This is a genomic window from Rhodococcoides fascians NBRC 12155 = LMG 3623 (assembly GCF_001894785.1).
Classification (GTDB): Bacteria; Actinomycetota; Actinomycetes; order Mycobacteriales; family Mycobacteriaceae; genus Rhodococcoides; species Rhodococcoides fascians.
Window position 1 is genome coordinate 1 of sequence record NZ_BCWW01000023.1, and the last position, 44,859, is coordinate 44,859.

At 63.7% G+C, this 44,859-nt stretch carries 39 protein-coding genes and 1 pseudogene; 16 read left to right on the forward strand and 24 right to left on the reverse strand.

The genetic code is table 11. The features are described from left to right. Positions 1–36: 36 nt before the first annotated feature. The gene (locus RFA01S_RS26705) at positions 37–522 is read right to left on the reverse strand and encodes an SRPBCC family protein (protein ID WP_032406467.1); all 486 of its coding nucleotides are present in this window, start codon (positions 520–522) and stop codon (positions 37–39) included. A 4-nt stretch (positions 523–526) separates the two neighbouring features. Continuing rightward, positions 527–853 carry an ArsR/SmtB family transcription factor gene (locus RFA01S_RS26710; RefSeq protein ID WP_238325050.1) on the reverse strand — a complete coding sequence of 109 codons (327 nt, stop codon included), beginning with the start codon at positions 851–853 and terminating at the stop codon, positions 527–529. Between the two features lie 123 nt (positions 854–976). Here RFA01S_RS26710 and RFA01S_RS26715 point away from each other — a divergent pair, with 123 nt between their 5' ends. The 3 genes from RFA01S_RS26715 (at position 977) to RFA01S_RS26725 (ending at position 2,705) form a co-directional block, all read left to right on the forward strand. Next, positions 977–1,666, forward strand: a complete 690-nt coding sequence (locus RFA01S_RS26715) for a DUF998 domain-containing protein (RefSeq protein WP_237606246.1) — start codon at positions 977–979, stop codon at positions 1,664–1,666. Between the two features lie 73 nt (positions 1,667–1,739). After that, positions 1,740–2,297 carry a DUF3558 domain-containing protein gene (locus RFA01S_RS26720; RefSeq protein WP_237606539.1) on the forward strand — a complete coding sequence of 186 codons (558 nt, stop codon included), beginning with the start codon at positions 1,740–1,742 and terminating at the stop codon, positions 2,295–2,297. A gap of 12 nt (positions 2,298–2,309) precedes the next feature. After that, positions 2,310–2,705: a hypothetical protein gene (locus RFA01S_RS26725; protein ID WP_027497712.1), complete on the forward strand. Its 396-nt coding sequence runs from the start codon at positions 2,310–2,312 to the stop codon at positions 2,703–2,705. Positions 2,706–2,765: 60 nt separating this feature from the next. Here the strand turns inward: RFA01S_RS26725 and RFA01S_RS26730 are convergent, their stop codons facing one another. Continuing rightward, a complete protein-coding gene (locus RFA01S_RS26730; RefSeq protein WP_027497711.1) occupies positions 2,766–4,139 on the reverse strand; it encodes a dicarboxylate/amino acid:cation symporter in 1,374 nt (457 codons plus the stop codon). Between the two features lie 314 nt (positions 4,140–4,453). Here RFA01S_RS26730 and RFA01S_RS26735 point away from each other — a divergent pair, with 314 nt between their 5' ends. After that, a complete protein-coding gene (locus RFA01S_RS26735; protein ID WP_052060508.1) occupies positions 4,454–5,131 on the forward strand; it encodes a SanA/YdcF family protein in 678 nt (225 codons plus the stop codon). Positions 5,132–5,321: 190 nt separating this feature from the next. Further along, entirely contained in the window at positions 5,322–6,917 is a 1,596-nt protein-coding gene (locus RFA01S_RS26740; protein WP_032406464.1) for an ABC-F family ATP-binding cassette domain-containing protein, read from the forward strand. A 9-nt stretch (positions 6,918–6,926) separates the two neighbouring features. Here the strand turns inward: RFA01S_RS26740 and RFA01S_RS26745 are convergent, their stop codons facing one another. From RFA01S_RS26745 to RFA01S_RS26780, 8 genes are all read right to left on the reverse strand, one after another. Further along, the gene (locus RFA01S_RS26745; RefSeq protein WP_032406474.1) at positions 6,927–8,543 is read right to left on the reverse strand and encodes an AMP-binding protein; all 1,617 of its coding nucleotides are present in this window, start codon (positions 8,541–8,543) and stop codon (positions 6,927–6,929) included. Between the two features lie 20 nt (positions 8,544–8,563). Beyond that, positions 8,564–9,880: a DUF2786 domain-containing protein gene (locus tag RFA01S_RS26750; RefSeq protein WP_139278567.1), complete on the reverse strand. Its 1,317-nt coding sequence runs from the start codon at positions 9,878–9,880 to the stop codon at positions 8,564–8,566. Between the two features lie 90 nt (positions 9,881–9,970). Continuing rightward, positions 9,971–10,780, reverse strand: coding sequence for a serine hydrolase (locus RFA01S_RS26755; RefSeq protein ID WP_032364395.1), 810 nt, complete (start codon positions 10,778–10,780; stop codon positions 9,971–9,973). A gap of 171 nt (positions 10,781–10,951) precedes the next feature. Then, the gene (locus RFA01S_RS26760) at positions 10,952–12,550 is read right to left on the reverse strand and encodes an FAD-dependent oxidoreductase (RefSeq protein ID WP_052060506.1); all 1,599 of its coding nucleotides are present in this window, start codon (positions 12,548–12,550) and stop codon (positions 10,952–10,954) included. A gap of 61 nt (positions 12,551–12,611) precedes the next feature. Beyond that, a complete protein-coding gene (locus tag RFA01S_RS26765; protein ID WP_032364396.1) occupies positions 12,612–13,631 on the reverse strand; it encodes an AurF N-oxygenase family protein in 1,020 nt (339 codons plus the stop codon). Between the two features lie 91 nt (positions 13,632–13,722). Continuing rightward, positions 13,723–15,021 carry a T3SS (YopN, CesT) and YbjN peptide-binding chaperone 1 gene (locus tag RFA01S_RS26770; protein WP_051365202.1) on the reverse strand — a complete coding sequence of 433 codons (1,299 nt, stop codon included), beginning with the start codon at positions 15,019–15,021 and terminating at the stop codon, positions 13,723–13,725. Positions 15,022–15,112: 91 nt separating this feature from the next. Beyond that, the gene (locus RFA01S_RS26775; protein WP_052060505.1) at positions 15,113–16,273 is read right to left on the reverse strand and encodes a hypothetical protein; all 1,161 of its coding nucleotides are present in this window, start codon (positions 16,271–16,273) and stop codon (positions 15,113–15,115) included. A gap of 48 nt (positions 16,274–16,321) precedes the next feature. Further along, positions 16,322–16,996 (reverse strand): NUDIX hydrolase, encoded by a 675-nt coding sequence (locus RFA01S_RS26780; RefSeq protein WP_027497703.1) that lies wholly within the window; start codon positions 16,994–16,996, stop codon positions 16,322–16,324. Positions 16,997–17,058: 62 nt separating this feature from the next. Between RFA01S_RS26780 and RFA01S_RS26785 the strand changes: the two genes are divergently transcribed. Together RFA01S_RS26785 and RFA01S_RS26790 are read left to right on the forward strand one after the other, a co-directional pair. Continuing rightward, positions 17,059–17,985, forward strand: a complete 927-nt coding sequence (locus RFA01S_RS26785) for an ADP-ribosylglycohydrolase family protein (RefSeq protein ID WP_032406463.1) — start codon at positions 17,059–17,061, stop codon at positions 17,983–17,985. Then, positions 17,982–18,491, forward strand: coding sequence for an O-acetyl-ADP-ribose deacetylase (locus RFA01S_RS26790; RefSeq protein ID WP_032399150.1), 510 nt, complete (start codon positions 17,982–17,984; stop codon positions 18,489–18,491). The genes RFA01S_RS26785 and RFA01S_RS26790 overlap by 4 nt, the downstream gene beginning before the upstream one ends. Here RFA01S_RS26790 and RFA01S_RS26795 read toward each other — a convergent pair. After that, positions 18,488–19,186: an excalibur calcium-binding domain-containing protein gene (locus RFA01S_RS26795; RefSeq protein WP_032406462.1), complete on the reverse strand. Its 699-nt coding sequence runs from the start codon at positions 19,184–19,186 to the stop codon at positions 18,488–18,490. The genes RFA01S_RS26790 and RFA01S_RS26795 overlap by 4 nt on opposite strands. 164 nt (positions 19,187–19,350) lie before the next feature. Then, a complete protein-coding gene (locus RFA01S_RS26800) occupies positions 19,351–19,701 on the reverse strand; it encodes a VOC family protein (protein WP_032364467.1) in 351 nt (116 codons plus the stop codon). Positions 19,702–19,850: 149 nt separating this feature from the next. Here RFA01S_RS26800 and recC point away from each other — a divergent pair, with 149 nt between their 5' ends. Genes recC through recD form a run of 3 tightly spaced genes read left to right on the forward strand, consistent with a single transcriptional unit; the run spans position 19,851 to position 28,326 of the window. After that, a complete protein-coding gene (gene recC, locus RFA01S_RS26805) occupies positions 19,851–23,129 on the forward strand; it encodes an exodeoxyribonuclease V subunit gamma (RefSeq protein WP_032406461.1) in 3,279 nt (1,092 codons plus the stop codon). Then, entirely contained in the window at positions 23,126–26,467 is a 3,342-nt protein-coding gene (locus RFA01S_RS26810) for a UvrD-helicase domain-containing protein (protein WP_032406460.1), read from the forward strand. Before recC ends, RFA01S_RS26810 begins: the two co-directional genes overlap by 4 nt. Next, positions 26,464–28,326, forward strand: coding sequence for an exodeoxyribonuclease V subunit alpha (recD, locus tag RFA01S_RS26815; RefSeq protein ID WP_032406459.1), 1,863 nt, complete (start codon positions 26,464–26,466; stop codon positions 28,324–28,326). Before RFA01S_RS26810 ends, recD begins: the two co-directional genes overlap by 4 nt. A gap of 4 nt (positions 28,327–28,330) precedes the next feature. On the opposite strand, the gene RFA01S_RS26820 is transcribed toward recD, so the two are convergent. The 5 genes and pseudogenes from RFA01S_RS26820 to RFA01S_RS26840 all read right to left on the reverse strand — a co-directional run bounded on the left by RFA01S_RS26820 (position 28,331) and on the right by RFA01S_RS26840 (position 32,667). Then, complete coding sequence (locus RFA01S_RS26820) at positions 28,331–29,173, reverse strand: TY-Chap domain-containing protein (RefSeq protein WP_052060504.1); 843 nt, start codon at positions 29,171–29,173, stop codon at positions 28,331–28,333. A gap of 79 nt (positions 29,174–29,252) precedes the next feature. Next, positions 29,253–30,395: pseudogene (locus RFA01S_RS26825) on the reverse strand (sulfite reductase subunit alpha); the annotation flags it as partial. Between the two features lie 138 nt (positions 30,396–30,533). Beyond that, positions 30,534–31,100 carry a DUF2079 domain-containing protein gene (locus RFA01S_RS28370; protein WP_255283985.1) on the reverse strand — a complete coding sequence of 189 codons (567 nt, stop codon included), beginning with the start codon at positions 31,098–31,100 and terminating at the stop codon, positions 30,534–30,536. Then, the gene (locus RFA01S_RS28375; protein WP_052060501.1) at positions 30,995–31,636 is read right to left on the reverse strand and encodes a DUF2079 domain-containing protein; all 642 of its coding nucleotides are present in this window, start codon (positions 31,634–31,636) and stop codon (positions 30,995–30,997) included. The genes RFA01S_RS28370 and RFA01S_RS28375 overlap by 106 nt, the downstream gene beginning before the upstream one ends. A gap of 50 nt (positions 31,637–31,686) precedes the next feature. Further along, positions 31,687–32,667, reverse strand: a complete 981-nt coding sequence (locus tag RFA01S_RS26840; protein ID WP_027497694.1) for a GTP pyrophosphokinase — start codon at positions 32,665–32,667, stop codon at positions 31,687–31,689. Positions 32,668–32,757: 90 nt separating this feature from the next. On the opposite strand from RFA01S_RS26840, the gene RFA01S_RS26845 reads away from it, so the two are divergent. Further along, positions 32,758–33,732: a sigma-70 family RNA polymerase sigma factor gene (locus RFA01S_RS26845; protein ID WP_027497693.1), complete on the forward strand. Its 975-nt coding sequence runs from the start codon at positions 32,758–32,760 to the stop codon at positions 33,730–33,732. A gap of 6 nt (positions 33,733–33,738) precedes the next feature. Here the strand turns inward: RFA01S_RS26845 and RFA01S_RS26850 are convergent, their stop codons facing one another. Both RFA01S_RS26850 and RFA01S_RS26855 read right to left on the reverse strand, forming a co-directional pair. Beyond that, on the reverse strand, positions 33,739–34,146 hold the full coding sequence (locus RFA01S_RS26850; RefSeq protein WP_032372903.1) for a VOC family protein: 408 nt from the start codon (positions 34,144–34,146) through the stop codon (positions 33,739–33,741). A 165-nt stretch (positions 34,147–34,311) separates the two neighbouring features. Further along, positions 34,312–34,581 (reverse strand): hypothetical protein, encoded by a 270-nt coding sequence (locus RFA01S_RS26855; RefSeq protein WP_032406457.1) that lies wholly within the window; start codon positions 34,579–34,581, stop codon positions 34,312–34,314. A gap of 267 nt (positions 34,582–34,848) precedes the next feature. Here RFA01S_RS26855 and RFA01S_RS26860 point away from each other — a divergent pair, with 267 nt between their 5' ends. Together RFA01S_RS26860 and RFA01S_RS26865 are read left to right on the forward strand one after the other, a co-directional pair. Next, the gene (locus tag RFA01S_RS26860) at positions 34,849–36,030 is read left to right on the forward strand and encodes an NAD(P)/FAD-dependent oxidoreductase (protein ID WP_032406456.1); all 1,182 of its coding nucleotides are present in this window, start codon (positions 34,849–34,851) and stop codon (positions 36,028–36,030) included. Between the two features lie 58 nt (positions 36,031–36,088). Then, positions 36,089–37,315, forward strand: a complete 1,227-nt coding sequence (locus RFA01S_RS26865) for a hypothetical protein (RefSeq protein ID WP_052060500.1) — start codon at positions 36,089–36,091, stop codon at positions 37,313–37,315. Here the strand turns inward: RFA01S_RS26865 and RFA01S_RS26870 are convergent. The 4 genes from RFA01S_RS26870 to RFA01S_RS26885 are packed head-to-tail and all read right to left on the reverse strand — an operon-like array spanning position 37,232 to position 42,216. After that, complete coding sequence (locus tag RFA01S_RS26870; protein ID WP_032406455.1) at positions 37,232–38,674, reverse strand: GntP family permease; 1,443 nt, start codon at positions 38,672–38,674, stop codon at positions 37,232–37,234. The two genes, RFA01S_RS26865 and RFA01S_RS26870, sit on opposite strands and share 84 nt — an antisense overlap. Further along, the gene (locus RFA01S_RS26875; protein WP_027497688.1) at positions 38,671–39,309 is read right to left on the reverse strand and encodes a bifunctional 4-hydroxy-2-oxoglutarate aldolase/2-dehydro-3-deoxy-phosphogluconate aldolase; all 639 of its coding nucleotides are present in this window, start codon (positions 39,307–39,309) and stop codon (positions 38,671–38,673) included. Before RFA01S_RS26875 ends, RFA01S_RS26870 begins: the two co-directional genes overlap by 4 nt. Next, positions 39,306–40,919 (reverse strand): N-acyl-D-amino-acid deacylase family protein, encoded by a 1,614-nt coding sequence (locus tag RFA01S_RS26880; protein WP_032406454.1) that lies wholly within the window; start codon positions 40,917–40,919, stop codon positions 39,306–39,308. The genes RFA01S_RS26875 and RFA01S_RS26880 overlap by 4 nt, the downstream gene beginning before the upstream one ends. A 13-nt stretch (positions 40,920–40,932) precedes the next feature. After that, complete coding sequence (locus tag RFA01S_RS26885; protein WP_032406453.1) at positions 40,933–42,216, reverse strand: type III PLP-dependent enzyme domain-containing protein; 1,284 nt, start codon at positions 42,214–42,216, stop codon at positions 40,933–40,935. 114 nt (positions 42,217–42,330) lie between these two features. Here RFA01S_RS26885 and RFA01S_RS26890 point away from each other — a divergent pair, with 114 nt between their 5' ends. Genes RFA01S_RS26890 through RFA01S_RS26900 form a run of 3 tightly spaced genes read left to right on the forward strand, consistent with a single transcriptional unit; the run spans position 42,331 to position 44,545 of the window. Next, positions 42,331–43,353 carry a sugar kinase gene (locus RFA01S_RS26890; RefSeq protein ID WP_052060499.1) on the forward strand — a complete coding sequence of 341 codons (1,023 nt, stop codon included), beginning with the start codon at positions 42,331–42,333 and terminating at the stop codon, positions 43,351–43,353. After that, complete coding sequence (locus tag RFA01S_RS26895) at positions 43,350–44,147, forward strand: IclR family transcriptional regulator (RefSeq protein ID WP_052060498.1); 798 nt, start codon at positions 43,350–43,352, stop codon at positions 44,145–44,147. Before RFA01S_RS26890 ends, RFA01S_RS26895 begins: the two co-directional genes overlap by 4 nt. After that, complete coding sequence (locus tag RFA01S_RS26900) at positions 44,144–44,545, forward strand: RidA family protein (RefSeq protein WP_032384918.1); 402 nt, start codon at positions 44,144–44,146, stop codon at positions 44,543–44,545. Before RFA01S_RS26895 ends, RFA01S_RS26900 begins: the two co-directional genes overlap by 4 nt. Positions 44,546–44,859 lie beyond the last annotated feature (314 nt).

Here is a 44,859-nt window from a genome sequence, read left to right on the forward strand (position 1 = left end):
AACACGTAGCAGAGACCGAGTTTCCGCGCACAACGATCAATCGGCAACGATGGCGTCGATCTGGCCCAGTGCCAAGGCCATACCTTCGTCCATGCCCATCTCAACGAGTTGTTCGAGCTGGTCGAGGGAGTCGAAGCGCGACCGAATGGTCATACGCGTTCTGCCGTCGAGATCATCGAGAATCGCGGTGGCGTGAGTGACTGGCATCGTCGGCGACGGGTTGCCCGAGTCGTCGGCGAACCCGTCGTCGAACGAGAGCGTCGTCGGCTCGGTGATGTCGGTGAAAATCCACCAGCCAGCGGCCTTTTCGCCCTCGGGGCCGGTCATGTAGTACGACGCTTTACCGCCCGGCACGAAGTCGTGGCTCTCGAAGGTCGCGGGCCACGTCGGTGGTCCCCACCATCGTTCGAGCTGTCGAGGGTCCGACCAGATCCGCCATACGCGGTCGACCTTCGCGTCGAACTCGGCGACCAGCGTTACGGTCAAGTTCTCCGCGTCCTTGTATGAGCTGATGAACGGCATGGTGCTATCCCTTCGGGTCTTCGCCGAGTATCTCGTCGATCCGGTCGATGCGATGTCGCCAGATCTCTTCGTAGGCATCGAGTACGGTCCGTGCTCGAGCGATGGTGTCCAACCGAACCTGCACGATCTGCTCCCGGCCGCGCTTGTGCTTGGTGACAACCGCAGCGCGTTCGAGAACCGCCACGTGCTTCTGTACAGCGGCAAAACTCATGGCGTAGTGAGAGGCCAGTTCGGATACCGAGTGCTCGCGGTCCGTCACTCTCGTCACGATGTCGCGCCGCGTCGTGTCGGCGAACGCCTGGAAGAGGCGGTCGATTTCTGCTTCCTTCATCTCATCTACAACCATTTGGTTGTACGTTATGCCTCCCTGGATTCTCCGTCAAGGGGGTTCGAGCAACGGTTCGGGCACCATGGAGGTCGGACGCGACCGACGTCGTCCGGGAGAGGGGTCTTCGTGTCGATACGTCCGGCCGAGGTCGGCACCGTGTCGATCGCGTTGGGAGCGCTGGTCGTTCTGGTTCTCGATGCTCACACTGCATGGCAGACGCCTTCGCACCTTCGGCGCACGATCAGTGAATACGGACTCGGCGCACAGCAGTGGGTGTTCTCGATCGGGGTCGTCCTGCTCGCGTTGGGTTCTGCTTTCACTCTGCTGGCCGCGGTGCGACAACGGCTCACCCGACCCACCTCGGTAGCGTCCTTGTGTCTGATGCTGTGGACGATCGGCCTTGTTGCCGTTGTCGCCGTGCCGAAGCAGGATTGGTCGAACGACGCGTCGCTGAGCCTCGGCGGGACGATCCACCGACTCGGTGCCGCAGTGGCGTTCGTCAGCATCCCCGTCGCGGTCTTCGCGTTCTCGCGGCCCTGGATTCGGCAGGGGCCATGGACTGTCCGGGCACGAACGACACTGTGGCTGAGCCTGCTGTCCGTCTGCACGCTGCTCCCGATCGCATACGCACTCGTTGTCGGTGCCGTCGGCACGCGACCCTGGTATCGGGTGGTCACCCTCGGCTACGTGGAGCGCGTGCTCGTCGTTGCCGAAGTGATCGCATTGATCTCGCTGGCCTTGTGGGTGTGGGCAGCCGAACGTAGGAGTCCTGCTTCCGTGAAGTCACAGGAGATCGAGGCCTCGCAGCCCGTCTAGGGAACCGATCGCGCGTTGCGTGCGTCCAACCTGTCAGTGCCGTCGGCGTCGAGAGGTTGGATGAATGCGTGTGATGTCCGGACGTCGAATTGCTGTGGCGTGCAGCGCGGTGCTGTTGCTGACGGGATGCGTCGGCTCGACAGATGGAAGCCCGGTCGCGAGCGAGGACACATCCACGTCGGCGGTGACACCGGGTCCACGAGAGCCATTCGATCCATGCACTATCCCGAAATCTGCGGTGACAGCAAGCGGCTTGGACGTGAGTACGGAACGGCCGGACTTCGCAGGAATCACCACATACCCGGGTTGGAAGAACTGCACGTGGGATGCACGAGGGCCGGAGGCCTGGCACTACCTGTCCGTCATGTCGTCGATCAACTCGATCGACGAGTATCTGCGTAGTCCACAGAACGAGCGGCAACTCTCAGTCCAGGTCGGCTCGCGTGACGCAGTTCAATACAACTCCGACTACCAAGGAAACCCGCCAACTGGATGTGACATCGCACTTGACGTGAACGGAAATCTGATCATTTTCGTGGTGGACACGATTGGTTCAGAAGACACCTTGGGTGATCCGTGCGAAGAGGTTATGGAGCACGCAATCGAGCTCGAGCTGCACCTACCGAAGTGAGGAAGTAGACGCATGACCGACAGATCGTTCGGACTCACCGACAACCTCATTCATTGGCAGATGCTGCGGGACCGAGCCTCCGCAGGCGAGCTCTCGGTCGAATCGGACGTTGCCCAGCGGTGTGACAGGGCATGCGAGATTTATTTGCTCGACCTGTCCAGGATGCTCGAGATGACCAATGGTCTGTCGAGGCCTGAAGCTTTTGGCAATCTGCCGTCAGCCCAACAACTCGGAGCCAAATTCCATCGCCTTGCTGTCGGCGAAGAAGGCTCCGCTCGCTTTGTGATCAAGCAGCAGATCGAGATCATCAAGACCATGCGCGAGTTCTTTCGACACTATTTCGCGAGTGTCGAGGCCGTGGACAGTGCTACCGCGGCATCGGTCGAAGCGCTGTCGCCACCGCGATAGACGAAAAATCCCGACGACCCAGTTGCTCGGTCGTCGGGATCGGTCGCTCGAAACGTCCTGCTAGCGAGCCAGTTCCACTTCGGCTTCCTCGTCGACGAAGGGATCGCCGTTTCGCGGAGCGTTGTAGCGCTCGAGATTCAAGATGCCTTCCCGCTTGGCGACGATGGTCGGCACCAGAGCCTGGCCGGTGACATTGACCGCGGTACGGCCCATGTCGACGATCGGTTCCACTGCGAGCAGCAGGCCGACGCCGGCGAGAGGCAGTCCCAAGGTCGACAGCGTAAGAGTCAGCATCACCGTCGCGCCTGTCGTTCCTGCTGTTGCCGCTGAACCGATCACAGACACGACGATGATCAGCAGGTAGTCGGTGATGGTCAGGTCGATACCGTAGAACTGCGCGACGAACAGTGCTGCGATGGCGGGATAGATTGCCGCGCAACCGTCCATCTTCGTCGTCGCCCCGAGCGGTACCGCAAACGAGGCGTACTCACGCGGCACGCCCAGGTTGCGTTCGGTGACGCGCTCGGTGAGAGGCAGAGTGCCGATCGACGATCGCGAGACGAAACCGAGCTGGGTCGCGGGCCACACGCCCGAGTAGAAGGCGCGCACCGAAAGACCATGAGCGCGAACGATCAACGGGTACACCACGAAGAACACAACAGCCAGGCCGACGTAGATCGAGACGGTGAACACTCCGAGCGAACCGATGGCGTCCCAGCCGTAGGTGGCCACAGCATTGCCGATCAGAGCAGCAGTGCCGATCGGCGCGAGGCGAATGATCCACCACAGCACCTTCTGGACAATGGCCAGCAACGAGGCGTTGAACGCGAGGAAGGGCTCGGCCTTCTTGCCGACCTTGAGTGCAGCGATACCGATGGCAGCGGCGATCACCAGCAACTGCAGGATGTTGAAGCTCAACGACGTGGTCGCGGTACCGCTCTCGGCAACCGTGGTCTTCGCACCGAGCGCGAGGAAGTTGTTCGGCACCAAACCGGTGAGGAACGACCACCAGGATCCGACGCTGGACGGATCTCCTGCCGAGTCCGCCCCAGCGCTGGTCCGCGATCCGGGCTGGGCGACCAGACCGATGACGATGCCGATGATCACCGCGATGAACGCCGTGATGGCGAACCACCACAGCGTCTGGATTGCCAGACGTGCAGCGTTCGTGACTTCACGAAGATTGGCGATGGAACTGACGATGGCCGTGAAGACCAGCGGAATGACCGCGACGGTGAGCAGCTTGACGTAGCTCGAACCGATGGTCGAGAGGGTACCGACCAACCAGTTTTCGTTGCCGTCGGCCGCGTCGGGCATCGATCGAGCGATCAGCCCGAACACGACACCGAGTACGAGACCGGCAACGATTTGTGGACCGAACGCGGTTGCCCAGGTGGGGACACGGCGCGTACGGGTAGCGCTGGGCGCAGACATGGTTATGCCTTTCGAAAAGAAGAGACGCCGACAGAGGTGGGCGAGAAAGTGCTCACCGGGACGATGTGCCCGACGGAGAGGTTGCGGTCTAGAGGACCGTCAACAGGTAGCGCTGGCTTGCAGACGCAAGTCGACGTAGCGTCGAGAGGTCAGCAGCGGATTCACTGGTAAGACGGTACTCGTCCGACAATTGCCGCGACAGGCAGGGTTCTTCTGAGGGTTCACTGTGGAATCGATGAGGGTGCGCTGCGCGATCGACGGTTCGCCGATTTCGTGAGCTACGTTGAGTTTTCCGCAGCCGACGAAACGAGATCATGAGTACGACAGCAAAGCCTCGAGGACTGGTTCGGCGACTGGTACAAGCGATGTGCGCTGTTGTCGCCGCGCTGGTCGCGGTCGTTCTGGCGTCGGCCGGATGGGTTGCGTACGCGACGGCGGGCAAGGTCTACGACGTCGACGACGCACCGGACGCGCCGGTAGGGATCGTTCTCGGCGCCCAGGTGCGAGACGGCAAACCGATGCGCTTTCTCGCCGGTCGGCTCGACACCGCCATTCAGTTGATGGAGGCAGGAAAGATCAAGGCAATCCTTGTCTCCGGTGATGCAGACGGCAAGTCCGGCAACGAGATTCAGGCTATGACCGAGTACCTGATCGAGCATGGAATCGACCCTGACGTCATCGTCGGTGACGACCACGGCATCGATACCTACGACACGTGCGCCCGCGCGAAAGAGACGTTCGGCGTCGAACGTGGACTCATCATCAGTCAACCCCTTCATGTCTCCCGTGCCGTCGCACTGTGCGAGGACATGGATTTGGAGATCGACGGTGTGACTGCCGGCTGCATCGACTGCAACACGCTCGCTGTTGTGCGGAACTACGCACGAGAGTTGTTGGCACGCCCCAAAGCAGTTCTCGATCTGTGGTCAGGGCGCGACCCAGTCGTCGTGTCCCCGCCGAACGATTCACTTGCGACAATCACAGGGCGATAAGTGTGCCCGTGGGAGATCGGCTCCTCAGATTGGGAAGTATGACGCCGATCGGCGCCTGCATGTCGAGTCCGGGGAGCTGATCCGCGGCTGGTCAACTGATCGGCGACGCGGAGTGTTCGCGCAGACGCGACTACAGTGAGCGAGTCGGTTCGACGACTCAGCGAACCCCGTGCTTTACAGGAGTGGACGCTTGAGCTGGATTCGCTTGAACGACGTTGCCAAGGGATACGACCAGAAGGTGATGTTGCGTGAGGTGTTCTTCCGCCTCGCCGACGGCGATCGCATCGGTCTGATCGGCCGCAACGGAACGGGCAAGACCACCCTGCTACAGCTTCTCCTCGGCCGAGAGACCCCGGATTCGGGGACCGTCGACGTCACCGAGGGTGCTCGCATCGGCTACTTCTCGCAGTTCTCCGAACTGGACGGCGATCGCAGCATCCAAGCGGAGCTCGAATCTCTCTTCGGTGCTGTCCATGCAATCGAGACCGAGTTGGCCGAGGTCGAGGCCGCATTGGGCGGTGACCTGGACGAGAAGCAGATGTACAAGCTCGTCGACCGCCAAGCCGAACTGCTCGACGCCATGGAGAACAGTGGCGGTTGGACCTACCACCAACAGATCGACACCGTGTTGTCGATGCTCGGATTCAACGCCGAACGACGGGAGCTCCCCGTCGATCGACTGTCCGGTGGTTGGCGCAACCGCGCGGCGTTGGCCAAGATCCTCATCGAGGCCCCGGACGTCCTGCTCCTCGACGAGCCGACGAACTTCCTCGATGTTGCCGGAATCGCGTGGCTCGAACGCTGGCTACGAGACTTCCGCGGTGCGCTACTCGTTGTCTCGCACGACCGCGCATTCCTCGAGCAGGTCGTCACCAGCATCGTCGAAATCGAGAACCATCACCTGCAGACCTACGACGGTAGCTACTCGGAATACGTGCAGCAGAAGCAGTTTCGACTCAAGAACCTCGAACGTGAGTTCAGCAACGAACAGCAGCTGCTGGCCTACGAGCAAGAAGCGATCAGTGATCGTAAGGAAGCAGTGAAGAACCCCAGCGGAGTGCTCAAACGTCGACTGGCGAACATCAAGAAGAGCAAGAGCCCCCGCCCGGTCGACACGGTGGTCACCGCAATCTACGGCGGTTTGCATGTGCACGACAACCTCGCGGAGATCACGGGAATCGCGAAAAGCTATGGCGAGCAACGACTCTTCGAGAACATCTCGTTCACCGTGCACCGCGGTGACCGTATCGCCATCACTGGGCCCAATGGATGCGGAAAGACCACGCTGGTCGACATCCTCGTCGGTGCCGAGCAACCCGACAGTGGCAAGATCAAATGGAAGACCAAGGCACCGTCCTTCATCTATTACAACCAGGTGCTCGCCGATCTCGATCTCGACGACACTGTCTCGCACTCGGTCAACGCGATGCCGGGCAGTCTCGCTCTGACGGCGACGAAGAAGGAAGTCCACCGCTTTCTCACGTTGCTGCAGTTCTCCGAGATGGATCTGAAATCGAAGATCGGCGTGCTGTCCGGAGGGCAGAAGGCACGAGTTGCATTGGCGCAGTGCCTGTTGTTCGGCGCAGGCGTCATCGTGCTCGACGAGCCCACCAACCACCTCGACCTACAGAGCACCCAGGTGCTCGAACGTGCGCTGACGGCCTTTCCCGGCGCGGTGATTCTGGTGAGCCACGACAGGTTCTTCGTCGAGAAGGTGGCATTTCGGCAGCTGTCGTTCGACGGCAAGGGCGGCGTCACCGAAATCGCCGGTGTGCAGATGGCGTGACCAGAGTTGCTATCCGTTGATCTTGAACGCGGACGTGCCCCACTCGGCGTCGCGCAACTCCTTCTTCCTGATCTTGCCCGTCGATGTCTTCGGCAGCTCGACGATGAACTCGACGTTGCGCGGAGCCTTGTACGACGCGATGGCCGATTTCACGTGCGCCACGAGCTCGGCTTCCGAGACGTCCACGCCGGCCACCAGCACCACGAACGCCTTCGGCCGCTCTCCCCACTTGTCGTCGGGCACCCCGATGACCGCAACGTCCGCGACGGCAGGATGGCTCGCCAGTGCCTGTTCCACCTCGATGGTGGAGATGTTCTCGCCGCCGGAAATGACGACGTCCTTGGCGCGATCGAGTAGCTGAACGTAGCCGTCGGGATGCATCACCCCGAGGTCACCGGAATGGAACCAGCCGCCCGCGAAAGCCTGTGTCGTTCCGGCTGTGTCGTTGTAATACCCCTTCATGACGTTGTTGCCGCGCATGACGATCTCACCCATTTCGGTGCCGTCGGGCTCGACATCGATCAAAACCCCACTGGGGCCAGGCTTGTCGCGGACCACGCGCAGACGGTCTGCGGTGAGCATGCCGACTCCTTGTCGAGCCAAGCGACGGGCCTGTTCGTCAGCGTCCAGTTCGAGCCATTCCTGCTTCGCCTCGCACACCGAATACGGACCGTAGGTTTCGGTGAGGCCGTAGACGTGTACGAGCGTTGCTCCCAATGCTCGAATCTTGGCGATGATCGTCGGGCTCGGAGGAGCTCCCGCAGTGACGATGGTCAACGGTCGATCGAGTGAATGTGCCTCTGCAGCAGTGGCGAGAGTGGTCAACACGGTCGGCGCACCGGCCAGGTGATCGACGCCGTTGTCGATGGCCGACCAGATGGCGTCGCCGCGCACTCCGCGAAGGCACACGTGTGTGCCGGACGCGGCTGTGACCGCCCACGTGGTGCACCACCCGTTGCAGTGGAACATCGGCAGAGTCCACAGATATCGGGTGTCGACCCCGAATCCCTGGTGGTGAAGTTCTCCCAGGGAGTTGAGGTAAGCACCGCGGTGGGTGTACATCACGCCCTTGGGTCGACCGGTGGTGCCCGAGGTGTAGTTGATCGTGATGGTCGACGTCTCGTCGTCGACCTCCCAATCCATCGGTTCGTCCGTGCCCCGTTCGAGGAACGCGTCGTATCGCGTGGTGTGCGGCAGCCTGTCGTACGTGCCGTCCACCGAGGGGGTCTCGACGATCTCGGTGACCGAATCTGCGATGGGATCTGTTCCGAGACCGGCCAGCAGTGCCGAATCACCCACCAACAGAACCGAACCGGAGTGATCGCAGATGTACCGAACTTCGTCCGGCGAGAGCCTGGTGTTGATCGCGACCAGAACGGCACCGGCCAGTGGCACCGCGTAATGCGCGAACAGCAGCTCTGCCGAGTTCGACGCAATGTAGGCCACCCGATCGCCGTGGCCGACCCCCGACGCGCGCAGTGCATGCGCGAGCCGGGTGACGGCGGCGGCGAACTGTTCGTAGGTGAAGGTGCGCGGACCATCCTCTACGGCGATCTTGTGGGGACGAACCTCTGCAGCGCGTTCGAGAAAGCGAAGTGGTGTCAGCGGAGTATCCAGACCGGTCATGTCAGCCAATGTAGCGCGCACTACGAGGCCAGATCTGATTTGTCGATACGTTCGCGCCCACCGGTAAGGTCGGCGCGTTCGGCGGCGGCACGGCCTGCACGTCGACCCGCATGATCGCGTGCCTCGATACGCACCTCCGTTGTCGAGGGATACATGGCCGTGAATGCCTTGTTCACGGCATCGCTGCGCTCGGCCAAGATCGGCAGCAAGGCGCTACCGTGATGCTCCGACGCCGCCTTTGTAGCTCGCTCCCGAGCTTCCAGCAAGCGCTGGCCGATACGGTGGGCGTACGCGATCAGAAAAGATTTCCTGAAGCTGCGACCTCGGGCTTCCGGTGATTCGGCGAGTTCGTCGAGTGCGCGAGAAGACTGCACGAGTAGCGATGTGAACAGCAGTTCGCACAAATCCAGATCGACTTCGAGCCCGACGATGTTGACCAGAGCGAATCGCTTGTACCACAGGGTTCGGGCACCATTTGCTTCGCAAACACTATGCAGGAGAAGAGACTTGGCCTCCGAGTACGGACTGTCGACCAAGATGCGGCGGGTGGTCACGTCGCCGATCGAACCGCGCGGGTTGTCGGACTCGAGCCGCGCATGGTCGATGGCATAGCGGGTCATGAGATCTTGAGCCTTCGCCGAAAACGCCTCGGCCTCGGCCGGAAACTGGGTGGACTCCGCCTTTGCCAGTAACCCCCGGATCTTGCCCAGCATCTTGGGATCCGAGACGCCACTCTTGTGGGCCGATGACGGTGCGGGCGAGGATCGAACCGACGACCACTGCGATGGAATGGGAACCAGCTTGTCGAGTGAACCCAGTGAGGTCGTATGACCGAGGACGGTCAACACCGTGTTCCAGGAGTCGGACGTGGAGACCCGAGGCCTCGCACACCACCTTCGGAGGCGTTCGACGGACACGCCTGCGGTGGAATCGATTTTCAGATCGATCAGTTGCTCTCGCCAGGAATCGGGTGCGTTGGTGAGGGCAGAGGAACGCCCCGCATGGGTGGCGACCGCCTCCACCACGAGCAATCCGGCCGCGCCCCCGACCATCTTTCGAGTAGCGTGCGCGAGTTCGGCCGGCTGCCAACCGATCTCGAACAACCTGTCGACAGAGTGGTCGAGTATCCGTGCTGATACGGCGTACGCAGGATCGACTTCGGGCGTGCACTCGAGTTTCGCGAGACGGTCTGCAACCAGCCGAACGTACGCCTTCCACCCTGACCCTCGAGTGGCGTAGTCGAGGCCCATTTCGACGAGGCGAACCGGATCCGCGTCCGGCCGGATTTGACCGGTGCGGTGAATATTTTGAAAGCTGTCCAGATCGATACGACTCATCGTCGTCCCCTCCACGTCCCCCGGTGTGGTCCCCGAACTTTTCGGTGAATCGCAGAGTAGGGGAGGGGTCCGACAAGTTATTCGAACATGTCAGCGAGGAGCGAGCATCAGCAGCAGTTCTTCCACCGACGGCAGGCCGGGAATCACGGGAAGGTTCGGTACAGGAGAAGCAGCGGGCGGTGCCGTCAACTCGACGCCGCCGAGCGCTGCCAGGACGTCGTCGGTCTGTGAGCGGCGCGGTCCATACGTGTTGGAAGCCACGACGAATTCGTCACCGATCGACGCGGACGCAACCACGCTCGATCCGTCGTCGGCCCATCCCCATTTGCTACCGGTCACGCCGGGTAGTTGCTGGGTGCCCCAGTCCTGCACGGTTCCGTCGGCTGCAACCGGTGCGGCGGAGTTCATCCAGCCGAGGACCGGGCTGGCGGGGTCTGTTCGCTTCTTCGCCGCCAGGAATCGCACGGTGTCGGCTGTGCTGGTGTAGGAACTGCCCCAGAAACCGCCCCGCGAGGTAGAGGTGAGTCCGAACTTCGTTGCCGTCGAATCGATGGCCTGGGGATATTTGTTGTCGAGTACCGAGGCGGCACCGTCGTCACTGACCTGGACCATGCGTGCGGCCAGGTCGCGATCTCGCGGCGAACCGTCTCCGAAACGCACGACGTAGTCGGCCATGTAGAGCTTGACCGTCGACAACCCCGGGCGTGCCGAATTGTCCTCTGCGCTGCCGACGTACGTACCCGTCGGAACGTGTTCGTACGAGATCGACGTCCGCGCCGGCACATCTGCCAGATCGCCCGGTGTGGGCAGAGCCTGCGCCGGTGCGGCGCACGCGAGCGCGATGGCAATTCCGACAAATGGGACAGCGGCTGTGGCTGTGATGCGACGCAGGCCCGGCATCTCGGTCTCCTCGAGGTGTTGGCCCGCCGCGAATCGGTGGCCGATGAAAGTACCTACCCTAATAGTAGACGCTTCAACCTCACCCCTGCCCGGATGAATGTGGCTTTGTTGCACTCAGAACGACTGACAGTCGCATTGATCCCGACCGGGTGGGGTGTCGGAGCCGATCAGTCAGGATCGGCGCAGTGCCAGCAATTTGTCTTTCGAGCGACGCAGCGACCCTCGACCCGGGCTCGCCGTCCATGCGCTCGGCAGATCGATCGGATCGGTCAGGCGGCCTGTGTTGAAGTCGTCGACCAGATGTCCGACGGTCTCCTGAGCACACGATTTGTTGGTGCCGATGAAGCCCGAAGGTCCTCTCTTGATCCACCCGGTGACGTACGCACCGGTCGACGGGGATCCGCCCACTTCCTCGAGTACGCGGCCGCCGAGGTTGGGGATGATGCCGACTGCCTGATCGAACGGAATCCCTGGCAGCGCGACGCCGCGGTATCCGATCGAGGTGAGGACGAGGCCGGCGTCGATCGTTTCGATCTCGCCGGTGGCGGTGCTGCGCACCACATCGTCGGTGTCGGCGGTCAGACCCATGCGCTCGAACTCGACCCCGGTGACCCGATCCGTGCCCAGGATTCGAGTGGGGGAGAGCAGGTAGCGCAGCGTGACGCGCTTTCGGCCGTCGATGTGCTCGGGTGACTCGTCGACGTGCCGCAGCAGTTGCAGCTTCTGGGCGACCGCGTGAGGCAGGTCGTTGGTGCCGGCCAGTCGTATCGTCACCGGATCCAGTGCGAGCTCGCTGCGATCGACGGTGAGATCGATATCGGGGACGGTCAGCAGTCCCGCGAATTCGGGCACGGTGAACGCGGATTGCGCCACGCCACGCCGACCGACGACCATTACCTCTCGAATGGCACTGTGGCGCAGTGCTTCCAAGGCGTGGGGGGCGATGTCGGTCGCGGCGAGTGCGTCGGGGTCCATGGTCAGGATCCGGGCCACGTCGAGTGCGACGTTGCCGTTGCCGATGACGACCGCTCGTTCGTGCGACAGATCGAACGTCCGGTGAGCGTGATCGGGATGACCGTTGTACCAGGCGACGAAGTCGGTCGCCGAAGTGCGCCCAGGCAGTTCGGCTCCGGGGATACCGAGTTCGCGATCCGACGACGCTCCGACCGCATAGATCACAGCGTGATGGGTGTCCATCAACTCGTCGTGCGTCACGTCTTTTCCTACCTCGACGCCGAGGTGATAGGTGAATCCCTCTTGCGCCGAGATGGTTTCGAACAGCCGTGACACTTGACGCGTCTTCTGGTGGTCGGGTGCAACACCCAGGCGTGCCAGACCGTGCGGTTGCGGAAGCCGATCGTAGACATCGACGCTGACCCCCGGCTGCGTGAGCAGCTCGTCGGCCGCGTACATCGCCGAGGGCCCGGACCCGACGATCGCCACCCGGAGCGGTTGGCGATCTCTCGACACCGAGGCGGCCGGCGTGACCGGAGCCAGAATCGGCCGTGGCGGCCGCTCCTGCTTGTAGAAGTCGGCGTTGATGGTCAGGAACGGAAGTTGAGCCTCGGTCAGTTTGGCCTGGGGAACGATGGCGTCCACCGGGCAGGCCGACACACAGGCACCACAGTCGACACACGATTGCGGGTCGATGTGCAGCATTTCCGCCGTCAGGAAGTCCGGCTCGTCGGGGGTGGGGTGTATGCAGTTGACGGGGCACGCGTAGACGCACGACGCGTCGCTGCAACATGATTGGGTGACGACGTGGGGCATGTGGGGTTCCTGACGGCGGGCGCTGCTGTACGGATAACTGGCGCGTGGGGTGTCGAGAGGGCTATGCGGCGAACTGGCTGGAGCTGCGGTCCGGCTCACTACGGAAACGTGATGCCTTGCCGTCGATTCCACACAGCTTCCACATCAGGCGAGCCGCCCGGTTCATCATTCCGGTATCGGTGGCCAGCATGCGCACATCACCGAAGTAGTCCTGCAGAGCGTGCTGCGACTGCTCGGTTCCCCAGAAGAGGTCCTTCTTGACACTCTTCGGAATGTCGAACTTCGTCCAGAATTTCTTCGGCGGGATGACGATGACGTCGCACAGAATGCGCATCGTGACGGGGAAGGCCAGCGACAGCAGGAAGCGTCCGATCTTGGACATCTTGGGCACACGACGACGCAGGAGCTGGTGCGCGAAGGAGATGTGGCGAGCCTCTTCGGCCACGTGAATGGCCATCACGCTCTGCATGATCGGATGGATCTCTTCGCCGGAGCGAAGCACCGACTTCTGGATGTGGTCGATGGGTTCCTCGCCTGCGAGGACGCCGACGAAGAACAATTCGGGTAGCAGCGTCGCGAACAGAGGGATGAACGGCGAAAGCATCTTCATCGGTCGACTCATGCCGGGAGCGTCGGAACCCACCCGATTGACCATCTCCTGGAACATCAGGGTGTGGTTGCACTCTTCGATGGATTCGTGGGTGCAGTAGCGCGCCTCGGCCGAACCGTTGGGCAGCGAGAATACGTACTGCATCATGCCGCGGATCAGTATGTTCTCGAACTGCAGGCCGACCTTGGCGACATTGGCCTGACGCCACATGCCGATCTCGATCTGCCGGTCCAACGGCAGGGACTTGTACCAGTCATGACCCCCGATCGGGTCGGTCTTGGCGGGCAATACCCAGCGGGGATCATTGGCGGGAACCGCGAACTTCTCGGACTCCCAGTCGATGTCGACGTAAGGATCGAAGTGTTTGTGCACCGAACCCTCGGACAGCAACGTGAGTGTTTCGTTGTACTGCTGCTCGTCCGTGGCGTCGATGTCCACCGAAACGGACGTGGTGCCGGTCGTCAGTGTCATGGCTTCTCCAAACGTGATGCGAACATGGAGTTAATGTAACCCCAGTTAACATGAAAGGGAAGCCCGTCGAAACTTTTCAGTTCGGACGGCGCTACTGATCGTCCGAACGCTCGTCGGACACCTCCGCGACTTCGTCGGTCTCGAACAGCTGCAATTGGATCGCCGACGGATCGACCACAGGAGTGACCTGTTCGGGGGTGCTCCGCAGCACCTCCCGCAGGGCAGCCACTGCGCTGCCCCAGTTCGCGGCCTCGCGATCCGCCTCGTCCACATCGCAGTGTTCGTCGCCCAGGTCCGCGGCTACCGCCATGCCGCGCCACGATGCCTCCTGCTCGGCGCTGATGCGGAGATACGACACGACCACGTCACGGTCCGAAGAGCAGCACTCGAGGACGGTGCGTGGCTCGACAGCATCGGGCGAATCCGCGATCAGCTCTATCAACGCGAGCAGACCGTCCGGGAAGTCGTCACCTTCGAGGACCGGAGGGGTCGGTTCGCCGAGCCTGCCCCCGAAGTCCTCGGCGAACTTGTCGTCGACCTGCTCCCACACGTGCGAGAGCATCCGGACCGCCCACAGCAGGTGATCGGCCACGAACGGTGATCCGCTGACACGTACCTGGGCCACGATGCAGTCCTGGACGAGATGCAACATCACATCCGGAAGCTGCACGTTGAGATCGACCAGCAACTCGGCCGCGCGGGTGCGACCGGTGACCGCGTGCACCAACGTCGAGTTGATCTCGACGACCGGCTCGGTGGATTTGACCGTGACGTATGCGGTGCCGTTGACGAATCGCAGAGGGATGTCGCCGTCGGGGTCGTGATCGGGCGGAAAGCCGAACCAGGGTTCGAGTGCACGATCGACGAGTTGCTGCAGGTGGTCCTTCCCTTTCGGCTGCACGCACAGTGGAACGACTGCCGAGACGGGTTCGGTGCTGGCCTCGAAGCTCGGCACGTCGTAGCGTCCGGTGGCCCGCGAACTCAGAAAAGACGGGTGTGGCAGGCCCCAGATGTCACGGAACACCGCGACCGTCTTCTTCGCCAGATCATCGGACCACGAGCGATTGCGGTCGACGTGGGGTGGCGTCGGCTCGGAATCCCGAGACGTTCGAAAGCCCAACGCGTTCAGTGCTTCTCGCTGAGCGTCGGTGATGGCGCGACTACTGTGTAGGTGCTCGTTGGCGGGCAGCTCGCAACGAACCATGTCGAGATCCCAGGCGTAGAACTGGACGCAGGCCGCGGTGTCCGGAACGCCGTCCGTGCTGTCGTATCGAGACTCGATCACCAAGGCGTCACCGTCGCGCATGGCGCTGACGTACTCGCCGAGCCGGCGTTGGAAGTGCATCCATGCCGAGTCGACGTCGAAGTCGAACTCGAGTGAATCGCTCATGTCGGCTCCTTACCCGAATCGCGCTGAGATAACGCGGCGTCGGTCACGCTAGCGGCGAGCACCGACAGAGTCTCGGCGCGCGCGAGTGCGTTCACGACGACGCCGAGTCCTCGAGCGGCTCGTGCGTCTCCTCGTCCAGCGCCCCGAAAGGGTGCGCCTCGGCCACGCCGTCCAGAACAGCGGGACGCAGCGCATGTGGAACCGCCAGGACCTCTTCGATCCGCACGAGAATGCCTTGCTCGATCAGCGATCGAACCCGGTGGTCGATCAGCTGCGCCGTCCGCAGGTCCTCACCCTCCAGATCGGCGTAGTCCTCGCCCTCGTTGTTCAGAGGCAGCTCGTCGGTCATCGCGGCCAGCAGGGTCTGAACCGCGAACGTGTTGGCCAGCGAACGGGACACGTCGGGGTCGTCGGCGTCTCCGGACAGCTGCACTCGGACGTGTTCGGCAACCAGCTCATGAACGGTCTCCGCCTCACGCTTGGCCAGAGACGGGGCGTTGTCGCCGAGCTTGGCCGTGTGGCCGTCGATCCGGACCAGTTCGGTCGCGATGGCCGTCGACCAGTAATCGACGGCTGCAACGTCCGAGGACTCGGCGAGTGCGGCGGGGTCGAGCGGAGCGGGATGGATGGCGGTGCGTAGATGGACGTCGTCCGACACTGCCAGTCCGTCGGCGACGCGAGCAACGATGTCATCGAGCGCAGGCAACAGCGGCAGAGCCGAAATGGCCGCAAGCTCTTGGTCGAGCGAGACGTTCGGCAGATCGATGTCGTCTGCGTCGAGCATGTCGGGCTCGTCGCCTTCGAGGAAGTCGGAGAGGTCTTCCATGCAGTGTGCGTAGTCCTCCGGGCTGCCGTCCCACAGATCGGTCTCGTCGAGGAACGTCAGATACTGCAGTGACGTGAGAACGAGGTTCACTGCCGTGTCCTCGGCTGTCTCCGATTCCTCCTGCAGAATGCGTTCTGCAGCATCCACCAGCAGGTGCGCATCGGCGGGAATCCACGCGCTGGGGGAGAACCCGTGGCGCGCACCGGACAACTGGGTCAGTGTCGACGACACCAACCGTGAGATTGCCTCGGCCTGCTCCGACATCTCGCTCTCGTCGAGCCACTCGACGAAACCGTCGATCAGATCGCTGATCCGCTCGGATACGACACCGGTCGGTGCCGGCCGAGATTGCTGGTGACGCCGTTGCCGGGCCTTGGTCTTTTCTGCACGTTTCTGTCCGCGGTTGGCAGGCCGCTTCGATCCCATGGCTCGCAGCTTATCCGCTGACATGTCCGGTTTCGTCGCGTGACGCCTCTAGCCGCGAAGGAACGAGTCCGCAGAAGCGGCCAGTGCAGCATCGGGTGCCCGGCGATACAACTCGGCCGGGCGACCGCCACCTGCCGTCGTCGTCGTGCTCGTTCCCTCGAGTGCGGTGATGACGTGGCGGCGAAACGTGTCTTTGGAGAACGCGCGATCGAAGACGATTTCGTACAGCGACCGCAGTTCGAGGAGCGTGAAGGTGGAATCCAGGAATCCTGCAGGGTCGATCTCTCGCGCGTAGCGAGCTCGGAGGTCCAGCACTGCCTCGGTGACCATCTCGCTGTGATCGAACGCCAGCGTCGAGCCCGGCACCACACCGTCGATGGCGACCGATTCGGCTGTCGCAGGCAGTGATCGACTCGGTGTGGCTGCGCCGTGCGCCATCGACAGCACCCAACCGCGGTCGTCGCGGCCGGGCTCGTCGAAGAGCTTGAGTTGGTGGAACTGCAGATCGACGATGTTCGCCTTGGACTCGAGTGCGCGTTCGGCGGCTTCGGTCAGGGTTTCCGACGGGCGCAGAAACGTTCCGGGAAGTGCGAGGCCCCGCTCAGAGGGCACGACAACGACCTGTAGCTGCTGTTCACGGACCGTCAGGACCGCGACATCGACCGCAACCGAAGGTCGCGGGTAATCGGTCAGAGCCTTGCCGTCTCGGTCCGTCCACGTCATGGGTTGCAGCTTAGCGCAAGTCTGATCTATTGTTAGATCAACAACGATCTAAGGGGCAGCGAATGAACTTGACCGACAATCAGCGGGATCGGGCGCGTGGGGTACTGCTCGGCACTGCAGTGGGCGATGCGTTGGGCGCGGGGTACGAATTCGGATATCCGACGCACGAGACCGCCATTGCGATGATCGGCGGCGGCGCATTCGACTGGGCCCCGGGGGAATGGACCGATGACACGTCGATGGCACTGTGCGTTGCGAGCGCTCTCGAGATCGGCGGAGACGTCGATGAGGTGGCAGCGAACTTCCGCGCCTGGTTCGCGGTGAATCCTCCCGACGTCGGCAATCAGACCCGGAAAGTGCTGTCGCAGAGAGCGAGCACCGGATCGGAGATGGCCGCGGTCGCGGCGTCGCTGACCGGCCGGACCGGTGGAAACGGCTCGTTGATGCGGACCGCGCCCGTCGCGCTGGCCTATCTCGACGACGTGACCGGATGCCGGGCTGCTGCGGAGCGGATCAGCGCGCTGACCCACTCCGATCCTCGTGCCGGTCAGGCATGTCAACTGTGGTCGCACGCGATCCGGCACGCGGTGCTACACGGAACGTACGACGGTATCGCCGACTTCCTGCGCCACGAAGAACCCGATGTCCGGGACTTCTGGCAGCCGCTGCTCGGCAGCGCTCGGGAGGGCGAGCCGACCGACTTCCCGAAGAACGGTTGGGTCGTGCACGCGCTCCAAACGGCCTGGTGGGCGATACATCGCGCGGCAGACGCATCGTTGCCCCTTCCTGCCGCGCTCGAACTGTGTGTCCGAGCAGGCGGGGACACCGACACCACCGCCGCGATCGCAGGCGGACTTCTCGGTGCACGGTGGGGCGCGTCGGCGGTCCCGACGCAGTGGCGCGAGCTGGTCCACGGCTACCCGGGGCTGCGCGCCGACGACCTCGATCGCATCGCCATCGCGATCGCCGAGAGAAAGGACGACGCATGACGATCATCGACGTAGTGCACGGTGATATCACCGAGGTGGCCGCAGACGCGATCGTCAATGCGGCCAACACCCGACTCCTCGGCGGCGGTGGGGTGGACGGCGCGCTGCATCGGGCCGGAGGCCCCACGATCCTCGCGGAATGCAAGGCATTGCGGGCCACCACCCTGCCCCACGGCCTCGACACCGGTGCCGCTGTGGCCACCACCGCAGGCAGGTTGCGCGCCAGTTGCGTGATCCACACCGTCGGCCCGCGCTATTCGAAGAACGAAGACAGATCCGAACTACTACGCCTGTGCTACCTGCGCAGCCTGGCGTTGGCGGCGTCGATGAATCTGAAATCCATTGCTTTCCCACTCATTTCGGCCGGCTCCTACGGTTGGCCGATGCACGACGCCATCACTCGACAGGTCCTTGCAGTCAAGTCGGCGCGGCCATCCGTCGACCTCGTCATGCTCGTCGCATACTCTCGCGAGGCTGCGGAGCTGACACGGCGGATGGTGAACTAGTTCTCGCAGCCGACCCCGTCCCCGTCGCGGTCGAGTTTGCTGCTGTATCCCGGGTCGCCGGCGTAAATAGGGGCTGCGCCTGCTGCACGCACCGCGGAGCAGTTTGCGTAGTAGGCGCTCTCCGGCACCGCTGCCAACGGCGCGGGAACGGTGTAGACGGGCTCGGGTGTGTACACCGGCTCCGGGATGTAGACAGGTTCGGGGATGTAGACGGGCTCGGGAGCGGTGGTGTACTCCGACGTCGTCGGTATTTCCACGATCGCGGCGACGGGCTCGGTGGTGGGAGCGGCCGTGGTCGTCGTGGTCGGTGCCGGTGTGGTGGTCGTCGGACGTGCGGAGGTCGTCGTCACGGTGGGTAGCGCGGGCACGGCCGCGACCGGGTTGACGGCCACCTTCTCGGGTTCGGTCGATCCCGTCAGTCCCATGACGATCAATGCCGGAAGAACAGCGATCGCCGGTACGGCCCAACCCTTGCGTCCACGCTCAGGGGACAACCGAAGGTACGCGACGCCCGCAGCGAGCATCGATGCGCCGACGAGTACCGCACCGAACTCGAACGAGATTATGGCTCCGATCAAGAAGATCGCGCCGAAAACGATTGCCGCCCAGGCGAAGATCCTGCCGACGAGGGGTCGTCGAGAAGGAGCTGGCTCGGGTGCGGGGCGCTGGAACGGTGGTGGGTAGGCACTGGTCATGTCGGATCGTCCTCGGGTCACGGGGTGTCGGTCTCGCGGCGAAGGGTGTCCGCGAGACGGGAGCAACCCCACGTTCTTCCGAACCGGGCGGTCGCATTTCCTTCCACCATGTCGCACCGCGTGCGAGCGTCGTTACACCTCGAGCCGAGACGGCACGCCCCGGCTCAGTAGTGCTCGCGAAAACCGCCGATAGCGGTGATGGAATTGCCGTCGGGATCCGTGGCCGTGGACAGCCGAACACCCTTGTTCGCTTCGACGATGTCGGCGAAGTCGATTCCGCGCGAGTGGGCCGCCGACACGAACGATTCGAGGTCGTCGACCGCCACATTGAACAGCGACGAGCCTGCACGCTCGGAATCGACGGTCACCTGCACCCATGCTCCGGGAGCGGCCTGCCACTCCACCAGTGTCGACATCGGATTGTTGTCCGCCGGACGGTCGAACAACTCCTCGTACCAAGTGTTCGCGATATCGATGTCCCGGACCGCCACGACCGCGAAAATGTATCTGAACATGCCGTTCTCCTCCGTTGCTGTCGGGTTCTGCACATACGGACCGCTGCCGAGGGCTCGACTCACCGGACAGAACTTGTCGGTGGCTCGAGTAGGGTCGTCACCAGTCCGAATTCGGGCGTTCTCAGACGAGCAGGCAGGGGACTTCGACCGTGTTGACGCTCCACCGCGCCGAACGTGCAGGAACGCTCGCTGCAGCCCTCGCCGATGTACTGTCCGAGCCGCTGCCCGATGCCTTCGTACCCGAAATCGTGTCGGTGCCGGCGAGAGGTGTCGAGCGGTGGCTCACCCAGCGTCTGTCGAGCGTCCTGGGCGCTCCGGACGGTGATGGAATTGCCGCGAACATCGAGTTTCCGAGCCCGGCGAGGTTGGTCGCGCGCACCATCTCCGAGGTCGACGGCATCGATCCCGACGACGACCCGTGGTCTCACAGTCGAGTGCTGTGGACCGCGCTGTCGGTGATCGACGACTGCCGCACCGAACCGTGGGCCGCGGTGCTCTCCAAGCATCTGGGATCGGGGTCTGACGATCATCGGGTAGGGCGCCGCTGGTCGACGGCCGCGCACATCGCGGAGCTGTTCCGCGCCTACGGATCTCAGCGACCCCAGATGCTGCGCGACTGGCGCGCCGGACGATTCACCGACGGGCTCGGCCAGGAACTGGACGACGACCTGACGTGGCAACCGCGGATATGGAGCCTGGTGCGCGAGCGGATCGGCAGTCCGAGTCCCGCCGAGCGCCTTCCCGATACGTGTTCGACACTGCGATCGGAACCGAACGCGGTGGACCTACCGTCCAGGTTGTCGGTGTTCGGTCCGACTCGGCTGACCGCCGACCAGTTCGACATCCTGCACGCACTCGCGCACCACCGCGACGTCCACATCTGGATCCCACACCCCAGCCCGTCGATGTGGTCCACACTCGCCGACGTCCCGGCGGCCACCCGACGGCGCGACGACGTGACCGCCCTGGCCGTCGAGCACCCGCTGCTGGCGAGTCTGTCGCGCGACGTGCGGGAACTGCAGGCAACCATCGGGTCGATCGCCGATCACACCGTGCACCACGAAGGGCCCGGACCAACGCGGACCTTGCTCGGAACGATCCAATCCGACATCGCCGGCGACGAAGTGCCCTCTCACGCAACGACGGTCGGCGATCCAGCGCTCGCCGACGGCACCGTGCAGATTCACGCATGTCATGGGCCTGCCCGCCAGGTCGAGGTGCTGCGCGAGTCTCTGCTGCATCTGTTCGCCGACGACCCGACTCTCGAACCCCGTGACGTGCTCGTCATGTGCCCGGACGTCGAGACCTATGCGCCGCTGATCCGTGCCAATTTCGGCCAGGCCACATTGGTGCATCCCGGTCATCGACTGCGGGTCCGGCTTGCCGATCGGGGCCTGCGTCGCACCAATCCGGTACTGGATGTGGTGGCGACGGTGCTCGATTTCTCCGAGGGGCGAGTGACGGCCAGCGAACTACTCGATTTCGCGGCGAGCGGCCCGGTGCGGCAGAAGTTCTCGTTCACCGACGACGACCTCGAACGCCTCCGCGAATGGGTCGCCACGTCCGGAGCCCGCTGGGGCTTGACGGTGCGACAACGAGAATCCTTCGGTTTGAACAACTTTCGGCAGAACACCTTCAAGTCCGCACTCGACCGTATTCTCCTCGGAGTGGCGGCGGACGAGAGCGGGAACGACTATCTCGACCTCGCGCTGCCCCTCGACGACGTGGACAGCAACGACATCGGGCTCGCGGGCCGATTCGCCGAGCTGGTCGACCGGCTCGCCTCGGTACTACGGGCGCTGTCCGGGCGCGCCCCCGTGACCGAATGGACGCGGCAGCTCGGCCGCACCCTCGATCTGCTTGCCGACGTGCCCACCGCCGACGAATGGCAACTGGCGCAAGCGCATCGCGAGATCGCCGAGGCCACCGAGCACGGCGACACCGCCGAGCTGCGGCTGGCGGACGTGCGCGCCATGCTCGGTGGCCGGCTCACCGGCCGCCCCACCCGAGCGAACTTTCGCACCGGAGAGCTCACCGTGTGCACGATGGTGCCGATGCGATCGGTCCCGCACCGCGTCGTTATCCTTCTCGGTCTCGACGACGAGGTGTTTCCCCGCGTCGGCAGCCTCGACGGAGACGACGTCCTCGCACGCGACCCGGCCGTCGGCGAACGCGACATCCGCAGCGAGGACCGACAGCTACTGCTCGACGCCGTGATGTCCGCCGAAGAAAAGCTACTGCTCTTCTACACCGGTGCCGACCCCGTCGACGGATCGACCAAGCCGCCCGCGATCCCACTGCGCGAGTTGATGGACGTCCTCGACGTGACCGCCGGCCGTAGCGTCGAACACCGGCATCCACTGCAGCCCTTCGATCCTCGCAATTTCGAGGCCCGACACCCGTTCAGCTTCGACACGGTGGCGTTGGCAGGCGCAGTGTCTCAGCAGCGGCCGTCCGTACCGGTGCCGTTGTTCTTGCCAGATGCATTGCCCCCAGCGAATTCGGGCGACGTGGAACTCGCCGACGTGATCGCGTTCGTGGAGAATCCGGTTCAGGCGTTTCTGCGTCAACGTCTCGGGTTTCGAGTTCCCGAGCTCGAAGACGATCTGGCGGACAGTCTCGACATCGAACTGGATCCGTTGGCTCGGTGGAACATCGGCGATCGGATGTTGGCAGCGGTGCTGGCCGGCACGGACATCGGCGAATTCGCCGACGCCGAGTGGCGGCGCGGCACGTTGCCTCCGTTTCATCAAGGTCGACGCGAGATGTCCGACATCCGCCGAGTCGTCGGAATCATCGCCGACGCGGCCGCGCCGTTTCACGAAGGCCCGGCCGAGACCACCGACATCGTGGTCGATCTCGGTGATGGGCGACGTCTGACCGGTACCGTCACCGGCATTCACGACCGGACACTCGTGCGTTCGTCCTATTCACGGCTGGCGGCCAAGCACAGGCTCGCGGCGTGGGTGCGTCTGCTGGCGGTGGCAGCGTCCGAGCCGGGGGAGTGGAGCGCGGTCACCATCGGGCGCGCCAGCGGAATGCGTCCGCCTCGCCGGTCCCGCCTGACGACCCCTCCGAATCCCCTCGCGGTACTCCGCGACGTGGTGGACCTGCGGGATCGCGGATTGGTTGCGCCGCTGCCGATCTCGACCGGGACGGCAGCTGCCTACGCGGAGAAGCGGTTCGGCGGCGGATCGATCGAGGACGGTTACGAATCTGCCGGTTGGGCGTGGCGCGGCGATTTCGGTGACGGCACCGACCGATCGTTGCGATACGTGCACGGCCCGTCGCTCTCGTTCGGAACGTTGCTCGATCCGAGCCCTCTCGACGACGAGACCGACCCCGCGAACGAGCAGAGCCGCTTCGGAGTTCTCTCCCGCCGGTTGTGGGATCCATTGCTGACCGCAGAGAACATGGGGAACGCATGACCGCCGCACGCGGATTCGACCTCCTCGGTCCGATGCCGACCGGGACGACCGTGCTCGAGGCCAGCGCCGGAACGGGCAAGACGTACGCGATCGTCGGACTTGCGGCGCGGTACATCGCCGAAGGACTGGCCGAGATCTCGGATCTACTGCTGGTGACGTTCAGTCGCGCCGCGACCCAGGAACTGCGCGATCGCACCCGCAGCCGGTTCGCGTCGATCGCCCGAGACCTCGGTGATCCGGACTCTGCGCGTGGTGCGCGCGACCCTCTCGTCGCCTTTCTCGCCGCGGCAGACGACGAGGAAGTGGACAGGCGGCGCCGGCGACTGCGTAAAGCGCTGTCGGACTTCGACGCCGGGACGATCGTCACCACGCACAGCTTCTGCCAACGCATGCTCGACGGGCTGGGTATCGCGGGTGAGCGCGAACCCGAATCCACGTTCGTCGAGTCGGTGTCGGATCTGCTCGAGCAGGTGGTCGACGATCTGTATCTGCAGATGTTCAGCGGCGACGACGAGGCACCACCGTTCGGGCGACGCGACGCCCAACAACTGGCCGCGGCAGCCGTCGGAGATCAACAGTCGATCCTGTACCCCGACATCGACGACCTCGACGACCTCGACGGTGACGACGGCAACCGGGAAGCCGCCCTGCGGGTGCAGTTCGCTCGGGAGGCCCGCCGTGAGGTCGAGCGTCGCAAACGTCTTCTCGGCATCCGCGACTATAACGATCTACTCGGACTGCTGCACTCGGTGTTGTCCGATCCCGTGCACGGGGAGGCAGCATGCGCGCGCGTGCGAGACCGGTTCCGTGTCGTGTTGATCGACGAATTCCAGGACACCGACCCCATGCAGTGGGACATCCTGCGCCGGGCCTTTCACGGCTACACGACATTGATCCTCGTCGGAGATCCGAAGCAGGCCATCTACGCTTTCCGCGGTGCCGAAGTGCTGAGTTATCTGGATGCGGTGCAGTCGGCCGATCATCTGTACGAGCTGACGGCGAACTGGCGTAGCGACTCCGGGCTCCTCGACGCGTTGGACCATCTCTACGGAGGTGCCGCCCTCGGACACGACGATATCGTCGTCCATCGCGTCGAAGCGCGGAACCCGTTCTCGCGCATGACAGGACATCCTCCGTTGCGGCTGCGCTATCTGCCCCGAACCGGAGCAGGACCGTTGCGTTCGGGATTCCCGGCGGTGGATCGACTCCGCTCTCGGGTGGCTGCAGATGTGGCGGCCGAGATCGTGACGCTCCTGTCCGGGAACGCCGTCATGGACCGGCCGGACGGGCCGAGGACGGTCGAACCGCGGGACATCGCGGTGTTGACTCGCACGACCAAACAGGTTGCGCTGATTCGAGATGCGCTCGACGCAGTGGGTGTGCCGTCGGTGGTGTCGAGCAGCACCAGCGTCTTCGGCACCGACAGTGCTCGACACTGGTTGTGGCTACTGCAAGCGATCGAACAACCGCACCGCACCGACCGCGTCAGACTCGCAGCCCTGACACCTTTGCTCGGTTGGACTGCCGCCCAACTCGATTCCGGGGCCGAGGACGCTCTGTCGCAGGTGAGCAGCCGGCTGCGTGAGTACTCCGTGCTGTTCGACGAGGCGGGTTTCGCGGCAGTGTTCGAGCGGGTGTCGGCGCAGTCGGGTCTCGATGCTCGGTTGCTCGCGGTCGAGGCGGGGGAGCGCACGATGACCGACCTGCGGCACATCGCCCAACTGCTCAATCGCGCAGCGGTATCCGAATCGTACGGAATCACCGCTCTCACTCGGTGGCTCACCGATCGAATCAAGGAACCGGCAGCCGGCGGTTCCACCGATCGCAGTCGCCGGCTCGACAGTGACTCGGCGGCAGTGCAGATCATGACCACGCACGGGAGCAAGGGGCTGGAATTTCCCGTCGTCTACCTTCCGTACGCCTGGGACACGCTCTACTTCAGCTCACCGTCGACCCTGCTGCTGCACGAGGACGGCCACCGCATCCGGGACGTCGGCGGTCCCTCCGGGGCCGGCTACGCAGCACGAAAGCTTGTCAACGATCGTGAAGAAGCCGGAGAAGAACTACGGCTGCTGTACGTGGGACTCACCAGAGCCCAGTGCCAGGTGGTGTTGTGGTGGGCACCGGGACGCAACACTGCTACGTCGTCGTTGCACCGCATGCTGTTCGGCCGCATTCCGGGGATTGCGCAGCCGGAGCCGTCGTACAAGGTGCTCGACGACGCCACTACCGCCAACCGCGTGCAATCCTGGGTCGGTCCGTCAGCGGATCTGATCTCGATCGAGGCAGTCGGCCCCACATCACCCTCGGATCAGCAGTGGGTTCGACCCGAGGAGGAACACCGCGACGTCACTGCCGCTCGCTTCGGGCGTGCTCTGGATTTGCTGTGGCGTCGAACGTCCTACTCGGCCTTGACGGCTCACGCGCACGATGCGTCGCCCGTCGAGCCGGAGGTGGGGGTGACCAGTGAGGCCGAGCGGCCCGAGAAAGCGGATGAGCCTGTCGAACCTCCGCTGGGAAGCGCGAACCCGGACGAGCCCGTTGACGGGATCGCGTCACCGATGAACGGCATGCCGGCCGGTGCCGCATTCGGAACCCTGGTGCACGAGGCCCTCGAGCACGTCGATACCTCCGCAGCCGATTTACTATCCGAACTCGAGCAGCGCTGCAGAGCTGCCGTTGCCTCACGGATGGCAGATGTCGATCCGACGGCTCTGGCAGCCGCCCTGTTGCCGGTGATGCAGACACCGCTGGGCTTCGGGACGCTGGCCGACATCGCGCCGAACGACCACCTGGCCGAGCTGGATTTCGAGCTGCCCTTGGCCGGAGGCGACGACCCGGTGGACTCGAGCGTGACTCTGACATCGGTTGCGCAGCTGCTGCGTCGACATCTCGACCCGGCGGATGTCCTCGCGGACTACGCCGACCTGCTCGATGCAGTGGAAGCCACCCCACTGCGCGGCTTTCTCACCGGAAGTATCGACTCCGTTCTTCGGGTACCCGGCCCTCGCTACATCGTGGTCGACTACAAGACCAACCGCCTGGCCCGAGGCGATCTGACGACCGGCAATTTCACGCGCGAGAAGATGGCGCAGGAGATGATGCGGTCGCACTATCCGCTGCAGGCCATTCTGTATGCCGTTGCGTTGCACAGGTATTTGCGATGGCGTCAACCGAACTACCGGCCGGAGACGCATCTCGGCGGAGTACGGTACCTGTTCGTTCGGGGCATGGTGGGGCCGCAGACTCCGGCCGGCTGCGGTGTGTTCGACTGGGATCCGCCCGCGGCACTGGTGGTCGAGTTGTCGGATCTGCTCGCCGGAAAGGTAGAACGATGACGAGTGTCTCGACGGCGCTGCGAGGCAGCGGAATTCTGCGGTCCTTCAACGACGCCGGTGTACTGACAGCGGCCGACGTGCACGTGGCGTTGCGGCTCGGTGCCCTGGCCGGGGAAGCCTCCGAACCGGTGCTGCTCGCCACGGCTCTGACGGTGCGCGCAGTGCGATCCGGATCGATATGTCTGGACCTGCAGCGCCTGCGGGATGTGACGGTGGACGAGGAATCGGACGTGGATCCGAGCCTTCTTCCCTGGCCCGATCTGTCCGACGTTCTCGACGGGTTGGCGGTCAGCCCGCTCGTGGTCGGCAGCGTCAATGGGCCGCTGACGCCGCTGAAGCTGGTGCGCACCGACCTGGGTGAACTGCTGTACCTGGATCGATATCACTTGCAGGAGAACACAGTTCGAGGAATACTCGACGCTCGATCGCAGTCGCACCCCGTCGTCGACGGTGCAAAGATCGACCGTGCGTTGGCCGAATTGTTCATCGACGAATCCGGCGCACCCACCACCCCTCCCGATCGACAACGCATTGCAGCAGCCCTGGCGGCGACGCACTGGACCACTGTCATAGCCGGCGGGCCGGGCACCGGTAAGACCCACACGGTGGCTCGGATTCTGGCGCTGTTGGTTCGAGAACACGGCAGCGATGTGAGAATCGGTCTTGCCGCCCCCACCGGCAAGGCTGCCGCCCGTCTGCAGGAGTCGGTGGCCGAGCAAGCGGGACTGCTGGGTCTCCCGGCAGAACTGAAAGCAATGACTCTGCATCGCCTGCTGGGGTGGAAACCGGGCAGCAAGACGAGGTTTCGTCACGACTCCCACAATCGACTGCCCTACGACGTGGTGGTCGTCGACGAGACGTCGATGGTGTCGTTGACGATGATGTGTCGCCTGCTCGAAGCAGTTCGACCGGAATCGCGGTTGATACTCGTGGGCGATCCCGATCAGTTGACGTCCGTCGACGCCGGAGCAGTGCTGGCCGACCTCGTCGCAAGGCCGGTCACTGGCACCGAGAACCCTGTGTTGGCGCACCTGGTCGACGCGGATTTCGACGCAGCCGAGGATCCGGACGAGGCGGCGCTCAGTGCGTTCGAGCGAGACAGGTTGCGCGGCGGAGTGGTTCGGCTCAGCCGCGGTCGACGATTCGGTGGCGCGATCGCCCGTCTGGCCGTCGCAGTTCGAGACGGCCGCGGTGACGAGGTGATGAAACTACTCGAATCCGGTGACGACCAGATCTCGTTCCATGCACCCGAGGACACCGACGCATTGCGGGCCGACGTGGTCGACACCGCCGCCGAGGTCACAGCGGCGGCAACCCGCGGTGACGCCGCCGCGGCGCTGCTGGGACTGGAGAAGCATCGACTTCTGTGCGCGCACCGTGAGGGGCGGTGGGGCGTTGCGCTGTGGGATCGGCTGGCACTCGAGTGGGTGGGAGAAGCGAACAAGGCCTTCCTCGACCCCGCCTACTGGTACCCCGGTCAGCCGCTGCTGGTGACGGCCAACGATCACGAAGCGCGAATCTACAACGGAGACACGGGTGTTGTGGTGTCGGGTGAGAACGGAACTCCGATGGCTGCTTTCGCGCGGGGTCGCGGCCACGTTCTCATTCACCCGAACGTCCTCTCTGCCGTCCAGACCGTGTACGCGATGACGATTCACCGGAGCCAGGGCAGCCAGTACGACACCGTGTCGGTTCTGTTGCCCGCCGAGGCATCGACTCTGCTCACTCGCGAGTTGCTCTACACCGCGATCACCCGTGCGCGGTCGCATGTACGGGTGATCGGCACCGAGGAGGCCATCCGAGCCGGAGTCGAACGTCAGGTCCGGCGGGCCAGCGGATTGCGGCGAAGGATTCTGTAGCAGTTCAGCGACAGGCGTGCCGGTCCGATCCGGCTGCAGCTGCGATACTGCGGGCAACCAACAGCCAGGTTCGGGCCAGTCCCGTCCACACCGCGATCGAGGTGCCTGTTCCCTCGGCTGCGCTGCGGTCCGAGTGTGCGGCAGCCGAGCGATGCAGGGCGACGGCGTGTACACCGAGTTCGTCGATGTCCGCCCCCACGCACACCGAGTGCACTGTTTGCGCGTCGAGTTTGCGACCGGTCAATTGGCACAGAGTGTGCAGTGATCGCAGTTCGTCGGGAACGTCGGTGATGTCGAACGGGGGATCGGTCGGTGTCGAGTCGACACGGCTGTCCCCGGCAGTGCTGGACCGGACGCCGACGATTCCGCGCTGGAGGTCGATCGGCCCCGAGGCGGCTCCGTCTGCGGCGACGCCCCACACGCTGAGAAACGACGGATGGGGAACGTTCCACAGCTCGCGGAACGCCCGGGTCACCATTTCGGCGACGAGAGCAGCGTCGGCCCTCGAATCCGTTCGCGTGAGATCGATGACCGACCCGTCTGCGACGGGCTTGCCTCGGTCAAGCCACCCGAAGTCGAGCAACTGAACGTCGAGGGTGACCGACTCGGGTGCCTCTGGATACAGCAGCGAGGGCAGCGACGCGATCGACACCAGAGCCCCGTCTCGAGTTGCTGCGATGTCGATGTACGGCCGGAGCCCGCGCTCGCCCGGGCTGGCCTGCGCGGCCGTCACAGTGATGTAGTCCCGCATCGGCAGCGACCGCAGGTGCGCGTGCAGATTCTCGGTGAACGTGCCCCATGCACGCGCGGTGGTGGAGTCGAAATGGTCGTTCTGCACTGCGTTCACGGTGCACACCCTCTACTCGGACGAGAACTTCATTGCTGTGCCCGTGACGGTAGCGAGGGGGTCCGACAAGAACGGCCCGTCAGTAGACGTCGCGCAGATAGCGCTTGGCGCGCTTGAGGTCGTTCACGTAGTCCTCCGCGGCGTCGGAGGAGCGCCCACCGTGTTCGGCGACGACCTCGTGGAGTGTCTCGTCGACTCCCTGCGCCATGCGTGACGCGTCTCCGCAGACGTAGATCTGTGCGCCTTCTTCGAGCCAGCCGTACAGCTGCTTTCCGGCTTCGCGCATGCGGTGCTGTACATAGACCTTCTCGAACTGGTCGCGCGAGAACGCCAGATCCAGCCTGGTCAACAGACCGTCACGCTCGAAGTCCGTGAGTTCGTCCTCGTAGAGGAAGTCGCTCGCTCGATGTTGGTCCCCGAAGAACAGCCAGTTTCGGCCCGACGCACCGCGAGCCCGACGTTCGTGCAGAAACGCACGGAACGGTGCTACTCCGGTGCCCGGACCGATCATGATGATCGGAGTGTCGTCGGAAGGGAGTCGGAACGACTTGTTGGCCGAGAGAAACACTCCCGCTTCCTGCGCGTTGCCGACGCGATCTGCCAGGTACGTCGAGCACACCCCGCCGCGATCTCGCTCGGCCGATCGGTATCTCACGGTCGACACGGTGAGGTGAACGCTTCCTTCGTGCGCTGTCGGCGACGACGAGATCGAATAGACGCGGTGCTGCAGGGGACGGAGCAGGCCCAGGAATTCGGCGGGGTCGAGAGCACCCGACCGATCGAGGTCGAGAACGTCGACGACGTCGCGTCCCCATGTCCACGCGTCGAACGACGCCCGGTCGCCGTTCTGCAGCACGTGGTCCAGTTCGGCATCACCGGCCCGCTCGGCGATGGCTTCTATCAGGTCCATCGACGGTATGCCGATTTCGTATTCGGTGGTCAGGGCCTGGGCGAGGGTGATTTCTCCGGACTTGGTGTGGACGGCCGTGTCTGCGGGGACACCGAGACGGTCGATGACGGCCGAGACCAGTGCGGCGTCGTTGACGGGTTTGACGCCGAATCCGTCTCCCGCCTCGTAGGTGATTCCGCTGTCACCGAGGTCGATCGAGAAGTGTCGTACTTCTTTCGCAGAGGTGGGACCGGACAGCAATCGGTTGCTCGACACCTGTGCGCGGTACGGATTCTTCCGATTCCACGGTGACCGCTTCGATGCTGTTCGGGTGGTGCCGAGGTCGCCGGTTCGAGCGTCGATGTCCTGTACCTGCCTTGCCGTAGCTGTCGTGATCGGTCGAATGTCGAGAGTTCGCGAACCCTGCGGTATCGAAATGCCCGAACTGATCGAAACCTTAGTAGGGACCGCTCAGTTGCGGTGCAGCACCTCGATACCGTCCACGGAGTAGACGACGTCGTATCCGGTGGTCAGTGCCCGGTCGATCGCCTGCCGATCGCCGCGTTCGTCGGTCGGCCAACCCGCGGGCCGTTCTCGGTTGACGACGATCCAATCCGGGACGGTCGAGTCGGTCGGTCGCTGCGGAAACACCGAGACGTCGTGGTCGGCGACGAGTTGTGCCACGAGGTTGTTCGACGCCGCAACGCGGTCACCGGCGGGGATCCAGGCCGAGATGTCGCGGGCAGTGGCTGCTTGTGGATCGACTCGCCACTCCTCGGCGTGCACCATCCGCGACATGGGCAGGAACGGTAGTGCCACCAGTGCGAATGCAGCGACGAAGGCGACGATCGCTCGTCGACCTCGTTCGGTCAGCTGGGCGTGGCGCTCGCTGCGTGCCAAGGCGTCGATGAGGGCGACGAAGACGATCACCATCAGAATGGCGTTGTAGTGGTAGATCGGTTTCCAGAAGTTGGTGTTGTCGCTGAGGAAACGCCAGGCAACCGTCGGTACTGCGACCAGCAGGAGTGGAGAGCGCAGCGCGAAGAACCCCGTGACGGCAGGAAGTCGAAGTTCAGCGCGGCTTGTACGCCCCACGACAGGCCGAACGCGCCGGCAATCACTGTTCCGACGACAGTGCCGAATTTCTGCACCGCCAATCGACTGATCGGAATCACCGCGAGCGCGAACAGAACCGCCTGAGCGACGAGCAGCGTCTCGGCATGAGGGAAGACGCGATACACCGGACCCAGCAGGGCCGTGATCGGCGAGAAGTGATCACCGAGGGTGTTGTAGCCGGTGCCCAGCAGATCGGAGGTCGGAGCCCGAAACTGCGAGTACGACGCGACCTGCTGCACGAATATTCCGAGGTCGAAGCCCGATGTGCGCAGTTGACGGTGGCCGAGAACGGACATCGTCGAGTACAGCGATGCAAGGAGTACGAACGCGACGGTCGGGACCATCACATCGGGAGACCGGAGTCTCCTGCGCAGACGGCCGATGACGCGTGTGCCGGTCGTAGTTGCGGCGACGCTATCGCCGTCGGTGACGACCTGGGATTGCTCGGTAGTGGTCACGAGATGGCATGTCTACCGGACCGACGTGAGATCTTCCTGAGAAACGCCGGTCAGCGCTTGCGTTTCTTTCCTTGCGTGCGCCGCGGCGGCTGCGAGGTCAGGTGGTAGTACAGCGCGTCCTCCGAGTCCTCCACGACGACGTCGATGTAGTCGCCCACCTCGAGGTAATCGTTGACTGCGATGCGATCGGTCGAGCCGATCACGGCTTTGACCGACCGTGCGGGGACGAGCCCACGGCGCCCGTCCGGACCGACGGCCAGGGCGTAGCGGGGGCCGGTGCGCGTGACGCGTGCCCGGATGAAATCGGGGTCCTTGGGGATCGGGTCGGGTGCCACCACGCTGCCGTCCTTCGAGGCGGCGGTCAGCGAGTCGAGCTGCGCGGCGAGATCGTCGGCCATGGCGTCGACTTGATCGAGCAGGTGCGCCATGTGCGCGGCGTAATCGGTGTGCTTCTTGGTCGGTTTGAGTGCTTCACCGGGCTTGTACATGTCCTCATGGGTCAGCTCGCCCCACGCGTCCTGCAGCCGCGTCTTGACCTGAACCTCCACCTTCACGTCGAGGTCGCCCTGATGAGTGGCCACTCGTACGACAAGCACAGCGTGATATGCCCGGTATCCGCTCGGCTTGGGAAACGAGACGTAGTCGGTGGGCGGCTGCGCGAACCGCACCGAGCATTTCGGATCGGTACACGCGCGCTCGAGTGCGGTGACGAACGAGAGCTGGTCCCGTGGGGTCTTGCACAGCACCTTGATGCCGACCAGATCGGGCAGTGCGTCGGCCACGGCGTCGGCGTCGTGCGGTTCGCTGATGCGTCCCTCGGACAGATATCGACGGAGTTTGTCGGCAGATCTGCCGGGGTCCTTGATCCGCGCGGTCTGGGCATTGAGTCTGTCTCGGTCGACATCTTCGAGTATCTCGTCGGCGATGGTCTCGAGAAAATTCTGTGCGGTGACGAGTGCGGCTTCCCACGCGCGACGACGATGCAGATACAGCTCTTCTACCAAGTCGTCGATGCTGCTGAGCGATGTCACGAGCCGAGGTTAACCCAGAGGCCCGACCAATCCCGGCGGTGGCGCGCGATCGGCCGTCGATGCGGGCGAACCCGGTTTAAGCTCTTCCGCATGACCGTGGCATCTGTGCAGAACGACGACTTCGTCGCGCAGTTCGATCCGTTCCGTCGCGAGCTGTTGGCGCACTGTTACCGCATGACCGGGTCCATCCACGACGCCGAGGACATGCTCCAGGAGACCTACATCCGCGCCTGGCGGGGGTACGCCAAGTACGAGGGCCGATCGTCGCTGCGCACCTGGCTGTATCGAATCGCAACGAACACGTGCCTCACCGCCCTCGAGGGGCGAGCCAAGCGTCCGCTTCCTACCGGACTCGGCGCGCCGAGTTCGGGCCCGACCGACGAGCTGGTGCAGAACAACGAGGTGCCGTGGCTCGAACCGATTGCCGACTCGGATCTGGCCGACTCGAACGACCCGGCCACGTTGGTGGTGGGGAGGGAGTCGGTTCGCCTCGCGTTCGTCGCGTCGCTGCAGCATCTGTCGTCGAGACAACGCGCAGTGCTGTTGATGCGCGAGGTGTTGCAGTGGAAGGCCTCCGAGGTCGCCGAGGTTCTCGCCACGACGACCACTGCGGTCAACAGCCTCCTGCAGCGGGCCCGCGAGCGACTCGAAGAGATCGCTCCGGAACTGGACAACGTGGAACCCATCGAATCTGCCGAACTGCGTCAGCTCCTGGCCCAGTACGTGGAGTGCTTCGAGCGTTACGACATCGACCGGCTGGTCACACTCTTCACCTCGGACGCGGTGTGGGAGATGCCCCCGTTCGTCGGCTGGTATCAGGGAGCCGAGACGATCGGATCGCTCATCCGAAACAACTGCCCCGCCCAGGGAGCGGGCGACATGCGGATGGTGGCGACATCAGCGAACGGTCAACCTGCGTACGGGCTCTACATGGTGGGCGAGGACGGAATACATCGACCGTTCCAACTACACGTTCTCGACGTCGACGCTCGAGGCGTCGGGCATGTCGCCTGCTTCTTCGATCTGTCGCTGTTCGATCGATTCGGACTGCCCGACCGCCTCTGAGCGACATCAGCTCGTCGGAACGGCCGAGGGGTCCATCCACATCACTTCCCACACGTGATCGTCCAGATCACGGAATGCTCGGCCGTACATGAACCCATGATCCTGCGGTTCCATCCACTTCGATCCACCCGCGGCGATGGCCGCGTCCGTGAGTGAGTCGACCTCGGCGCGGCTGTCGGCCGAAATACACATCAGTACCTCACGAGCCGACGTCGTGTCGCAGATCGAATCGGAGATGAAATCCCCGAACCTCGATGTGGCCAGAAACATCACCGTGGCCTGGTCGCTGACGATCATCGAGGCGGTGTTCTCGTCGCTGAAAATGTCGTTGAACTCGAACCCGAGACCCTCGAAGAATGCGCGGGTGGCCACGACATCGCGGACGGGCATATTGGCGAACAGCAAACGGGACATGGATGACACCTATTCGTCGGGTACCGGCACGACCGTCGAACAACGGTCGTGCCGGTACTGACAACGGTCCGTCGACAAATTCACCGGTGCCGTGCCCAGACACGACGCGACCCCGCCGAGACGTGCTCGACGGGGTCGCGACTGCGAAATAAAGGGGGAAGGACGTTACCGGGTGATCTGCGCGAGGCGGGAAAGCATCCGCGAGAAAACTCGGCCGTCGTTGCCGAGATCGGCGTAGGGGTCTGCTGTGGTGTCCGACACGGTGTCGTCGGGCGTCACGGCAGCGAGGGAGCGCGCCAAGCGGGTGCGGCGCTCGATGGCGTCGAGGATGTTGGCGTCCAGCGTTGAAACTTCGTCGAAGAGTTGGTCGACGTCTGCGATCGCGTTGTCGGCATTGCTGGTGCCGGCTGCGAGCGAATCGATCTGAACAGTCACATCGTCTCCTTTTGTTCGCGTCCTGAGGTGTGAGTCGTTCGTCCGAGCCGAACCGTTACAACCCAAAATGTGTGAACGCGATGTTTCGTCTCGCAAACCAAGATGCCCACTGGACGGGCCTGGGCCAACCTTTACGGGGTGTGATGCTGCATACAGTTCGTTCGGTTCGATTTTCTCCGGCCTTCCGAACCGAGGCGTCGGAGTGGTTGCGCTCACGCCGTTCCGGGTAGCCAGATCGTCGATACCCCCACGTGCAAGGAGTGAGCGATGCGATACGACTACCTGACCATCGGCGGCGGAATGGTTGCCGACAGTGCTGCTCGTGGGATTCGTGAACACGACGCAACGGGTTCCATCGGGATTTTCGGAGCCGATTCCGACGAGCCGTACACGCGCCCCGCGTTGTCGAAGAAGTTGTGGACCGACAGCGACTTCGGCCGTGATCAGGTTCCGCTCGGCACCGCCTCGGACACCGGTGCCGAGGTCCATACGGGTACGCGTATCGCGTCGGTGGACCGGTCGAAGCAGGCGGTCACGACAGCGGCCGGTGAGACCCACGAGTACGGAACGCTCTTGTTCGCAACCGGCGCAGCGCCGACGCAGATCGACCTGTCGCCCAGTCCACGAGTGATCTACTTCCGCACCTTCGCCGATTACCGGATGTTGCGGGAACTGACCGAGACCGCGGAGCACATAGCGGTGGTGGGCGGCGGCTACATCGGAACGGAAATCGCAGCAGCGCTGTCTCAACAGGGTGTCAAAGTCACCCTCGTCACGTCCGACGACGTCGTGGGCAGCCACATGTTCCCCCGCTCGCTGGCCGCCGGATTCGACAAAGGGTTCTCCGATCACGGGGTCACCGTGCGCCGAGGAACCAAGGTCACGTCGGGTGCGGAGGCGTCGGCTCGTGTCCAGCTGCAATTGGACGACGGGTCCGCGGTGGAAGCAGATGGGGTCGTGTTCGGCCTCGGTGTCCGGCCCAGCACAGACCTGGCCGAGGCGGCAGGTCTCGAGGTGGACAACGGCATCGTCGTCGACGAGTTCCTGCGCACCGCGGACGAGCACATCTACGCGGCCGGCGACGTGGCCAACTATCCGGACGCCATTCTCGGTCGCCGACGCATCGAGCACGTGGACAACGCCACCGAGATGGGCAAAGCGGCGGGCCGCAACATGGCAGGTGCCGGCGCGGCCTACACCTACACTCCGTACTTCTACTCCGACGTGTACGACGACGGCTACCAGGCAATCGGAACGGTGGCAACGTCGCTGAACACTGTGGAGGACTGGAAGACGATCGGCAAGGAAGGCGTCGTCTACTACCTCGACGACAATGCCGTCGTGCGCGGGGTACTGATGTGGAATGTCTGGGAGGGGCTGGACGAGGCGCGTACCTTGCTGGCCGAGAAGAAGCCGCACACGGAGGAAACCCTGAAGGGGTTGATCTGAACTTTCTGGAACACTCGACGGCGAGCACGCCGGACCGCGGTGCGACCGAGGAGAAATCATGTCTCAGTTCGATGCAGGCGATTCGGCACAGCAGCGCGCTCGATTCGATGACCGGGTGCATCGCCTCTGTGCCGACTGCCGGCTACCCGGCCATTCCGAGCCGTTGTCCGACGCCGCCGCAACGGCCGTCGCGGCGGGCAGGGTCGATGGAGCAATCAGAACGGTGCTCATCGCTCGGTGGCGTGCGGGGCGTTCTCTCCCGTCGGTCGGGGGATTCGCAACCTTGCGGCAGTTGGTGGACGAGCGGGATCGATGGCGTGCCAAGGATTCGTCGGGTAAGCCCGGCGCGGCCCTGGTCTACAAGTTGCGAGTCGCGGAGTCGAACAAGCGGATCGAGCATCTGCGAACCACGGTGGTGATGTCGAACCGGCACTACGCCAACGGCGTCCGCGCGGCACGTAAGGAACGTCGCGAAGGTATTCATCTCGACCTGGAACAGCGCGACGCGGTCTTCGATGCATTGATGCACACGCCCGCACCCCTCAAGTACGGGGTGCTCGCCGAGCGAGGTCTGACGTTGGCGGACGCCGCAAAGGATCGAGTCAGCACGCTTGCACGTAGAACGCCCATCGACAAACGGGTGCAGTGGGCAGCCGGGGTGGTCGATCAGTTGATCGATCGCAAAGACGACCGATTCTCGGACCGCTACGACACGCTGCTGTTTCTCGCGGGCACCTCGTTCGATCGCATACATCGCTCGCCGGCGTGGCAGTCGACGTACTTCGAGTTTCAGCGAAGCCAGGTCGATCTGTTCGTCGAGCTCGCCGAAATCTCGGTCGATGCAACGTCTTTGCGCTCGGTAGGGGACGAGTTGATCCGTATAGGTCGGACGATGGTCGACGAGGACACGGCGGAACAGGTCGAATCACGTCGCCGCGCACTGGAAGTCGTATGGACCCAGTTGACGGGACGAGTGGCTGCGTTGGTTCGTTTGGCCGATCTGGTCGAGTCCTCGGAGGGTGAAGCACGTACGTCGGACGCCATGGCTCGTGCCCACAGCCTGGACGACCGAATCGACGATCTCGTCGGACGGTCGGGCAGCCGGGAGATGTCGGCAGAGAACACGCATTTCGTCGGTGATCAGGTGCACTCCCAGTGGCGCGATCAGGTGCCGACATCGACACCCGACCGCGCCGTCGAGCTAGGCGATGATCGCGAAGAGAATGCCGGCAACCGCGAAGCTGACCACGGACAGAATCGTCTCGAGGACGGTCCACGTCTGTAGCGTTTGCTTGACGGTGAGGTTGAAGAACTTCGAGATGATCCAGAAGCCTCCGTCGTTGACGTGGCTCGCGATGATCGAGCCCGCTGCGATGGACATGGCGATCAATGCGACGGCGGGGGCCGAGTACTCCTGCGCTGCGACAAGTGGGCCCACGATGCCACCGGTGGTGACGATCGCGACGGTGGCCGAACCCTGTGCGACACGCAGTGCACAACTGATGATGTACGCCAGGACGATGATCGGTAGACCTGCCGCCGCCATGGTGTCGGCCAGTGCGGTGCCGATCCCTGTGGCAGAGATGACCTTTCCGAAGAAAGCGCCCGCGCCGACGACGAGCAACAGCATGCCCACCGGGCGCAGCGACTCACCTGTGAGCTTGCTCAGCTCCTGAACGGTGGATCCGCGGCGTATACCCAGAACGTAGAACGCGATCAGCACGGCAATGAGAAGTGCGACGGCCGGAGTGCCGAAGAATGTCAATACTTCGAGCAGATTGCCCGGGTCGAGGAGGATGCTGCCGAAGGTGGCACCGAGGATGAGGACCAGCGGCACTGCGATGATCGCGCCGATGGTGCCCACCGAGGGAGGCGTCGTGATTACCGGTCGTGCGGTGGTGACGGCACCGGCGCCACCGTTCGAGTCGCGGGGCGAGTCGTCCCCGTCGTTGATGAAGTCGTCCGGAACCTGGACGATGATGCGCTTGCCGATCCAGTTTCCCCACACCAGGCCCGCAGCGATGAATCCGGGTATGCCACAGATGAAGCCGAACAGGATCAGCCAACCGAGATTGACCTCGAGCAGTCCACCGAGTGCCACCGGCCCGGGGTGCGGCGGCAAGAATGCGTGCGTCATCGACAAGCCGGCGAGCATCGGCAACGCGTACAGCACCAGCGACTTTCCGCCTTGGCGCGCAGCGACGTACACCAGCGGGGCGAGCACGAAGATGCCGATGTCGAAGAACACCGGGATACCGAAGATCAATCCGAGCAGGCCCATCGCGACGGGTGCGCCGCGTTCGCCGAAAATTCCGAGCAACTTGGCGGTCAACGCCTGTGCGCCGCCGGACTTCTCGAGTATGGCCCCCAGTACGGTGCCGAGGCCGATGATGACGGCGATATGCCCGAGAATTCCGCCGAAGCCGGTCTCGAGCAACGACTCGTTGCTCTTGATCGCGGTTCCGACGATTTGATTGACCGGTAAACCGGCAGCCAGGGCCAGGCCGAGTCCGACGATGAGCAGTGCGACGAACGGTTCCAGTTTGATCTTGATGATCGCGACGAGCAACACGGCGATTGCTATGCCGCACAGCACCAGAAGGCCGGGTGTCGAGGTTCTCAGCCAGTCGACGGCAGAATTCATGACAGTTCTTTCTCGTTGGCGGTTTCGATGGCGTGGACGAATGCCCGGGCTCGTGCTGCGATGTCGTCCCACTGAGCGGTAGCAACAGAATTCGGCGGCACCACATCCGTGCCGGCAGTTACTGCCACTGCTCCGGCTGCCAGAAAGTGTGCGGCATTTGCGGCGTTGACGCCGCCGGACGGGACCAGACGTGCATCCGGGAACGGACCGAGCAGATCCTTGAAATAGGCCGGTCCGACGGTGCGCGCCGGGAAAATCTTCACCGCGTCTGCACCGAGGTCGAGCGCGGTCATCACCTCGGACGGGGTGAGTGCCCCCATCATCAGCGGTATGCGCGCGGCGGTCACCACGGCGGCGACGTCTGACCGCAGCCCCGGTGTCACGACGAAACTGGCACCCGAGTCCAGGGCAGCCCGGGCTTGATCGGCTGTGAGGACCGTTCCGGCCCCGACGATGGCACCCGCATCGGATGCGGCCCGGATGAGGTCGAGGACTCCCGGCGTGGTGAACGTGAGCTCCACAGCGCGAATTCCGCCGCCGGCAAGGGCGTGTGCGAGTGCGGCGGGATCCGAGATGTGCGGCGCGCGCACCACGGCAAGTGCGCGGTCTTCGAGAATTGCCGTCAGTGCATTCACGACGTCTGCTTTCTGGCTGAGTCCATACGCAGGGCATGGCCTGCCAAGGAGTGGGTGGTAAGAAAATCGTCTATCGCGAACGTGCCGTTGACCATCACGTGGCTGATTCCCTCGGCCTGCTGTTTGGGCTCTTCGAACGTGGCGGTGTCTCGAACGGCGTCCGGGTCGAACACCACGAGATCGGCAGCATGACCCACGGCGATCGTGCCGCGCCTGCGCAGTCGTAACCGTGCAGCCGGACGACCCGTGAGGTGATTGATGCACTCCTCGAGTGAGAGCAGTTGCTCGTCCCGCACGTAGTGGCCCAGATAGCGGGGGAACGTTCCCCAGGCACGCGGATGTGGCTTTTCGCCTACGAGAATGGCGTCACTGCCGCCCATATGGCGCGGATGCTGCATGATCTCGCGAACGTTCTCCTCGTGCCCGACATGCTGCAGGATGGTCGTGGCCAGAGCGTCGCGGCGTAGAAAGTCGAAGAACACGTCGACCGGCTCGAGCCCTTCGTCCGCCGAGATGTCGGCCATCGTGCGACCGACGTACCGGTCGAGTTCCGGGTTCGATACTCCACTGAGCTGAATCGTCTCCCACTCGACGGTGACTCCGTGGCAGCCGTCCGAGCCGTCGACATCGACGTCCTGCGCTATGCGGCGACGCTCGGCCGGATCGTCGAGTCGTTCCAGCGCTCGGTCCGGCCCACCCGACATCGCCCAACTCGGCAGCAGCGCAGACAGAGTCGTGGCCCCGGGTAGGTACGGATACGTATCGAGCGTGACGTCGCAGCCGTCGGCGATCGCGGAGTCGACAAGATCGAGAAATTCACGTGCCCGACCACGATTGACACCGAAGTTCATCGTTGCGTGGGTCAGATGCAGGGCGCATCCGGTTTCTCTGGAGAGATCGAGCATCTCCTGGTAGGCGTCGAGTGCACCCGCGCCGTACGACCGGGTGTGGGGAGCATAGAACCCGCCGAAGTCTGCCACTACCTCACACAGTGCTCGCAATTCGCTTGTGTCGGCATACATTCCGGGTGTGTAGGTGAGTCCGCTCGACATTCCGACGGCACCGTCCTGCAGACCCTGTGCCAGCAACTCCTGCATGTGGGTGATCTCGGACGGCGTTGCTGGGCGTCGATCGGCACCGACGGCCAGGTAGCGCAGCGTTCCCTGCGGAACCAGATATGCAGCGTTCGGAGTGATGCCACGGTCGAGTCGGGCGAGATACTCGGCAACCGTCCGCCAGGAGAAGTCCAGATCGACGGGATTGCCGTTCCACCCGGCGATCTGTCGCCGGATGACGTCCAACGTCGCATCGTCGATGGGCGCGTACGCGATGCCGTCCTGTCCGATCACCTCGGTGGTGACACCCTGGCTGATCTTGGCGAAGTGCCCAGGATCGGTCAGCAACCCCAGATCGGAGTGCGCATGCATGTCGATGAAGCCGGGGGACAGGACGTGACCTGGTGCTGCATCGACGATTCTGTCTGCACTGGAAAGGCTTCCGGGCTCGACGAGTGCTGCAATGGTGCCATCACGGACGAGAACGTCCCGACGCAGCCGCGCGGAACCGGTGCCGTCGATGACGTCGAACCCGCGAAATAGTGTGTCCACCATCAAGTTCTGCTTCCTAGAAAAAGGTGTGTATCAGATCGACCACGAGTGGGTCGTCGCTGTCCGAGTCGTCCACGACGGGGATCAGACGCCATTTGTCGAACGCAGTGCAGGGGTGCGAGAGGCCGAGCCGCAGCACCGCCCCCACCGGAAGTGCGCCGGCGTCGTCTGCCGGTAGTCGAAGAAAAGCATGCTGGTCGTTGAGTGCCGTCACCTCCGCGGCCGGATCCAGGAGCTCATTACCTCGAACACGTTGCGGGACGGGCATTCCTTCGTCGAAAGGAAAGTCGCGCTTACCTGCGTCCAGCAATGCGAGGCCGGGCTCGGGGCGTGACACCACTCGGGCCCATCCGTGCATCGCAGAAACCAACGGCGTCTCGGTTCGGGCGGGAGTCAGCGGTGAGATCTGCGAATAGAAGCCGTCGTCGTGCGCCACATAGGCCCCGGATCGGAGCACGACGTCGGTGCGCACGCCGTTGCCCGAGGTCAGAGAATGCAGGCGTTCGACCACCAGATCCTGGTACGCGCTCCCGCCTGCGGTCACAATGGCGTGATCGCCGTACAGTCCTTCGGCATCGAAGGTGCGATGTAGTGCGGCGAGAGTGTCGAGGTAGGTGCGTACTGCCGCGAGACCGGCCTCGGAACGGTCGTGGCTCAGGGCACCCTCGTAGCCGCCCACACCGGCCAGTGCGAGGCGTGGTGACGCGGCGATCTCCCGTCCTACTGCGACGGCCTCCTCGGTCGTTCGCGCGCCGGTTCGTCCGTGCTCGCCGCCGAGTTCGACGACGACGGACACCGGTCGATCGCCGTGGTCGGCAAGGATGCGGTTCATCTCTCGCACCGTGGCGACGCTGTCCGCCCAGCAGTAGAACTCGAACTCGGGATGCGAGTCCAGTTCGGCGGCAACCCAGTTCAGAGCAACAGGATCGACTTCGGCATTGGCGAGAACGATTCTCTCCACACCGAATGCTCGTGCCACCTGAACTTGCCAACCGGTAGCGAGGGTGATGGCCCAGCAGCCCGCATCCAGTTGCTGCTTCCACAGTTGGGGAGCCATGGTCGTTTTGCCGTGGGGTGCCAGGAGGACGCCCGCCTTCTCGGTCCACTGCGCCATCACATCGACGTTCGATGCGATGCGTGTCCTGTCGAGGGTGAGTACTGGGGTGGTGAACTCGGACAGCCGCGGCGCGGTGGCCAGAAAGCTCTCGGCGCTCTGTCCCCACGATCTCGCTGGAAGCGATTTGTGTTCGGGCCCCAGGAGTCGTCGACTCAGCGCCTCGACTCCGGCAGTGTCGATCACGTCAGTCTCCTCGAGTTCTGCGTTGCGCTATATGCAACGACGGTTGCGTATCGTGTCTTTCATTTGTAGTCTGCATCCAACGATGCATTCCCGCAAGAGTTCGAGGAGACGGACATGGCAGCCCCCCGGGTGGTGTGTGTAGGCGAAGGCCTCGCTGTCCTCGTCGCGGACCCTGGCCCACTGGAACGGTCGGAGACGTTCCATCGGACGGCTGGAGGTGCGGAAGCCAACGTGGCTCGTGTCCTCGTCCAACTGGGAATCGAGGCTGCGTGGGTCTCGCGGGTGGGTGACGACGGGTTCGGCCGATATCTGGTCGCGGAACTCGACGCTGCCGGTGTGGACACGTCGGGCGTGATCGTCGATAGCGGGCGGCCGACGGGCCTCTACATCAAGGAGCGCGGATCGGGGTCCGATCACCGTCACGACCTGCCTCTGGGAGACAGCGCGATGACGTACTACCGGTCTCTTTCGGCTGCTACTGCGCTCTCGCCCAACGATATTCACGACGAGGTGCGAGCGGCGATCGACTGCGCCGACATCGTCCATTTCACCGGCATCACCGTCGCCATCTCACCCACTGCGGAACAATTGACGCGAAGCCTCATGGCCGGCCCCTCCACTGTCAGCTTCGATCTCAACTATCGGCCGGCCTTGTGGGCCGGGCGTTCGGACGACGCGGCCCGCGTCCTCGGTGAGCACGTCCGCGGTAGCGACATCGTGTCGATGGGTGCCGACGAGGCCGCTTCGGTGTTCGGGACCTCGAGTCCGGCGGAAGTACGCGAGATGTTTCCCGAGCCCCGTCATCTGGTGATCAAGAACGATGCGCACACGGTGACGGCATTCGAGGGAGTCGCGCGAGTCGACGTCCCCGCATTGACACTCGACGTCGTCGAAAAGATCGGTGCAGGTGACGCTTTCGCCGGCGGCTTTCTGGCCGCGTTGCTGATGGGATACAGCGCGGCGCAGCGTGTGCGATTCGGACATCTCTGTGCCGCAGGCGCATTGACCGGCCACGGTGATGTAGCGAAAGTCCTGCCGCACGACGAACTGGCAGCACTGGCCGGAATCGACGACAATGCTTGGGCGACACTCGACTACGCTGCCGTGGCAGCGGTGCACACCGAGGCGACGTTGTGAGCCAGAGCTTGTCGAGGGCGCTGACGATCCTGGGTTTGCTCGAGGACGGATCGAAGTCACTCGACGAACTCGCCGCAGTCCTCGGTGTACACAAGACGACGGTGCTGCGACTGCTGCGGACCATGGAATCGGACAGGTTCGTCAGCCATGGAGCGGATCACCGGTACCAACTCGGTTCGAGGCTGTTCGAGCTCGCAAATCACGCGCTCGAACAGAGAGACGTGCGCACCGTCGCGCGACCGCATCTCGCTGCACTGAACTCCGACACGGGCCAGACGGTGCACCTGGCCACGTACGAAGCGGGGGAGGTCATCTACATCGACAAGTTCGACGCACAGCAGAGCGTGCGGATGTACTCACGCGTCGGCCGGCCGGCACCGCTGCACTGCACCGCGGTGGGAAAGATTTTGGTCGCAGGCCGCCCGCGCGCCGAACGAGAAGAGATCGCTCGACGCATCACGTACACGCCGTTCACGGAACGCACGATCAGCACACCGGAGCAGTACCTGCGCGAGCTCGAGCTCGTGGACCAGCAGGGTTTTGCGGAGGACCGTGAAGAACACGAGTCTTTCGTCAATTGCATCGGCTGCGCGGTGCGCAACGGGACCGGAGACGTGGTGGCCGCGGTGTCCATGTCGGTACCGGACATGTTGCTCGACCATCAGCAGGTACTGGCTGCGCTGCCTGCAGTGCGCGGCACGGCAGCGGCAATTTCCGAAGGACTGGGCTGGCGGCCGCCAGATCGACATGACCGCCCACTGACAAACGACAGTTCGATGGAAGGAACATCATGAGCGAAAAGATCGAAATCCGCACCACAGGTGCCCCGGCCCCGGCACACACCTTCTCCCAGGGGGTGCGGAAAGGGCCATTCGTGCAGGTTTCGGGTCAGGGCCCGGTGGATCCGGCGACGAGCGAATACCTGTTCCCAGGTGACGTCGCCGCGCAGACCACTCGAACCTTGGAGAACGTCAAGGCAATCGTGGAAGCCGGCGGCGCGACGTTCGACGACGTCGTCATGCTGCGCGTGTACCTGACCAAGCGTGAGGACTTCTCGATCATGAACGACGCCTATGGCGAGTTCGTCTCGGCGAACACGACAGGCGACGTGCTGCCGAGCCGGACGACCGTGTTCACGGGGCTTCCGCGCGAGGAGATGTTGGTCGAGATAGATGCCATCGCCGTCGTCTGACTGCACGCTCGACCTAGATGTTCACACGAAAATTACATCTGACCAGGCGATTTGCGTAAGCGTTGGTCTTCGCGTAACTTTTGTCGAGTCAGAGCGACACGGACACCGACCCGGTCTTCACAAACCGGGACAACGAGGTTGTACGGAGTACGTCCTGAACAACCCAGACAAGGCAGAGGTTATCAGCCATGTCTGGGGTTCGAGCGTGTAAGCCCCGGACGTTGCCGTTCACACGGTGACCATGGTGTGTACGTGTTCTTTGAGAACTCAACAGTGTGTCGATGAATGTCAGTGCCGAATTTTATTTGGTGAAT

Excerpts from the sequence above, each read along its gene's own strand:
- RFA01S_RS26760 (WP_052060506.1), bottom strand. The coding sequence starts at position 12,550 with ATGCCCCACGTCGTCACCCAATCATGTTGCAGCGACGCGTCGTGCGTC.
- RFA01S_RS26725 (WP_027497712.1), top strand. The coding sequence starts at position 2,310 with ATGACCGACAGATCGTTCGGACTCACCGACAACCTCATTCATTGGCAG.
- RFA01S_RS26735 (WP_052060508.1), top strand. The coding sequence starts at position 4,454 with ATGAGTACGACAGCAAAGCCTCGAGGACTGGTTCGGCGACTGGTACAA.
- RFA01S_RS26860 (WP_032406456.1), top strand. The coding sequence starts at position 34,849 with ATGCGATACGACTACCTGACCATCGGCGGCGGAATGGTTGCCGACAGT.
- RFA01S_RS26710 (WP_238325050.1), bottom strand. The coding sequence starts at position 853 with ATGAAGGAAGCAGAAATCGACCGCCTCTTCCAGGCGTTCGCCGACACG.
- RFA01S_RS26845 (WP_027497693.1), top strand. The coding sequence starts at position 32,758 with ATGACCGTGGCATCTGTGCAGAACGACGACTTCGTCGCGCAGTTCGAT.
- RFA01S_RS26790 (WP_032399150.1), top strand. The coding sequence starts at position 17,982 with ATGACGATCATCGACGTAGTGCACGGTGATATCACCGAGGTGGCCGCA.
- RFA01S_RS26705 (WP_032406467.1), bottom strand. The coding sequence starts at position 522 with ATGCCGTTCATCAGCTCATACAAGGACGCGGAGAACTTGACCGTAACG.
- RFA01S_RS26780 (WP_027497703.1), bottom strand. The coding sequence starts at position 16,996 with ATGACGTGGACGGACCGAGACGGCAAGGCTCTGACCGATTACCCGCGA.
- RFA01S_RS26795 (WP_032406462.1), bottom strand. The coding sequence starts at position 19,186 with ATGACCAGTGCCTACCCACCACCGTTCCAGCGCCCCGCACCCGAGCCA.
- RFA01S_RS26880 (WP_032406454.1), bottom strand. The coding sequence starts at position 40,919 with ATGGTGGACACACTATTTCGCGGGTTCGACGTCATCGACGGCACCGGT.
- RFA01S_RS26900 (WP_032384918.1), top strand. The coding sequence starts at position 44,144 with ATGAGCGAAAAGATCGAAATCCGCACCACAGGTGCCCCGGCCCCGGCA.
- RFA01S_RS26745 (WP_032406474.1), bottom strand. The coding sequence starts at position 8,543 with ATGACCGGTCTGGATACTCCGCTGACACCACTTCGCTTTCTCGAACGC.
- RFA01S_RS26810 (WP_032406460.1), top strand. The coding sequence starts at position 23,126 with ATGACCGCCGCACGCGGATTCGACCTCCTCGGTCCGATGCCGACCGGG.
- RFA01S_RS26730 (WP_027497711.1), bottom strand. The coding sequence starts at position 4,139 with ATGTCTGCGCCCAGCGCTACCCGTACGCGCCGTGTCCCCACCTGGGCA.
- RFA01S_RS26755 (WP_032364395.1), bottom strand. The coding sequence starts at position 10,780 with ATGCCGGGCCTGCGTCGCATCACAGCCACAGCCGCTGTCCCATTTGTC.
- RFA01S_RS26890 (WP_052060499.1), top strand. The coding sequence starts at position 42,331 with ATGGCAGCCCCCCGGGTGGTGTGTGTAGGCGAAGGCCTCGCTGTCCTC.
- RFA01S_RS26770 (WP_051365202.1), bottom strand. The coding sequence starts at position 15,021 with ATGAGCGATTCACTCGAGTTCGACTTCGACGTCGACTCGGCATGGATG.
- RFA01S_RS26870 (WP_032406455.1), bottom strand. The coding sequence starts at position 38,674 with ATGAATTCTGCCGTCGACTGGCTGAGAACCTCGACACCCGGCCTTCTG.
- RFA01S_RS26720 (WP_237606539.1), top strand. The coding sequence starts at position 1,740 with ATGTCCGGACGTCGAATTGCTGTGGCGTGCAGCGCGGTGCTGTTGCTG.
- RFA01S_RS26750 (WP_139278567.1), bottom strand. The coding sequence starts at position 9,880 with ATGAGTCGTATCGATCTGGACAGCTTTCAAAATATTCACCGCACCGGT.
- RFA01S_RS26850 (WP_032372903.1), bottom strand. The coding sequence starts at position 34,146 with ATGTCCCGTTTGCTGTTCGCCAATATGCCCGTCCGCGATGTCGTGGCC.
- RFA01S_RS26785 (WP_032406463.1), top strand. The coding sequence starts at position 17,059 with ATGAACTTGACCGACAATCAGCGGGATCGGGCGCGTGGGGTACTGCTC.
- recD (WP_032406459.1), top strand. The coding sequence starts at position 26,464 with ATGACGAGTGTCTCGACGGCGCTGCGAGGCAGCGGAATTCTGCGGTCC.
- RFA01S_RS26775 (WP_052060505.1), bottom strand. The coding sequence starts at position 16,273 with ATGGGATCGAAGCGGCCTGCCAACCGCGGACAGAAACGTGCAGAAAAG.
- RFA01S_RS26765 (WP_032364396.1), bottom strand. The coding sequence starts at position 13,631 with ATGACACTGACGACCGGCACCACGTCCGTTTCGGTGGACATCGACGCC.
- RFA01S_RS26800 (WP_032364467.1), bottom strand. The coding sequence starts at position 19,701 with ATGTTCAGATACATTTTCGCGGTCGTGGCGGTCCGGGACATCGATATC.
- RFA01S_RS26865 (WP_052060500.1), top strand. The coding sequence starts at position 36,089 with ATGTCTCAGTTCGATGCAGGCGATTCGGCACAGCAGCGCGCTCGATTC.